General features: G+C 59.9%; 56 protein-coding genes and 1 riboswitch (2 of these 57 cut by a window edge). Of the genes, 33 read left to right on the top strand and 23 right to left on the bottom strand.

What is annotated here, in order from left to right:
* A protein-coding gene (locus tag SynMEDNS5_RS10640) for a cellulose binding domain-containing protein (protein WP_186583355.1) crosses the window boundary here: on the top strand, nt 1-1,320 show its 3' portion. Its footprint begins 495 nt before the window's first position; only the last 1,320 of its 1,815 coding nucleotides appear in the window; its start codon lies beyond the left edge, outside the window; its stop codon occupies nt 1,318-1,320.
* An 858-nt stretch (nt 1,321-2,178) separates the two neighbouring features.
* On the opposite strand, the gene SynMEDNS5_RS10635 is transcribed toward SynMEDNS5_RS10640, so the two are convergent.
* Entirely contained in the window at nt 2,179-2,409 is a 231-nt protein-coding gene (locus SynMEDNS5_RS10635) for a hypothetical protein (protein WP_186583354.1), read from the bottom strand.
* A gap of 3 nt (nt 2,410-2,412) precedes the next feature.
* Between SynMEDNS5_RS10635 and SynMEDNS5_RS10630 the strand changes: the two genes are divergently transcribed.
* The 3 genes from SynMEDNS5_RS10630 to rpiA all read left to right on the top strand — a co-directional run bounded on the left by SynMEDNS5_RS10630 (nt 2,413) and on the right by rpiA (nt 7,556).
* On the top strand, nt 2,413-5,619 hold the full coding sequence (locus SynMEDNS5_RS10630; protein ID WP_186583353.1) for a glycosyl hydrolase family 18 protein: 3,207 nt from the start codon (nt 2,413-2,415) through the stop codon (nt 5,617-5,619).
* Between the two features lie 125 nt (nt 5,620-5,744).
* Nucleotides 5,745-6,803 carry a trypsin-like peptidase domain-containing protein gene (locus SynMEDNS5_RS10625; protein WP_255440390.1) on the top strand — a complete coding sequence of 353 codons (1,059 nt, stop codon included), beginning with the start codon at nt 5,745-5,747 and terminating at the stop codon, nt 6,801-6,803.
* A gap of 36 nt (nt 6,804-6,839) precedes the next feature.
* The gene (gene rpiA / locus SynMEDNS5_RS10620) at nt 6,840-7,556 is read left to right on the top strand and encodes a ribose-5-phosphate isomerase RpiA (RefSeq protein ID WP_186583352.1); all 717 of its coding nucleotides are present in this window, start codon (nt 6,840-6,842) and stop codon (nt 7,554-7,556) included.
* A gap of 2 nt (nt 7,557-7,558) precedes the next feature.
* On the opposite strand, the gene hisD is transcribed toward rpiA, so the two are convergent.
* The gene (gene hisD / locus SynMEDNS5_RS10615; RefSeq protein ID WP_186583351.1) at nt 7,559-8,902 is read right to left on the bottom strand and encodes a histidinol dehydrogenase; all 1,344 of its coding nucleotides are present in this window, start codon (nt 8,900-8,902) and stop codon (nt 7,559-7,561) included.
* Between the two features lie 90 nt (nt 8,903-8,992).
* Between hisD and rpsT the strand changes: the two genes are divergently transcribed.
* The 14 genes from rpsT to SynMEDNS5_RS10545 all read left to right on the top strand — a co-directional run bounded on the left by rpsT (nt 8,993) and on the right by SynMEDNS5_RS10545 (nt 26,178).
* Nucleotides 8,993-9,301 (top strand): 30S ribosomal protein S20, encoded by a 309-nt coding sequence (gene rpsT, locus SynMEDNS5_RS10610; RefSeq protein WP_186583350.1) that lies wholly within the window; start codon nt 8,993-8,995, stop codon nt 9,299-9,301.
* A 61-nt stretch (nt 9,302-9,362) separates the two neighbouring features.
* Nucleotides 9,363-10,148, top strand: coding sequence for a TatD family hydrolase (locus SynMEDNS5_RS10605; protein WP_186583349.1), 786 nt, complete (start codon nt 9,363-9,365; stop codon nt 10,146-10,148).
* Nucleotides 10,149-10,421: 273 nt separating this feature from the next.
* On the top strand, nt 10,422-13,715 hold the full coding sequence (gene rpoB / locus SynMEDNS5_RS10600; RefSeq protein ID WP_186583348.1) for a DNA-directed RNA polymerase subunit beta: 3,294 nt from the start codon (nt 10,422-10,424) through the stop codon (nt 13,713-13,715).
* A 48-nt stretch (nt 13,716-13,763) separates the two neighbouring features.
* Nucleotides 13,764-15,668, top strand: a complete 1,905-nt coding sequence (locus SynMEDNS5_RS10595; protein WP_186583347.1) for a DNA-directed RNA polymerase subunit gamma — start codon at nt 13,764-13,766, stop codon at nt 15,666-15,668.
* Between the two features lie 51 nt (nt 15,669-15,719).
* Nucleotides 15,720-19,820 carry a DNA-directed RNA polymerase subunit beta' gene (locus tag SynMEDNS5_RS10590; protein WP_186583346.1) on the top strand — a complete coding sequence of 1,367 codons (4,101 nt, stop codon included), beginning with the start codon at nt 15,720-15,722 and terminating at the stop codon, nt 19,818-19,820.
* A 68-nt stretch (nt 19,821-19,888) separates the two neighbouring features.
* A complete protein-coding gene (locus tag SynMEDNS5_RS10585; RefSeq protein WP_186583345.1) occupies nt 19,889-20,041 on the top strand; it encodes a chlorophyll a/b-binding protein in 153 nt (50 codons plus the stop codon).
* The gene (gene rlmN / locus SynMEDNS5_RS10580) at nt 20,038-21,093 is read left to right on the top strand and encodes a 23S rRNA (adenine(2503)-C(2))-methyltransferase RlmN (protein ID WP_186583344.1); all 1,056 of its coding nucleotides are present in this window, start codon (nt 20,038-20,040) and stop codon (nt 21,091-21,093) included. The genes SynMEDNS5_RS10585 and rlmN overlap by 4 nt, the downstream gene beginning before the upstream one ends.
* Nucleotides 21,094-21,124: 31 nt before the next feature.
* Nucleotides 21,125-22,888 (top strand): sodium:solute symporter family protein, encoded by a 1,764-nt coding sequence (locus SynMEDNS5_RS10575; protein WP_186583343.1) that lies wholly within the window; start codon nt 21,125-21,127, stop codon nt 22,886-22,888.
* Between the two features lie 2 nt (nt 22,889-22,890).
* Nucleotides 22,891-23,064 carry a hypothetical protein gene (locus SynMEDNS5_RS10570; protein WP_186586032.1) on the top strand — a complete coding sequence of 58 codons (174 nt, stop codon included), beginning with the start codon at nt 22,891-22,893 and terminating at the stop codon, nt 23,062-23,064.
* Between the two features lie 15 nt (nt 23,065-23,079).
* On the top strand, nt 23,080-23,889 hold the full coding sequence (locus SynMEDNS5_RS10565; RefSeq protein ID WP_186583342.1) for a HEAT repeat domain-containing protein: 810 nt from the start codon (nt 23,080-23,082) through the stop codon (nt 23,887-23,889).
* 70 nt (nt 23,890-23,959) lie between these two features.
* Complete coding sequence (locus SynMEDNS5_RS10560; RefSeq protein ID WP_186583341.1) at nt 23,960-24,163, top strand: DUF2997 domain-containing protein; 204 nt, start codon at nt 23,960-23,962, stop codon at nt 24,161-24,163.
* Nucleotides 24,163-24,555, top strand: coding sequence for a DUF1257 domain-containing protein (locus SynMEDNS5_RS10555; RefSeq protein ID WP_186583340.1), 393 nt, complete (start codon nt 24,163-24,165; stop codon nt 24,553-24,555). Before SynMEDNS5_RS10560 ends, SynMEDNS5_RS10555 begins: the two co-directional genes overlap by 1 nt.
* A gap of 16 nt (nt 24,556-24,571) precedes the next feature.
* Nucleotides 24,572-24,970, top strand: a complete 399-nt coding sequence (locus SynMEDNS5_RS10550; RefSeq protein WP_186583339.1) for a ferredoxin — start codon at nt 24,572-24,574, stop codon at nt 24,968-24,970.
* A gap of 5 nt (nt 24,971-24,975) precedes the next feature.
* The gene (locus tag SynMEDNS5_RS10545) at nt 24,976-26,178 is read left to right on the top strand and encodes an aldo/keto reductase (RefSeq protein ID WP_186583338.1); all 1,203 of its coding nucleotides are present in this window, start codon (nt 24,976-24,978) and stop codon (nt 26,176-26,178) included.
* Here the strand turns inward: SynMEDNS5_RS10545 and rsmG are convergent.
* Nucleotides 26,154-26,918 (bottom strand): 16S rRNA (guanine(527)-N(7))-methyltransferase RsmG, encoded by a 765-nt coding sequence (rsmG, locus tag SynMEDNS5_RS10540; protein WP_186583337.1) that lies wholly within the window; start codon nt 26,916-26,918, stop codon nt 26,154-26,156. The genes SynMEDNS5_RS10545 and rsmG overlap by 25 nt on opposite strands.
* A gap of 60 nt (nt 26,919-26,978) precedes the next feature.
* On the opposite strand from rsmG, the gene SynMEDNS5_RS10535 reads away from it, so the two are divergent.
* Both SynMEDNS5_RS10535 and SynMEDNS5_RS10530 read left to right on the top strand, forming a co-directional pair.
* The gene (locus SynMEDNS5_RS10535) at nt 26,979-27,551 is read left to right on the top strand and encodes a J domain-containing protein (protein ID WP_186583336.1); all 573 of its coding nucleotides are present in this window, start codon (nt 26,979-26,981) and stop codon (nt 27,549-27,551) included.
* A complete protein-coding gene (locus SynMEDNS5_RS10530) occupies nt 27,451-27,717 on the top strand; it encodes a DUF3143 domain-containing protein (RefSeq protein WP_370593529.1) in 267 nt (88 codons plus the stop codon). Before SynMEDNS5_RS10535 ends, SynMEDNS5_RS10530 begins: the two co-directional genes overlap by 101 nt.
* Here SynMEDNS5_RS10530 and bioA read toward each other — a convergent pair.
* Nucleotides 27,701-28,987 (bottom strand): adenosylmethionine--8-amino-7-oxononanoate transaminase, encoded by a 1,287-nt coding sequence (gene bioA, locus SynMEDNS5_RS10525; protein WP_255440136.1) that lies wholly within the window; start codon nt 28,985-28,987, stop codon nt 27,701-27,703. The two genes, SynMEDNS5_RS10530 and bioA, sit on opposite strands and share 17 nt — an antisense overlap.
* Nucleotides 28,988-29,015: 28 nt before the next feature.
* Here bioA and SynMEDNS5_RS10520 point away from each other — a divergent pair, with 28 nt between their 5' ends.
* The gene (locus SynMEDNS5_RS10520; protein ID WP_255440135.1) at nt 29,016-29,333 is read left to right on the top strand and encodes a hypothetical protein; all 318 of its coding nucleotides are present in this window, start codon (nt 29,016-29,018) and stop codon (nt 29,331-29,333) included.
* 16 nt (nt 29,334-29,349) lie between these two features.
* Here the strand turns inward: SynMEDNS5_RS10520 and SynMEDNS5_RS10515 are convergent, their stop codons facing one another.
* From SynMEDNS5_RS10515 to SynMEDNS5_RS10495, 5 genes are read right to left on the bottom strand one after another with little or no spacing between them, the layout of a single operon-like run.
* On the bottom strand, nt 29,350-29,505 hold the full coding sequence (locus SynMEDNS5_RS10515; RefSeq protein ID WP_186583333.1) for a hypothetical protein: 156 nt from the start codon (nt 29,503-29,505) through the stop codon (nt 29,350-29,352).
* Nucleotides 29,502-30,170 (bottom strand): dethiobiotin synthase, encoded by a 669-nt coding sequence (gene bioD, locus SynMEDNS5_RS10510; protein ID WP_186583332.1) that lies wholly within the window; start codon nt 30,168-30,170, stop codon nt 29,502-29,504. The genes SynMEDNS5_RS10515 and bioD overlap by 4 nt, the downstream gene beginning before the upstream one ends.
* A complete protein-coding gene (locus SynMEDNS5_RS10505) occupies nt 30,167-30,925 on the bottom strand; it encodes a methyltransferase domain-containing protein (protein WP_186583331.1) in 759 nt (252 codons plus the stop codon). The genes bioD and SynMEDNS5_RS10505 overlap by 4 nt, the downstream gene beginning before the upstream one ends.
* Nucleotides 30,922-31,650 carry an alpha/beta hydrolase gene (locus tag SynMEDNS5_RS10500; RefSeq protein ID WP_186583330.1) on the bottom strand — a complete coding sequence of 243 codons (729 nt, stop codon included), beginning with the start codon at nt 31,648-31,650 and terminating at the stop codon, nt 30,922-30,924. Before SynMEDNS5_RS10500 ends, SynMEDNS5_RS10505 begins: the two co-directional genes overlap by 4 nt.
* Nucleotides 31,647-32,795 (bottom strand): aminotransferase class I/II-fold pyridoxal phosphate-dependent enzyme, encoded by a 1,149-nt coding sequence (locus tag SynMEDNS5_RS10495; RefSeq protein ID WP_186583329.1) that lies wholly within the window; start codon nt 32,793-32,795, stop codon nt 31,647-31,649. Before SynMEDNS5_RS10495 ends, SynMEDNS5_RS10500 begins: the two co-directional genes overlap by 4 nt.
* Nucleotides 32,796-32,867: 72 nt before the next feature.
* Between SynMEDNS5_RS10495 and SynMEDNS5_RS10490 the strand changes: the two genes are divergently transcribed.
* Complete coding sequence (locus SynMEDNS5_RS10490; protein WP_186585966.1) at nt 32,868-33,785, top strand: bile acid:sodium symporter family protein; 918 nt, start codon at nt 32,868-32,870, stop codon at nt 33,783-33,785.
* Nucleotides 33,786-33,794: 9 nt separating this feature from the next.
* Complete coding sequence (locus SynMEDNS5_RS10485) at nt 33,795-36,569, top strand: RNA helicase (protein ID WP_186583328.1); 2,775 nt, start codon at nt 33,795-33,797, stop codon at nt 36,567-36,569.
* Nucleotides 36,570-36,587: 18 nt separating this feature from the next.
* Here the strand turns inward: SynMEDNS5_RS10485 and SynMEDNS5_RS10480 are convergent, their stop codons facing one another.
* Genes SynMEDNS5_RS10480 through SynMEDNS5_RS10465 form a run of 4 tightly spaced genes read right to left on the bottom strand, consistent with a single transcriptional unit; the run spans nt 36,588 to nt 39,673 of the window.
* Nucleotides 36,588-37,985: a class II fumarate hydratase gene (locus SynMEDNS5_RS10480; RefSeq protein ID WP_186583327.1), complete on the bottom strand. Its 1,398-nt coding sequence runs from the start codon at nt 37,983-37,985 to the stop codon at nt 36,588-36,590.
* Nucleotides 37,982-38,083: an adenylosuccinate lyase gene (locus SynMEDNS5_RS10475; protein ID WP_186583326.1), complete on the bottom strand. Its 102-nt coding sequence runs from the start codon at nt 38,081-38,083 to the stop codon at nt 37,982-37,984. The genes SynMEDNS5_RS10480 and SynMEDNS5_RS10475 overlap by 4 nt, the downstream gene beginning before the upstream one ends.
* A gap of 26 nt (nt 38,084-38,109) precedes the next feature.
* The gene (purB, locus tag SynMEDNS5_RS10470; protein WP_186583325.1) at nt 38,110-39,405 is read right to left on the bottom strand and encodes an adenylosuccinate lyase; all 1,296 of its coding nucleotides are present in this window, start codon (nt 39,403-39,405) and stop codon (nt 38,110-38,112) included.
* A gap of 49 nt (nt 39,406-39,454) precedes the next feature.
* On the bottom strand, nt 39,455-39,673 hold the full coding sequence (locus tag SynMEDNS5_RS10465) for a hypothetical protein (protein ID WP_186585965.1): 219 nt from the start codon (nt 39,671-39,673) through the stop codon (nt 39,455-39,457).
* A gap of 98 nt (nt 39,674-39,771) precedes the next feature.
* Between SynMEDNS5_RS10465 and SynMEDNS5_RS10460 the strand changes: the two genes are divergently transcribed.
* Nucleotides 39,772-40,605 carry a TlyA family RNA methyltransferase gene (locus SynMEDNS5_RS10460; RefSeq protein WP_186585964.1) on the top strand — a complete coding sequence of 278 codons (834 nt, stop codon included), beginning with the start codon at nt 39,772-39,774 and terminating at the stop codon, nt 40,603-40,605.
* A gap of 8 nt (nt 40,606-40,613) precedes the next feature.
* Here SynMEDNS5_RS10460 and SynMEDNS5_RS10455 read toward each other — a convergent pair whose 3' ends face one another.
* The 3 genes from SynMEDNS5_RS10455 to SynMEDNS5_RS10445 all read right to left on the bottom strand — a co-directional run bounded on the left by SynMEDNS5_RS10455 (nt 40,614) and on the right by SynMEDNS5_RS10445 (nt 41,489).
* Nucleotides 40,614-40,952, bottom strand: coding sequence for a P-II family nitrogen regulator (locus SynMEDNS5_RS10455; protein WP_186583324.1), 339 nt, complete (start codon nt 40,950-40,952; stop codon nt 40,614-40,616).
* A gap of 41 nt (nt 40,953-40,993) precedes the next feature.
* A complete protein-coding gene (locus tag SynMEDNS5_RS10450; RefSeq protein WP_186583323.1) occupies nt 40,994-41,215 on the bottom strand; it encodes a hypothetical protein in 222 nt (73 codons plus the stop codon).
* A 70-nt stretch (nt 41,216-41,285) separates the two neighbouring features.
* Complete coding sequence (locus SynMEDNS5_RS10445; RefSeq protein ID WP_186583322.1) at nt 41,286-41,489, bottom strand: DUF4278 domain-containing protein; 204 nt, start codon at nt 41,487-41,489, stop codon at nt 41,286-41,288.
* A 62-nt stretch (nt 41,490-41,551) separates the two neighbouring features.
* A riboswitch (Glutamine riboswitch) is annotated at nt 41,552-41,627 on the bottom strand.
* Nucleotides 41,628-41,784: 157 nt separating this feature from the next.
* On the opposite strand from SynMEDNS5_RS10445, the gene queF reads away from it, so the two are divergent.
* Complete coding sequence (queF, locus tag SynMEDNS5_RS10440; protein ID WP_186583321.1) at nt 41,785-42,195, top strand: preQ(1) synthase; 411 nt, start codon at nt 41,785-41,787, stop codon at nt 42,193-42,195.
* On the opposite strand, the gene SynMEDNS5_RS10435 is transcribed toward queF, so the two are convergent.
* From SynMEDNS5_RS10435 to SynMEDNS5_RS10405, 7 genes are all read right to left on the bottom strand, one after another.
* Complete coding sequence (locus SynMEDNS5_RS10435; protein WP_186583320.1) at nt 42,167-43,459, bottom strand: cytochrome c biogenesis protein ResB; 1,293 nt, start codon at nt 43,457-43,459, stop codon at nt 42,167-42,169. The two genes, queF and SynMEDNS5_RS10435, sit on opposite strands and share 29 nt — an antisense overlap.
* A gap of 2 nt (nt 43,460-43,461) precedes the next feature.
* Nucleotides 43,462-44,130 (bottom strand): cytochrome c biogenesis CcdA family protein, encoded by a 669-nt coding sequence (locus tag SynMEDNS5_RS10430; protein WP_186585963.1) that lies wholly within the window; start codon nt 44,128-44,130, stop codon nt 43,462-43,464.
* A gap of 103 nt (nt 44,131-44,233) precedes the next feature.
* Nucleotides 44,234-45,469, bottom strand: coding sequence for an FtsW/RodA/SpoVE family cell cycle protein (locus tag SynMEDNS5_RS10425; RefSeq protein ID WP_186583319.1), 1,236 nt, complete (start codon nt 45,467-45,469; stop codon nt 44,234-44,236).
* A gap of 127 nt (nt 45,470-45,596) precedes the next feature.
* Entirely contained in the window at nt 45,597-45,797 is a 201-nt protein-coding gene (locus tag SynMEDNS5_RS10420; protein WP_006043293.1) for a phycobilisome linker polypeptide, read from the bottom strand.
* A 5-nt stretch (nt 45,798-45,802) separates the two neighbouring features.
* Nucleotides 45,803-46,291: an allophycocyanin subunit beta gene (gene apcB, locus SynMEDNS5_RS10415; protein ID WP_186583318.1), complete on the bottom strand. Its 489-nt coding sequence runs from the start codon at nt 46,289-46,291 to the stop codon at nt 45,803-45,805.
* A 39-nt stretch (nt 46,292-46,330) separates the two neighbouring features.
* Complete coding sequence (locus SynMEDNS5_RS10410; protein ID WP_186583317.1) at nt 46,331-46,816, bottom strand: allophycocyanin; 486 nt, start codon at nt 46,814-46,816, stop codon at nt 46,331-46,333.
* A 378-nt stretch (nt 46,817-47,194) separates the two neighbouring features.
* Entirely contained in the window at nt 47,195-50,134 is a 2,940-nt protein-coding gene (locus SynMEDNS5_RS10405) for a phycobilisome rod-core linker polypeptide (RefSeq protein WP_186585962.1), read from the bottom strand.
* 160 nt (nt 50,135-50,294) lie between these two features.
* Here SynMEDNS5_RS10405 and SynMEDNS5_RS10400 point away from each other — a divergent pair, with 160 nt between their 5' ends.
* The 8 genes from SynMEDNS5_RS10400 to atpA form a co-directional block, all read left to right on the top strand.
* A complete protein-coding gene (locus SynMEDNS5_RS10400) occupies nt 50,295-51,515 on the top strand; it encodes a bifunctional 2-polyprenyl-6-hydroxyphenol methylase/3-demethylubiquinol 3-O-methyltransferase UbiG (RefSeq protein ID WP_186583316.1) in 1,221 nt (406 codons plus the stop codon).
* A gap of 86 nt (nt 51,516-51,601) precedes the next feature.
* On the top strand, nt 51,602-51,937 hold the full coding sequence (locus tag SynMEDNS5_RS10395; RefSeq protein ID WP_186583315.1) for a hypothetical protein: 336 nt from the start codon (nt 51,602-51,604) through the stop codon (nt 51,935-51,937).
* A gap of 21 nt (nt 51,938-51,958) precedes the next feature.
* Nucleotides 51,959-52,687: a F0F1 ATP synthase subunit A gene (atpB, locus tag SynMEDNS5_RS10390; RefSeq protein WP_011933914.1), complete on the top strand. Its 729-nt coding sequence runs from the start codon at nt 51,959-51,961 to the stop codon at nt 52,685-52,687.
* Nucleotides 52,688-52,841: 154 nt separating this feature from the next.
* Nucleotides 52,842-53,090, top strand: a complete 249-nt coding sequence (gene atpE, locus SynMEDNS5_RS10385) for an ATP synthase F0 subunit C (RefSeq protein WP_006911576.1) — start codon at nt 52,842-52,844, stop codon at nt 53,088-53,090.
* Between the two features lie 80 nt (nt 53,091-53,170).
* Nucleotides 53,171-53,635: a F0F1 ATP synthase subunit B' gene (locus tag SynMEDNS5_RS10380; protein WP_186583314.1), complete on the top strand. Its 465-nt coding sequence runs from the start codon at nt 53,171-53,173 to the stop codon at nt 53,633-53,635.
* 2 nt (nt 53,636-53,637) lie between these two features.
* Nucleotides 53,638-54,159, top strand: coding sequence for a F0F1 ATP synthase subunit B (locus SynMEDNS5_RS10375; protein ID WP_370593527.1), 522 nt, complete (start codon nt 53,638-53,640; stop codon nt 54,157-54,159).
* Nucleotides 54,159-54,707, top strand: a complete 549-nt coding sequence (atpH, locus tag SynMEDNS5_RS10370) for an ATP synthase F1 subunit delta (RefSeq protein WP_186583312.1) — start codon at nt 54,159-54,161, stop codon at nt 54,705-54,707. The genes SynMEDNS5_RS10375 and atpH overlap by 1 nt, the downstream gene beginning before the upstream one ends.
* A gap of 60 nt (nt 54,708-54,767) precedes the next feature.
* A protein-coding gene (atpA, locus tag SynMEDNS5_RS10365) for a F0F1 ATP synthase subunit alpha (protein ID WP_186583311.1) crosses the window boundary here: on the top strand, nt 54,768-55,555 show its 5' portion. It continues 733 nt past the right edge of the window; only the first 788 of its 1,521 coding nucleotides appear in the window; it begins with the start codon at nt 54,768-54,770; its stop codon lies off the right edge, out of view.

Genomic DNA, 55,555 nt, shown 5'->3' with positions numbered 1-55,555 from the left:
TTCGTTTTCAAAGGGGTACAGAAAGAGCAGCTGATCGGTGCCAATCTGGAATTCCATTTCGATCAGATCCAGGAGGATCTTCTCGATAGAGCATTCGGCTTCCAGCCTGAACAACTGTCCCTGGTGGACCGCACCATGCTCTTCACGCCAGAAGGTGGTCCTACCGATGGTTTTCAAACGCGAGTAGGGGCATTTGTGACGGCCTCCGGAGAAGCTCCTGGTCAGCCCAGGAGCCTGGAAGAGAGCACGCGTCAAATTCAGGAACGTGCTGAACAGCAAGAGGTTGCTGAACAAACATCTCAGGACATGGGTTCCGAAATGGACATGCCCATGGACACGGGAATCGATATGGGAATGGACATGGGCATGGATATGGACATGGGCATGGATGTGGGCATGGATATGGGAATGGATATGGATATGACGCCTCCGGATCTAACCAAAGTGGTGATGAATCTGCCTGGTGGTTCGAATGTGCATAACAGCTGCCTTCAGTTGGAAGTGGATGGATCCCTTTGGTGGGGCGGCGGCATGGGCGGTAATCTGATTGTCAGAAATCCCATGGGATTTGCCGTCGACGACTGGGAGGTTTCTTTCCTCACTCCCCATGACCAGTTTCAGAGTTGGGCTGGTAATGCAACTGTTGAGGATGTAGGAAATGGTCTCAATCGTGTGACGTTTACTCCTGCTGATTGGAATGACAGCATTCCTGCCAATGGTGAGATTTCCATCAGCTTCAATGCACAGGGTGAAGGGATGCCCAATAGCGGCTCGCTGACCCGGAGCAATTTCTTTGCTCCCGCCCAGGCGTCGATGACGATGGAGATGGGAATGGAGACGGGAATGAACATGAGCATGGGAATGGACACGTCTGCTATGACGCCCGATGTCATCACTGGCCAGGTGATGGATGCAGTCAATCCCTTGGCCTCACAGTCGCTCGAGCTGATTGGCAATGATTCTGGCTATGCCATTGCCCGTGGTGATGAGACCATCGCTCTTGTTCGACGCTCCGGTAAGGCGTTGTCGGATGCCACGTCAGATCGGTGGGACTTTCTTGCTGCAAAGGATGCATTCGGTGGTGGCTTCAGGGTTCTTGCCGAAGGCGAGGGAGATCGTGATGGTCAATTCCGAGTGTTCCGTTTCGACGAGGAGGGTGAATTGTTTGGCCGCGGGCGTTGGATCTCTGAGGAGAAAGCCATTAGCCGCGGTTTGGAAGCGGGCTTCGCTACCGACTTGAATGGCGATGGAGAGCTCACGGGCGTTTCGGGCTTCCCCATGCCTGGGATGGTCATGGCTGATCAGGGGATGACTGTCTGAGGCTGTTGTTCCCAGCGCCAGGGTTTAAAAGAATCAACCATCTTCTCGTTGGGGGAGATGGTTTTTATTTTCGGGTGTGGCTTTCTAGTTCCGAACCGTCAGCTATTCAGAGGATTATTCCAGATCGCAAAGGATAAGTCGTACTTCAGTTGTGATCGTCTGAAAAACCCCTGAGGTGTGCCTGAAGTGTTAATGAGTTTGTCTGAATCTTCATGAACACCCTTCAGATGAAGGGTGTTCATGAAGGTGCTCTTTTGATCAGAATCTAGAGATGTCTCGAATTGCTCCATGGATTTTGTAGGTGGCGGTGTTGTCTATCGGGTCAGTACTTCTGGTGAGATTTCTGGGTTTGATCCCTCTAGAGATCGACTGGACTTTGGTGATACCTCCGTTCACGGTTTGATCCTTGGGAAGCTGGTGGATGGATCGGCTGTTGTCGTCAATCCATGGCAAGATAATTCTTATCAGCGAATCACTGACCCAAGTGGTAATCCTGTGCGCTGGGATCAGCTGTCTATTGAAAACTTCGCTCCTGTGGGCAATGAGCATCTCAGGGCTGACGCGGGTGGTGTGATTTCCTGGGAGCTTAATGTTGGGCCTCGCAACGATGCGGTAGCTGCTGACTCGCAGGGTCGTATCGTCTTCACAGAGCCTGGCAATGCCGTTTCTGAAACGGTTTATATCCGATCCCACGAGTATGGGGTGCAAGAAATTGTCAGCAATTTTGACCCTGAAACAGACAAAATCAGCTTTATCTATCTTGGAACGAGGGAACGTGTTTCGTCGGTCGATACTGATCAGGGACTGTTGATTTCGGTGGAACCCAGTGGTCAAAGCGTGCTGCTGGAAGGAGTCCGGTCAACAGAACTCCGGGCTGACAATGTCGAGTTTCATTTCGATCAGGTCCGCGAAGACAATCTGGAAGCGGTGTTGGGTTTTAACCAGAACGATGTTGCGCTTGTTGATCGGACAATTCTGCTCACTCCGGCAGCACCGGCTGGAGCTATCACGGATGGTTTTCAGGTTGAGTCCGGGAATCCTGTGTATTCCACCGGCGCTCAGCTTGCCAGCGGTGAGCCAGCCGACCACTCCATGCACTCGCATCAGGAGCACGAGGAGGGGGAGCATTCCAGTGACGATCACGCTGGTAATGATCACTCAGGTGGGCATAACCATGGCTACCACGCCGGCAACCTTCATCTGCAAGCCAGTGGATCCCTTTATTGGGGGGGCATGAGTGGAACGCTCACGATCACCAACACATCCGAAAGTGCAATCGACAACTGGTCGGTGAGCTTCGAAACGCCCCACAGTGATTTCCAGAGCTGGGCTGGTGCCGCACAGTTGGAGGCCCTCGATGGAGGTGGCTACAGGGTGACGCTGACTCCTGCGGCCTGGAACAGCACGATTGGTGCAGGTGAGAGCATCGACGTCAGCTTTAACGCTGTCAGTGCCGGTCTGGCGAACAGCGGACCATTAACGAGCGCACTGTTCTTCACCGACTCGGCCGGGGAAAGTTCGGGGTCTGAATCGGATTCAGATCCCAATCCTGATGCTGGCGCCCAGACTCCTCAGGGTGACAGTGTCACCGAGGGCGGCACCGGTGATGAAGCACCGGTGAGCGATGCACCAGCACGCGTTTTCGAGGTCGATGTTTATTCAGGGGAGGTCACCGATTTCCGGCCTGGCATCGATCGTTTGGATTTCGGCGGCCAGTCTGTCCACAACTTGATTCTCGGTAAGACGGAAGAGGGCTATGTCACCTTTCTGAGCCCCTGGAATGACGCTCAGAAAATGACCCTCGTGGGGGTGACCTACGACCAGCTGGCCCTTGAGGACTATGGCGTGGTTGGCAATGAACACCTGCGTCAAGACCTCGGTGGCGTTGTGTCCTGGGAGTTGGGCGTCGGCGAGAAGGATGCCAATACCACCTACATCCGTTCTCATGAATACGGCAAGGTCGAGACCATCACCGACTTTGATCCAGCCACTGACAAGATCAGTTTTCTCTATTACGGCACCCGAGAGCTCCTTTCGGTGGAGCAGGTCGGTGCCGACTTGGTGATTGCGACTGAGCCCACCGGGCAGACCTTCATCTTCAAGAACACCAACCTGAGTGACATCCCCAGCGCCAGCCTGGAATTCCATTTCGACCAGATCGTTGAAGACAACCTGGAGATCCCCTTTGATCGCTCGGTTGAGTCGCTGACGCTCAAGGACCGCACCGCCACCGGCCTTGGCCTTTTGACTCCTGAGGCTCCTGCCGGTGAGCTGACGGATGGATCCCAGACCCGGGCCGGCGATGCGGCGGTGAATGCGCAGCCTCCCCACGACAGCCATTCCATGGGCGACCACGAATCGATGGAGCATGACCCCGACCCCGACCCCGACCCCGACCCCGACCCCGACCCCGACCCCGACCCCGACCCCGACACCAACACCCAAAGCGATCCCAATCTCTCGGCTCTGGAGGTGTCCGCCACCATCACCGGTGGTTGGTCGGGGACCTTCGCTGGAAACGTCACAGTCACGAACACGACCGGTGCGTCTGTCGGCACGGACTGGTCGGTGAGCTTTGTCTCCGATGCACCCCTCAAGAGCGTCAGCAACTTCGAGTTCACCAACACGCTTCGTGACGATGGACGGTATGCCATCACCCTGTCGCCCAAATCTTGGTCAGCACCCCTGGCTGCGGGCGCCTCACAAAGTTCTTACTACCAAGGATCCGGCGATTTCGTCGATCCGAATCAGGCCTTTGATCTTGCCTCCACCGCCAACGTGGCTCCTGGTGCTTCTGAACAGTCTGAAAGCGTTGAGGCGGACGAGTCCTTGGATGTTGGCACCACAGCCCCTCAGGCCAGCACCGTCACCGAGGCCAGCACCGTCACTGAGGGCGGCACCGTCACAATCGACTATGAGCGCCCCGATGGCACAACTGACAAACGGGTGGTGACCTACTTCGAGGAGTGGGGCATCTACACCCGTGATATCAACCTCTCGGATGTCGACGGTCAGTCGATGACCCACATGAACTACAGCTTCTTTGATGTGAAAGCGGATGGGTCGATCACCCTGTTCGATGAATTTGCGGCTCTGCAGAAACGTTTCCCTCAGGCCGATCAAGTCAGCCGCACTTTTACCTCCGATGAATACGACGCTGTGGCATTGGAGCTGCGGGATGTCTATGAAAACTCAGGGCGCTACACCACTACGCAGAGCGGTGACTCCATCACGGTGGCCTCGGTTCCTGTGGGTTGGAACGGGGTTGGCACGAACGATGCGGGCAATTTTGAGCAGTTGCGTCGCTTCAAGGAACTCAATCCGGAGGTCAACCTCGGCTTTGCCCTCGGTGGTTGGACGCTCTCCGATGAGTTCAGCACCGCTTACGCCACCCAGGAGGGTCGCGACAAGTTCGTGAGCGAAACCGTGCGTATTTTCGAGACCTACGACTTCTTCAATGTGGTCGATTTCGATTGGGAATATCCAGGCGGTGGCGGCAAGGCCGGCAATGCGGTCTCTGCCAGCGATGGCGCCAACTTCGAGCTGGTTCTGCGCGACCTGCGCACGGCCCTGAATGATTTATCGGAAGAGACCGGGCGTGACTTTGAGGTGTCGATTGCCACGGCCGGTGGAGAAGAGAAGCTGGCCAATCTCAACCTCGAAGGAATTGACCCTTATGTCGATTTCTACAACGTGATGACCTATGACTTTCATGGCGGTTGGGAGAGCATCACGGGCCATCAGGCGGCGATGACCGGGGATGCCAACAACTACGACGTCACCGGGGCTGTCGATGTTTTTGAGAGTGCTGGCGTGGATCTGAGCAAGGTGGTGTTGGGGGCTCCCGCTTACACCCGCGCCTGGGGCAATGTGTCTGATGGGGGAACCTTCGGCTATCAACAACCTGGCTCCGGTCGTGATGCCGAGGGTTCGTTCGAGGCCGGTGTCTACGACTACAAGGAACTGCTCGACGATGTTGTGACGGGCGCTCGAACTCTCTACTGGGATGACGACAACAAAGCCGCGTTCCTCTACGACGGGGACGAGTGGAGCTCGTTCGAGACCACTGCCACCATTGCGGGTAAGGCGGCTTACGTGGAAGAGAAGGGTCTCGGTGGAATGATGTTTTGGGCGCTCAGTAACGATGCTGAAGGGGAGGCCAGCCTGGTGAACGCTGCAGACGATCTGCTTCGCCAGGGGGTCAGCTATGCCGAGGTGGTCGGGCGCGCTCCGGCGTTTGATTTCATCGTCGGTGGTGATGGGGTATTCGGTCTCGACGACTTCCTTCTCCTTGCCTGAATAAGACCCCTAGCGTGAGCGGAGTTGCTCTGCTCATGCCTGTGGGTTCAGGTCAGTCATCGATGGTCAGGTTTGTGCGGTTGCAGGGGATCGTCGCGGCTCTGCTGTTGACCCTGTTGCAGCCGATGCAGGCGCTTGCGGCCTCTGCTGCTTTGCCTGGCAGTCACAGTTTCGTTGCTGATGCGGTTCGTGATGTGGCTCCAGCTGTCGTCCGGATCGACACCGAGCGCGTGGTGGAGCGTCAGCCCTTTGACCCCAACTTGATCGACCCACTGCTGCGAGATCTCCTCGGTGAGCCCAGCTTTGGTTATGGCCCCGAGCGTCAACGCGGGCAGGGTTCGGGAGTGGTGATCGACCGCGAAGGGCTTGTGCTTACCAATGCCCATGTGGTGGAGCAGGTGGAGCAGGTGAATGTGACCCTCGCAAATGGCGAACAACGCGATGGCGACGTGATCGGCCGTGATCCAGTCACCGATCTGGCTCTGGTGCGACTGAAAGGCAGCACCCTGCCGCCTGCGGCACGGCTAGGAGATTCCGAAGCCCTCGAGGTCGGCGACTGGGCCATTGCCCTTGGCACCCCCTACGGCCTGGAGCGAACGGTCACGCTCGGGATCGTCAGCAGCTTGCACCGCAATATCAGCAGTCTTGGTTTCTCTGACAAGCGTCTTGATCTGATCCAGACCGACGCCGCCATCAACCCTGGCAACTCCGGTGGACCTCTGGTGAACGCAGAAGGCCGGGTGATCGGGATCAATACGTTGGTCCGTTCAGGTCCCGGAGCAGGCTTGGGGTTCGCAATCCCCATCAACCTGGCTCGCCGGGTGACGGACGAGCTGCAAGCAGCCGGCGAAGTGGTGCACCCTTACCTCGGCGTTCAGCTGATCGCCCTCACCGCTCGCATCGCCCGGGCGCACAACGAGGACCCCAATGCTCTGGTTGCACTGCCCGAACGGGCTGGTGCCCTGGTGCAGTCTGTTCTTCCGGACAGTCCAGCTCAGAAAGCGGGATTGCGCAGGGGTGATCTGGTGATCCAGGCCGGCGAGATGCCCATCGATGACCCTCAGGATCTGTTGCAGCAGGTGGATCGGGCGGAGATCAACCAGCCCCTTTCGCTCTCGATTATCCGCGGTGAGCGCGATCTGCAGGTTTCCGTCAAACCGGAGCCCTTACCGGGATTGAGCTGAAACCCTTGCTACGGTCTCGCCGAACGCTACCGGACCATGTCGGAACTTCAGAATCAGATGAAGCAGGCCGTTGCTGATGCGGCTGTGAAGCAGTTCCGCGACGGCATGGTGGTGGGTCTGGGGTCTGGCTCCACGGCGGCTCTAATGATCAAGGGTTTGGGGGAACGCCTTGCCACCGGTCAGCTGAGAAACATCGTGGGAGTGACCACGTCCTTCCAGGGCGAGGTTCTTGCTGCAGAACTGGGCATTCCTCTTCGCAGCCTCAACGCAGTGGACCGGATTGATCTGGCGATCGACGGTGCTGATGAAGTGGATCCAGCGTTCCAATTGATCAAGGGGGGTGGTGCTTGCCACGTGCAAGAAAAGCTTGTTGCTGCCCGTGCCGACCGTTTCATCGTGGTGGTCGATTCCACCAAGCTTGTGGAGCGTCTGAATCTCGGATTTTTGCTTCCTGTGGAGGTCCTGCCAGGAGCCTGGGTTCAGATCAGCCAGCAACTGAAAGCCATGGGTGGCGAAGCCGAACTGCGCATGGCGACACGCAAGGCTGGTCCGGTGGTAACCGATCAGGGCAACCTGGTTCTGGATGTGCGATTTGAAGGGGGCATTGCTGATCCCGCCTCTCTCGAGAAAGAGATCAACAATATTCCCGGCGTCCTCGAGAACGGTTTGTTCGTCAACCTGGCCGACGAGGTGCTCGTTGGTCAGGTTGACGATGGTGTTGCCAGCGCACGCAGCCTCGAGAGGGCCAGCTGAGTTCAGCGAAGGCGAATCTTCACCGAATTGGCATGGCTGTGTAGTCCTTCACTGCCGGCCAGTTCAATGACGGCACCACCGGTGGCTTCGAGGGCTTCACGGCTGAATTCAATCAGTGAGGTGTGACGCATGAAGGTTTCCACGCTGAGCGCACCGCTGTAACGCGCTGCGCCGCAGGTGGGCAGCGTGTGATTCGGGCCCGCAAGGTAATCCCCCACGGCTTCCGGGCTCCAGGGTCCGATGAAGATGGCTCCGGCTTGCTGGATGCGATCCGCCAGCATGCGAGGCCGCTCAACAAGAAGCTCAAGGTGTTCAGGGGCAAACCGGTCACTCAGCGACGCGCAGGTTTCGAGGTTGTCGCAGACCACGACGAGTCCCCACTGCTGCAGGGATTGCCGGCAGATGGCTTCCCGTGGGTTTTTTTGAAGTTGTTGCTCCAATTCAGCAGGCAGCGCCTCTGCCAGGGCGCTTGAGGTGGTGAGCAGGATCGCAGCCGCAAGCGGATCATGTTCCGCCTGGGCCAAGAGATCCGCTGCAACCTGTTTCACGTTGGCCGACGCATCCGCAATCACCAGCACTTCGCTGGGGCCTGCGAGTGAGTCAATTCCCACCTGCCCATAGACGAACTTCTTGGCCAGGGTCACGTAAAGATTGCCAGGCCCGCTGATCACGTCGACCTTCGGGATGGTTTCGGTGCCGAACGCCAGGGCCGCAATCGCCTGAGCCCCACCGATCCGATACACCTCGCGCACCCCTGCCAAGTGGGCTGCGGCGAGAACGGTGCGGTTCACGGTCCCGTCGGATCCCGCGGGGGTGACCATCACCAGTCTCTCCACGCCCGCAGCCCGAGCTGGTACAGCGTTCATCAGCACCGTGCTCGGGTATGAGGCCCGTCCTCCGGGGACATACAGGCCAGCGGCCTGAACTGGACGCCAGCGTCTCCCAAGACGCTCACCATGAACTCCTTTGACCTCGAGATCCAGAGGCCTTTGACGCTGGTGGAAATCCTGGATCCGCCGGTGGGCCAGTTCCAAGGCATCCCTGAGGTCGGGAGGGGTGGTATCCCAGGCACGCTGAAGTTCTTCGCTGGGGACCTGGAGCGGGTCGGGGACAAACCCGTCGAACTGCTGGGTGAGTTCCATCAGGGCCTGATCCCCGTCCCCTCTCACCTGGGCGAGGATGGATTCGACGCTTTTCGCTGCGTCTCGCTGGGATTGTCCGGCTGTGCGGGTGGCGATCTGATCCAGTCGCTGTTCTGCATCGCTGATCGCGTCGATGGTTTGGATCACAGACGCTTCGACGCTGGTAGGGGGGCTCGATGTGGTTGTCAACGGCTGATTGTGCATGGGTACAAGCTAGTTCCAAGCTTGGATAGAAAAAATGGGTTTGGAAGTGCTGCGCTATGGTTATGGATTGTCGATCAGATCAAAGGCTCTGTGGCCAATAACAAGTCCTCAAAGAAGCGCGTCGAGATCGCTGAGCGCAACCGCCTTCAAAACAAGGCCTACAAGTCGTCGATGCGCACGTTGATGAAGCGCTGCTTCAGTGCGTGTGATGCTTACAGCGCGACCCCCGGCGATGAGGCCAAGACAAGCGTTCAATCCAGCATGAACGCAGCCTTCAGCAAGATTGATAAGGCCGTGAAATGCGGCGTGCTTCATCGCAATGCCGGTGCCCACCAGAAGGCTCGTTTGAGCGTGGCAGTGAAGAAGGCGATTGATCCAGCGCCGGCAAGCGCCAGCTGAATTCCGGAAAAGTTCCGGCTTTCGGCAGAATGGGTTCTGAAGGCGCGTTTCAGAACCCGATATGGCGATTCCATCCCTGATCGACAGTCACTGTCACATCGTCTTCAGAAATTTTGACGAAGACCTGGAGGCTGTTGCGGCACGTTGGCGTGACGCAGGCGTAACGTCGTTGTTGCATGCTTGTGTTGAGCCTTCGGAGATTCCAGCGATTCGCGCTCTTGCGGATCGGTTCCCGGAGATGCGGTACTCGGTGGGTGTCCATCCGCTTGATACGGAGCACTGGGCTGAAGATACGCAGGCAGTTTTGCGGGATGCTGCCTGCGCCGATGATCGGGTGGTGGCCATCGGTGAACTTGGTCTTGATCTTTTTCGTGACAAGAACCTTCCTGAGCAGTTGGCCATCCTCCGCCCCCAGCTCGATCTGGCGGTTGAGCTCAACTTGCCGGTGATCGTGCATTGCCGCGATGCGGCAGAACCCATGTTGGAGGAGTTGCGTGCACGTCAGGCCAGGGGGTGCTGTCCTGCTGGAGTGATGCACTGCTGGGGCGGCACTCCGGAGGAAATGCATCAGTTCCTGGATCTCGGCTTCTACATCAGCTTCAGCGGCACGGTCACCTTTCCGAAGGCCGTTCCCACGCACGATTGCGCCAGGCAGGTGCCCCAGGATCGGTTTCTTGTAGAGACGGATTGCCCCTTCCTCGCGCCGGTCCCTCGTCGGGGAAAGCGCAACGAACCAGCCTTCGTTGCGGCAGTGGCCTCCCGCGTCGCAGAGCTCAGAGAGCAATCCCTTGAACAAGTGGCCGAGACCAGCACGGCCAATGCGAGGACATTGTTCAGGCTTCCCTGACTCTCAAGCGGAATCGTTACGTTGAAAGTGTAAGATGTTTTATTGGCCTGGTCAGATGCAGTTCACTGTTCTCTGGCTTCCGAAGCGTCCATTACCAATCGGTGCATTGACGACGTCAGCTGTTCTGACCCGAGTGTTCTGAAACCAGTGTCGCGGTGGTTGTTCTCCTTCGGGGATCGACCTTGCCGTCTTGGTTGAAGGTTCTCAGCGGTTCGTTCAGTTCTTCCCTTCAGGCCCTTACTACGTCCACCTTCTGATACTGCAGGTCTCCGCATGAGCAGCAGCGCGATTCAGGTCGCCAAGACCGCCACCTATCTCCCTGATCTGGTGGAGGTGCAGCGGGCCAGTTTCAAGTGGTTCCTGGAGAAGGGCCTGATCGAAGAACTGGAGAGTTTTTCCCCGATCACCGACTACACAGGAAAGCTCGAACTTCATTTCGTCGGCAGTGAATACCGTCTGAAGCGTCCCCGCCATGATGTGGAGGAGGCCAAGCGTCGCGATGCCACCTTTGCCTCGCAGATGTATGTGACTTGCCGGCTGGTTAACAAGGAGACCGGTGAGATCAAGGAGCAGGAGGTCTTCATCGGCGAGCTCCCGCTGATGACCGAACGCGGCACGTTCATCATCAATGGCGCAGAGCGCGTGATCGTGAATCAGATCGTGCGCAGCCCCGGTGTTTATTTCAAGGACGAACAGGATAAGAACGGACGCCGCACCTACAACGCGAGCGTGATTCCGAACCGTGGCGCTTGGCTGAAATTTGAAACGGATAAGAACGATCTGTTGCACGTTCGGGTTGATAAGACCCGGAAAATCAATGCCCATGTGCTGATGCGCGCCATGGGCTTGTCTGATAACGATGTGATCGACAAGCTCCGTCATCCGGAGTATTACAAAAAGTCGATTGAAGCGGCTAACGACGAAGGCATCAGTTCTGAAGATCAAGCTCTGTTGGAGCTTTATAAGAAGCTGCGTCCGGGCGAACCCCCTTCAGTGAGTGGTGGCCAGCAACTGCTTCAGACCCGTTTCTTCGATCCCAAGCGTTACGACCTCGGCCGGGTTGGTCGCTACAAGATCAACAAGAAGCTTCGTCTCACGATTCCGGATTCGGTTCGCACCCTTACCCATGAGGACGTTCTCTCCACCCTCGACTATCTGATCAATCTCGAGCTCGATGTGGGCGGGGCCAGCCTCGATGACATCGACCATCTCGGCAACCGTCGTGTGCGATCCGTTGGCGAGCTTCTCCAGAACCAGGTGCGCGTGGGTCTCAATCGACTTGAGCGGATCATCAAGGAGCGCATGACGGTTGGTGAGACCGATTCCCTCACCCCTGCCCAGCTGGTGAATCCCAAGCCGCTGGTCGCTGCGATCAAGGAATTCTTCGGCTCGAGCCAGTTGAGCCAGTTCATGGATCAAACGAACCCGCTGGCTGAGCTCACGCACAAGCGCCGCATCTCCGCCCTCGGTCCTGGAGGTCTCACCCGTGAAAGGGCCGGCTTCGCGGTGCGCGATATTCATCCTTCTCACTACGGCCGCCTCTGCCCGATCGAGACGCCCGAAGGCCCCAATGCCGGTCTGATCAACTCCTTGGCGACCCATGCCCGGGTCAACGAGTACGGCTTTATCGAAACCCCCTTCTGGAAGGTGGAGAACGGCCGCGTTCTGAAGCAGGGTGATCCCATCTATCTCTCAGCTGACCTGGAGGATGAGTGTCGAGTGGCCCCTGGCGATGTCGCTACGGACAGCGATGGAGCGATCCTGGCGGACCTCATTCCCGTTCGCTATCGCCAGGATTTCGAGAAGGTGCCGCCGGAGCAGGTGGATTATGTGCAGCTCTCACCTGTTCAGGTGATCTCCGTTGCCACCTCGCTGATTCCTTTCCTGGAGCACGACGATGCCAACCGTGCCCTGATGGGATCGAACATGCAGCGTCAGGCCGTCCCTCTCCTGCGCCCCGAACGCCCCCTGGTCGGCACGGGCCTGGAAACCCAGGTAGCTCGCGACTCCGGCATGGTTCCCATCTCCCGGGTCAACGGCACCGTGACCTTCGTGGACGCCACTGCGATCGTCGTCCGAGACGAAGACGGTGTGGATCACTCTCACTATCTACAGAAGTACCAGCGTTCGAATCAGGACACCTGCCTCAATCAGCGTCCGATCGTGCGTCAGGGCGATCCGGTGATTGTGGGTCAGGTTCTTGCGGATGGCTCAGCCTGCGAAGGCGGTGAAATCGCCCTTGGTCAGAATGTTCTGATCGCCTACATGCCCTGGGAGGGATACAACTACGAGGACGCGATTCTCGTGAGTGAGCGTCTGGTCAATGATGACTTGTACACCTCGGTGCACATCGAGAAGTACGAGATCGAGGCCCGTCAGACCAAGCTCGGCCCTGAAGAGATCACTCGGGAAATTCCCAATGTGGCCGAAGAAAGCCTCGGCAATCTCGATGAGATGGGCATCATCCGCATTGGTGCTTTCGTGGAGAGCGGCGACATCCTGGTGGGCAAGGTCACTCCCAAAGGTGAGTCCGACCAACCTCCTGAAGAGAAACTCCTGCGAGCGATCTTCGGTGAGAAAGCGCGCGACGTTCGCGATAACTCACTGCGGGTTCCCAGCACTGAGCGCGGCAGGGTCGTGGATGTGCGCATCTACACCCGTGAGCAAGGTGATGAGCTCCCACCGGGCGCCAACATGGTGGTCAGGGTCTATGTGGCGCAACGCCGCAAGATCCAGGTGGGCGACAAGATGGCTGGTCGTCATGGCAACAAGGGGATCATCAGCCGGATTCTTCCTCGGGAGGACATGCCATACCTCCCCGACGGCACCCCGGTTGACATCGTTCTGAACCCCCTTGGTGTGCCAAGCCGCATGAACGTTGGTCAGGTCTTCGAACTGCTGATGGGCTGGGCAGCAGCGAATCTTGACTGTCGCGTGAAGGTGGTTCCGTTTGATGAGATGTATGGGGCTGAAAAGTCTCAGCAGACTGTGGAGGCCTACCTCAAGGAGGCCGCCAAGCAGCCAGGCAAGGAATGGATCTACAACCCGGATGATCCCGGCAAGCTTCAGCTGATCGATGGCCGCAGCGGCGAGCCCTTCGACCAGCCCGTTGCCGTGGGTTACTCCCACTTCCTCAAGCTGGTCCACCTTGTGGATGACAAGATCCACGCTCGTTCCACCGGTCCTTACTCCCTGGTGACGCAGCAACCCCTGGGCGGCAAGGCTCAGCAGGGCGGCCAGCGTCTCGGTGAGATGGAGGTGTGGGCTCTGGAGGCCTACGGCGCGGCGTACACCCTGCAGGAACTGCTCACGGTCAAGTCCGACGACATGCAGGGACGCAATGAGGCTCTGAACGCCATCGTGAAGGGCAAGCCGATCCCCAGGCCCGGTACACCGGAATCCTTCAAGGTGCTGATGCGCGAACTCCAGTCCCTGGGTCTGGACATCGCCGTGTTCACTGATGAAGGCAAGGAGGTGGATCTCATGCAAGACGTGAATCCGCGTCGCAGCACCCCAAGTCGTCCCACTTACGAATCCCTCGGCGTCGCGGATTACGACGAGGACTGACGGACTGACGAACGATCTGACACAACGCTTCTTCTCCCTTAACCGTCAATGACCAACAGCAATCTCCGCACCGAAAACCACTTCGACTACGTCAAGATCACGCTTGCTTCACCTGACCGGGTGATGGAGTGGGGGCAACGCACCCTTCCTAATGGTCAGGTGGTGGGTGAGGTCACCAAGCCCGAAACCATTAACTACCGCACACTCAAGCCGGAGATGGACGGCTTGTTTTGCGAAAAAATCTTCGGGCCTTCCAAAGATTGGGAGTGTCACTGCGGCAAATACAAACGTGTCCGTCACCGCGGCATCGTTTGTGAACGTTGTGGTGTGGAAGTCACCGAGAGCAGGGTGCGTCGTCACCGCATGGGCTTTATCAAGCTCGCTGCTCCTGTGTCCCACGTCTGGTACCTCAAAGGCATTCCCAGCTATGTGGCCATCCTGCTGGATATGCCGCTGCGGGATGTTGAGCAGATCGTTTACTTCAACTGCTATGTGGTGCTGGATCCCGGTGATCACAAGGACCTGAAGTACAAGCAGCTCCTCACGGAAGATGAGTGGCTGGAAATCGAAGATGAGATCTACGCCGAAGATTCAGAGATTGAAAACGAGCCTGTTGTTGGCATCGGCGCCGAGGCTCTCAAGCAGCTTCTCGAAGATCTCACTCTTAATGAAGTGGCAGAGCAGCTGCGCGAGGAGATCGCCGGCAGCAAGGGGCAGAAGCGGGCGAAGTTGATCAAGCGCCTGCGCGTGATTGACAACTTTGTGGCCACCAATGCCCGTCCGGAATGGATGGTGCTGGATGTGATTCCGGTGATTCCGCCCGATCTGCGTCCGATGGTGCAGCTCGACGGTGGCCGCTTCGCCACCTCCGACCTGAATGACCTGTATCGCAGGGTCATCAACCGCAACAACCGTCTGGCCCGCCTTCAGGAAATCCTGGCCCCTGAAATCATTGTCCGCAACGAGAAGCGGATGCTGCAGGAGGCTGTTGATGCACTGATCGACAACGGCCGCCGCGGTCGCACTGTGGTCGGTGCCAACAATCGACCTCTGAAGTCCCTCAGTGACATCATCGAGGGCAAGCAGGGGCGCTTCCGTCAGAACCTCCTCGGCAAGCGTGTCGACTACTCAGGTCGATCCGTGATTGTGGTTGGTCCCAAGCTGAAAATGCACCAGTGCGGTCTTCCCAAGGAGATGGCGATCGAGCTCTTCCAGCCGTTTGTGATCCATCGCTTGATCCGTCAAAATATCGTCAACAACATCAAGGCGGCCAAGAAGCTCATTCAGCGCGCTGACGATGAAGTGATGCAGGTGCTGCAGGAAGTGATCGACGGTCACCCGATCATGCTCAACCGTGCGCCCACGCTCCACCGTCTGGGCATCCAGGCCTTCGAGCCCAAGCTGGTCGACGGTCGTGCTATTCAACTTCACCCCCTGGTCTGCCCGGCCTTCAACGCCGACTTCGACGGAGACCAGATGGCTGTGCACGTGCCCCTGGCCATCGAAGCTCAGACCGAGGCACGCATGTTGATGCTGGCTAGCAACAACATCCTGTCTCCTGCGACTGGCGAACCGATCATTACGCCCTCCCAGGACATGGTTCTTGGCGCCTATTACCTAACGGCTCTGCAGCCCGACATCCAACCGGTTGAGTTCGGTGATCGTTCACGCACCTACTCGGATCTTGAGGATGTGATTCATGCTTTCGAAGACAAGCGCCTCGGTCTGCATGACTGGGTCTGGGTGCGCTTCAACGGTGAAGTTGAAGATGACGATGAGCGTGAAGAACCTCTGAGCAGTGAAACGCTCGCGGACGGCACCCGGTTCGAGCAGTGGACTTACCGCAGAGACCGCTTTGATGAAGATGGAGCGCTGATCAGCCGTTACATCCTCACCACCGTGGGCCGCGTGGTGATGAATCACACGATCATCGACGCGGTGGCAGCCACCTGACGCTCAACTTCGATTCGCTCGCCTTCTCCTCCCTCTCCTCTCAGCGCTGTCATGACTTCCACTCCTTCCAAGTCCCGCAAGTCTTCTAAGGGATCCAAGGCCTCTAAGGCCGCCAAGGCTGCTGCCTCTGCTCCCGAGACCCGTCCTCTGGCCAAAACGCCACCCCCCTTCCGCAACCGGATTGTTGATAAGAAGGGTCTCAAGCAGCTGGTGGCCTGGGCTTACAAGCATCACGGCACCGCGGCTACATCGGCCATGGCCGACCAGCTCAAGGATCTCGGATTCCGTTACGCCACACAGGCGGCTGTCTCTATCTCCGTGGACGATCTCAAGGTCCCGGAAGCGAAGCAGAACCTCCTGGGACAGGCTGAGGAGCTGATCACCGCGACGGAGGAGTCCTATCGCCTCGGTGTGATTACGGAGGTTGAGCGCCACACCAAGGTGATTGATACCTGGACGGAGACCAATGAGCGTCTGGTGGATGCGGTCAAGAAGAATTTCAACCAGAACGATCCGCTCAACTCCGTGTGGATGATGGCCAACTCCGGCGCCAGGGGAAACATGTCCCAAGTGCGCCAGTTGGTGGGCATGCGTGGCCTGATGGCCAACCCCCAAGGGGAGATCATCGACCTGCCGATCCGTACCAATTTCCGGGAGGGACTGACCGTCACGGAGTACGTGATCTCCTCCTACGGCGCTCGCAAGGGTCTGGTTGATACAGCCCTGCGCACCGCCGACTCCGGCTACCTCACCCGCCGACTCGTGGATGTGGCGCAGGATGTGATCGTCCGCGAGGACGACTGCGGCACCAGCCGTTGCATCCTGGTGAAGGCAGAAGACGGCAAATACGGAAGTCGACTGGTGGGACGTCTCACCGCCGATCAGGTGGTGGGTGCTGATGGGGAGGTGCTGGCTGAGCGCAACACCGAAATCGATCCACCCCTCTCTAAGCGCTTCGAGAAAGCCGGCGTTCAGGCGGTGAGCGTGCGTTCACCACTTACCTGTGAGGCCAACCGTTCCGTCTGCCGTAAGTGCTATGGCTGGGCGCTGGCTCACAACGAGCTGGTGGACCTCGGTGAGGCAGTCGGCATCATTGCCGCTCAATCCATTGGTGAACCAGGCACCCAGCTCACCATGCGGACGTTCCACACCGGAGGTGTGTCCACCGCCGAGACCGGTGTGGTGCGCTCGAAGTTGGAAGGAACGGTGGAATTCGGTGTCAAGGCGCGCGTGCGCCCCTATCGCACCCCCCATGGCGTTAACGCCCAGCAGGCAGAGGTTGATTTCAACCTCACGATCCAGCCCTCCGGCAAAGGCAAGCCCCAGAAGATCGAGATCACCAACGGTTCTTTGCTTTTCGTGGACAACGGCCAGGCCATCGAGGCCGATGTCACCGTTGCCCAGATCGCAGCCGGTGCGGTGAAGAAAAGCGTGGAGAAGGCCACCAAGGACGTGATCTGCGACCTGGCTGGTCAAGTCAGCTATGACCCCTCCATCCAGCCCCGTGAGGTCACCGACCGTCAGGGCAATATCACCCACAAGGCTCAGCGACTCGGTCGGATGTGGGTGCTGGCTGGCGACGTGTACAACCTGCCGCCGAATGCGCGTCCGGTGGTGTCCGCCGGGGCGACTGTGACGGAGGGCCAGGTGCTTGCTGAGGCAAGTCAGGCAACCGAGTTCGGCGGCGCCATTCGCCTTCGAGAAGCCCTGGGTGATTCCCGTGAGGTGCAGATCGTCACAACGGCCATGACCCTCAAGGATTTCAAACTGCTTGGTGAGTCATCCCATGCTGGAGAGATCTGGAATCTGGAGGCCAAGGACGGCACCCGCTATCGACTCAACACCATCCCAGGCAGCAAGATCGGTAGTGGCGAGGTGGTAGCTGAACTCAATGATGATCGGTTCCGCACCCAGACCGGTGGTCTGGTGCGTTTCGCTCCTGGACTCGCCATCAAGAAAGCTCGCTCCGCCAAGAACGGCTACGAGGTGAACAAGGGGGGAACCCTGCTCTGGATTCCTCAGGAAACCCATGAGATCAACAAGGACATCTCCTTGCTGATGATCACTGACGGCCAGTGGATCGAGGCCGGCACTGAGGTGGTCAAGGACATTTTCAGTCAGACGGCTGGCATCGTCACCGTCACCCAGAAGAACGACATTCTTCGCGAGATCATCGTTCGCAGCGGCAGCTTCCATCTCTGCACCGACAAGAAAGCGCTGGAGCGCTTCCAGGGTGATGGCGTGATGGTCAACCCCGGGGAGCCAATCGCCAAGGGGATCAACACCGATGCCATGGTTTATGTGCAGTCGGTGGAAACACCTGAAGGCAGCGGTCTCCTACTTCGCCCGGTTGAGGAGTACACGATTCCTAACGAGGCTCAGCTGCCTGATCTGGGTCACGTCAAACAGCCCAATGGACCTCACCTTGGCCTCAAGGCCAGCCAGCGTCTTGCCTTCAAAGACAACGAACTGGTCAAGTCCGTGGAGGGTGTTGAGCTTCTGCGTACGCAATTGATGCTGGAGACATTCGACACCACGCCTCAGATGACTGTGGATGTGGAAGCGGTCCCCGACAAGCGCGCAAAGACGATCGAACGTCTTCAGCTCGTGATCCTGGAGAGCATCCTGGTTCGGCGTGACACCATTTCCGACTCCAGCCACGGATCCACCCATACCGAGCTTCAAGTGGAAGATGGCCAGTCGATCAAGGCTGGTGAGGTGATCGCCACCACCCAGATTCTTTGCAAGCAGGAGGGTATCGCCCAGATGCCTGAGGCAACGCCTGAGGAGCCTGTGCGCCGGTTGATCGTGGAGCGTCCGGAGGATACGCTCACTATCAGCACCAATTCCCAGCCCGTTGTGACCGTCGGTCAGCGGATCGTGGATGGAGAAGACCTCGCTGCAGGACAGCCCTCCGACTGCTGCGGTGAGATTGAGAAGGTTGAGAGCAAGAGCGTCACCCTGCGCCTGGGCCGGCCTTACATGGTTTCGCCGGATTCCTTGCTCCATGTCCGCGACGGTGATCTGGTGCAGCGGGGGGATGGCCTCGCTCTGCTGGTGTTCGAACGCCAGAAGACTGGCGACATTGTTCAGGGTCTGCCGAGGATCGAGGAACTGTTGGAGGCTCGCCGTCCGCGCGAATCAGCGATTCTCTGCAAAAAGCCAGGCACCATTGAGATCAAACAGGATGAGGATGATGAGAACATCACGGTGACAGTGATCGAGGCGGACGACGCCGTCTCTGAGTACCCGATTCTCCTGGGGCGCAACGTGATGGTGAGTGACAGTCAGCAGGTGACTGCCGGCGAGTTGCTCACTGACGGCCCCATCAACCCGCACGAGCTGCTGGAGTGCTTCTTCGAGGATTTGCGCAGCCGCAAGCCCTTGATGGAAGCGGCGCAGGAGGCCATCGCCAAGCTTCAGCACCGTCTGGTGACTGAGGTTCAGAACGTTTACAAGTCCCAGGGCGTTTCCATTGACGACAAACACATCGAAGTGATTGTTCGTCAGATGACTAGCAAGGTGCGCATTGAGGATGCAGGCGATACCACCCTGCTGCCCGGTGAGCTGATCGAGCTCCGTCAGGTGGAAGACACCAATCAGGCGATGTCGATTACCGGAGGGGCTCCTGCCGAGTTCACCCCTGTTCTGCTGGGGATCACCAAGGCGTCCTTGAACACCGACAGCTTCATCTCCGCGGCTTCCTTCCAGGAAACCACCCGTGTGCTCACAGAAGCGGCCATTGAAGGCAAGAGCGACTGGCTGCGTGGACTCAAGGAGAACGTGATCATCGGTCGCCTGATTCCCGCTGGCACCGGGTTCAGCGGCTTTGAAGAAGAGCTGAAGGCCGAAGCCGGTCCGCATCCGGACATCCTGGCGGAGGATCCTGCTGGTTATCGCCGCATGCAGAACCTGCGTCCTGACTACACCGTGGACATGCCTGCGGCGCCAGTCGCTGATGCCACCGCTGTTCTTGACGATCCCAGTGATGCCGACCTGGAGGCCACCCGCAGTCGCCACGGCATTGAAGCTGGCAGCAATTTCGCTGCTTTCGCAAGGCCTGATGCCGACAATGAGCTGAAGGAAGAGCAGGTGGTGGATGCGGAGGCTGTTGAGGGTCTGCAGGAAGAGGGGCTGCTCAGCGATGAATGAAGGCTGCGGCTTGCACCGCGATCGTCAGTCCAATCTCCCCAAACTGTCCCTCCAGGTCAGCCCTGCTCATGATTGAACCCACCACGATTCCCGTACGCCGCCTTCCCCGGTATGGGTTTCATACCCATACCGAATTGCTGAATGGCCGCATGGCCATGCTCGGGTTCATCGCACTCCTGGCTGTGGAAATCAAACTTGGCCATGGACTGCTGGTCTGGTGATCAGTACCGCGCAGTCCAAAACGCTGCTTGGGCTCGGGGCTTCCGAGCTTGAACGCTGGGCTGTCACTCATGGACAATCCGCCTTCCGGGGCCGACAGCTTCATGACTGGCTCTATGCCAAGGGGGCGAGTGATCTGCAGGAGATCACGGTGCTCCCGAAGTCCTGGAGGGCGTCCCTTCAGGACAGTGGGGTGAGCATCGGACGCTTGAAGGAGCAGGACCGAAAAGTGGCCGCCGATGCCACCACCAAACTTCTCTTGGGAACCGACGACGGGGAAACGCTGGAGACCGTTGGCATCCCCACGGATCAGCGCCTCACAGTGTGTGTTTCAAGCCAGGTGGGTTGCCCGATGGCCTGCCGTTTCTGCGCCACGGGAAAAGGGGGACTGCAGCGCTCGCTTCACACCCACGAGATCGTCGCTCAGGTGCTGAGCGTGCGCGAAGTGATGCAGCGCAGACCATCCCATGTGGTGTTCATGGGCATGGGCGAACCGCTGCTGAACATCGAGGCCGTTCTCGATGCGATTCGCTGTCTCAACGATGATCTCGGAATCGGTCAGCGCCGGATCACGGTGAGCACGGTGGGGGTGCCTCGCACGCTTCCCAAGCTGGCGGAACTGGCCATGGAGCGGCTTGGTCGCGCCCAGTTCACCTTGGCGGTGAGCTTGCATGCCCCTAATCAGACACTCAGGGAAGAGCTGATTCCCACGGCGCATGCTTACCCCTACGACGCACTTCTGAATGATTGCCGGCACTACCTGGCCATCACCGGCAGGCGGGTGAGCTTCGAATACATCCTGTTGGGCGGTCTCAATGACCATGCAGCCCATGCCGAGGAACTTGCTGATCGGGTCGGTGGCTTTCAGAGTCACGTGAATCTGATCGCCTACAACCCGATCGAAGAAGAAGAATTTCAGCGTCCCACGCGGGATCGCATCGAGGGATTCCGGCGCGTGCTGGAAGGCCGTGGAGTGGCCGTGAGCCTGCGCGCCAGCCGCGGGCTTGATCAAGATGCCGCTTGCGGACAGCTGAGGCGTTCACGCCAGAAGTAAGGGAGACTCAGCGGATCACCCGTCCGTCCCCATGGCCCGCATCGATTGGTGGATCCTGATCGCCTATCTGGCCAGCACGCTGGTTCTGGGGCTCTGGTTGGCACGGAGGAACCGCGGCGAAGACGATTATTTCGTGGCTGGTCGTCGGCTCAGCGGCTGGCTGGCGGGCGCCTCCATGGCCGCGACCACCTTCTCCATTGACACCCCGCTCTATGTGGCAGGAATCGTCGGGACCAGGGGACTGGCGGCCAACTGGGAGTGGTGGGGATTCGGACTCGCGCATGTGGCCATGGCGGTGGTGTTTGCGCCTCTTTGGCGCCGCAGCGGTGTTCTCACCGATGCGGCCTTCACTGAACTGCGCTATGGAGGCGCTGCTGCTGCCTGGTTGCGGGGAATCAAGGCCTTTCTGCTGGCACTCCCCGTGAATTGCATCGGCATCGGCTATGCGTTCCTGGCCATGCGCAAGGTGGTCGGTGCTCTGGGGATTGTGTCCAACCAGCCCATCCCCGCTGCCGGTGGTCTTTCCGACACGCTCCTTCTGTTGATCATCGTGGCCGCGCTGGTGCTGGCCTACACCGTGGCCGGGGGACTCTGGGCTGTGGTGATTACCGATTTCATTCAGTTAATCCTGGCCTTGCTCGGTGCTGCGGCCGTTGCCTGGGCTGCGGTGCATGCAGCAGGAGGCATGGGGCCTCTCCTGGAGCAACTGGAGGCTTTAGGCCGGCCTGAAGTGCTCTCCATCGTTCCCTGGCGTTGGGACGACAACGGGTTCAACTGGATCGGTGGCGCTGGGATCAGCGTGTCCACCTTTCTGGCCTATCTGACCGTGCAGTGGTGGAGTTTCCGCAGGAGTGACGGCGGCGGTGAGTTCATCCAACGCATGCTGGCCACCCGCAATGAGCAGGAAGCACGCCTCGCCGGCTGGGTGTTTCTGGTGGTGAACTATCTCGTGCGCAGCTGGCTCTGGGTGCTTGTTGCCTTGGCGGCGCTGGTGCTCCTCCCCGATCAGGCGGATTGGGAGCTCAGCTACCCGGCTTTGGCTGTTCAATTTCTTCCGCCTGTAGTACTCGGTCTCGTTGTGGTGTCCCTGGTGGCAGCTTTCATGAGCACGGTGAGCACCTCTGTGAACTGGGGTGCCAGTTACCTGACGCATGATCTCTATCAGCGTTTCTTGCGCCCGGACGCTTCCCAGCGGGAGCTCCTGCTGGTGGGTCAGCTGATGAGCGTGATCTTGCTCGTGCTGGGCGTGATCACGGCCCTGATCAGCGACAGCATCGGTACTGTCTTCCGTTTGGTGATCGCCATCGGTACGGGCCCAGGCGTGGTGCTGGTGCTGCGTTGGTTCTGGTGGCGGATCAATGCCGCCGCTGAACTCGCCGCCATGCTCTGCGGCTTTGTGGTGGGTCTGGCGACGTCTGTCGTTCCCCTTCTGCAGATCACTGATTACGGCCAGCGTTTAATGGTCACGACTGGGCTGACAGCGTTGGTCTGGCTGACGGTGATGCTGCTGACACCACCGGAAACCCCTGAGGTGCTCGAACGCTTCGTGCAAACGGTTCGCCCGCCTGGGCCTGGCTGGGATCGGTGGCGTCGCCGCTGGGATGTTCAGGCCGATGAATCGCTATCGACTCTGATGGCCCGTTTTCTGTTCAGTTCCGGCATCCTGTTCGGGGCTTTGCTGGGTTCGGGGGCATTCCTGCTGCACCAGCAGCTGTTGGGTTGGATGGGACTGATCGTCGCTGGAGTCAGTTTCCTCATGCTGCGCAGAACGGGGCGTGCCGTCACCTTGGTCTGAGCGTGGTTCAGTCGCTCTTGCAGTCACAATGGGCCGAACTCTTCGATGTCGTGGCGTTCTTCCGTTCCACCTTGCTGCCCATCCTGATCGTGGCGCTGTTTGCTCTGGCCCTGGTGGCCGTCAGTGCACGCATCTGGCTTCCTGGGGACATGCTGGCTCCCGCACCGATCAGCTGAGATTACGATCAGCGCATGGGTGACGCATTCAGCTCCAAAAGGAATGATGCAATGGCTGATCTGGCCATTGATCCTGATGTGCTGGCCAGTGAGCTGGCTGCTGAGCTGCTGGGGGATCCCCTCGATGAGATCGCTCCCGATGACCCGGAGCATGATGCTCTTCAGGCAGCCAGAGCCTGTGATGAAGGACTGGAATGGCTGAATCAGGGCCATGACCAGTACCTGCAGGGTTTGCGTGTGTTCTGTGAGCATCGGGATCCCCGTGCTGTTCCACTTCTGTTGCCGCTTCTGGACAATTCCTGCCCCGTGGTGCGGATGAGTGCGGTGTACGCCCTGGGGCGCAATCCCTCAACCCAGGCCGTTCAGCCCCTGCTTGGGCTGCTTCAGCTCGACAGCAACGCCTATGTCCGCAAGGCCACAGCCTGGAGTCTCGGTAACTACTCGGACGCTCCAGTTCTCAATCCCTTGATTCGCGCCCTGCAAACCGACGTGGCATCGGTGCGTCTTTGGGCCTCTGTATCCCTCGCCGAGGCTGGCAGTACCTCCGCAGCGAAGTCCGATCTGGCCGCAGGGCAGTTGCTTGTCAGCCTCCAGATCGACAGTGAGCCCGTTGTACGCAGCAACTGCATCTGGGCCCTGGCCCGCTTGCATGAACATCTGGTGAAACCTCGCCAGGATCAGGTGGTGGAGGCGTTTGTCAGCGCACTGCTCAAGGATCGTGAGGCGACCGTTCGCGATGAAGCTCGCACCGCTCTTGAGCAGCTTGATGATCCCGAGCTTGTGGACCGGTTGAAAACTCTTCTTGATGAGGGACTGCTGCTCTGAGCGGATCGGTTACGAGGCTCTCCAGGCAAGGTCTATCGCCTCTAACATTTGTCCAACTCTGTGGTGATGCATGCCTCAGCGCACAGTGCGATTCCGAATCCGTCCCGACGGTCGCGTCGAGGAAACGGTTGAGGGGATCGCCGGTGACGGCTGCCTGCAGCTCACGGATCGCCTAGAAGCGGCACTTGGCACCGTTGAACGCCGCGAGTCCACATCCGAGGCGTTTGCCACCGCCCAAGACCTTCACCAGACCCAGTCCGTCGAGCCCTCCTGATGTCTCACTTCAGCACTGTTAAGACTGAACTTCGCCAGCTCGAGCCACTCCGTGGAGCTCTCGAAGACCTTGGTTATGCCCCCGATGCAGGCACGCAGGCCGTGCGGGGTTACCGCGGTCAGACCGTGGATGCGGAGCTGACTGTTGCCATCGAGGGTGGTGCTGATTTCGGCTTCCGCTGGAATGCAGACAGCGGTGCCTACGAGTTCGTGACCGATCTCGATCTTTGGCGTCAGTCAGTCCCTGTGGAGCGTTTCCTGTCCCAGCTCACTCAACGCTATGCACTCCGCGCCGTGCTCGAAGCCAGTCGTCAGGAGGGTTTTGACCTAGCGCACCAGACCACTGGTCAGGATGGTTCGATTGAATTGGTGGTGACCCGTTGGGACGCCTGATTAAGGCATTCCCAGCGTGAAGGATCCTGCAGCAGCGGCATATTCCGCCTCCTCTCTTGAAAATCCCTCTGTTTCAGGGTTTGAACCTGTCCTGGGTGGGGAGCTGCGCGAACGGGCTGTCTGGGTTGACGAGGCTGTGTGTATTGGCTGTCGCTACTGCGCTCACGTGGCCACCAATACTTTCGCGATCGAACCCAATCTCGGACGATCACGCGCTATTCGCCAGGATGGTGACAGCAGTGAACGGATTCAGGAAGCGATCGAAACCTGTCCTGTGGACTGCATTCACTGGGTTCAATTCGACGAGTTGCCTGCACTGAGACGGCAGCTTGATGCCCAGGAGCTGCTCCCCCTCGGATTGCCGTCACCGGCCAGACCGCGGCGGCAGCTGCCCCGCGGCACCCAAAGGGACTGAGGCGTATGACAGGTCTTCCGACCCGCCGATTTGGACGCACCGAGCTCTCCATGCCGGTTCTTTCCCTTGGAGGAATGCGCTTTCAGCAGAGCTGGAGCGATCTTGATGCGAAAGCGATCACGGAGCAGTCTCAGCAGTTGCTGCAGTGCACCCTCGAACGTGCTGTCGACCTTGGTTTCCATCACATCGAAACGGCACGGCATTACGGAAGCTCAGAGCGGCAGCTGGGCTGGGCCATGCCTGATTCTCCTGACGCAGGCCGCATTCTTCAAACCAAAGTCCCCCCCCAACAGGATCCTGCCCTGTTTGAAGCTGAGCTGGAGCTCAGCATGCAGCGGTTGGGGGTGCAGCGTGTGGACCTGCTCTCCATCCATGGCATCAACAGACGGGACCATCTCGCCCAGACGATCAGGTCAGGAGGTTGCCTCGAGGTGGTGCGGCGTTGGCAGCAGTCGGGGCGCATCGGTCATGTCGGTTTTTCCACCCATGGAGACACCGATGTGATCGTGGAAGCGATCGAGACAGACGCCTTTGATTACGTGAACCTGCACTGGTATTTCATCCGGCAGGACAACGAGCCGGCGATTGCTGCTGCGCACCGCCATGACATGGGCGTGTTCATCATCAGTCCGACAGACAAAGGGGGCCACCTGCACACGCCTGCGCAACGGTTGATCGAACTGACCGCTCCTCTTCACCCCATCGTCTTCAACAATCTGTTCTGTCTGCGCGATGAGCGTGTTCACACCCTCAGTGTGGGTGCGGCCTGCCCTCAGGATCTGGACCTGCATCTGGATGCTGTCAGTCGACTGGATGACGCCCAGGCTCTCGTGAGTCCCATCGAGGCCCGCTTGCATCAGGCGGAGGTGGAGGCCCTGGGACACGACTGGTTGCGCAGTTGGCGGCAGGGTCTTCCCGGATGGCAAACCACTCCTGGGGAGATCAATCTGCCCGTACTCCTTTGGCTCCATAATCTTGTGGAGGCCTGGGGCCTGGAGGGCTATGCCCGGGCGCGTTATGGCCTCTTGGGCAGGGCTGGGCACTGGTTCCCCGGAGCGAATGCTGACGCGCTTGATCGCGACGTGAGTGAGGAAGACCTTGATGCGGCCTTGCTCGATAGTCCTTGGCGGTCCTCCATCCCAGAGCGTCTGCGCAACCTGCGTGAGCGGGTGGGAGGCGAACGTCAGGAGCGGTTGTCGTCAGCCTGAGCGCCGAGAGGCTGCTTGCCGGGAATGCCAACGGCACGCGGGTAGAGCTTCGGTGTGGCCTTCTCGGGCATCAGCCGGATCACAGTGCGGGGGCCGCGTGCCGACGGCAGCTCACACCGTTCAATCGCCACCATTTTTGCGTTCAGCAAGGCAAGAGCAGGATCCAAATCGCTCTGGTCCTCCGGTTGCCAACGCCCTCGATAAAGCAAGGCCTGCCCGTCGGCATGCAGCAGCGGAACCAGATATTCGGCCACCACAGGAGCCGAGGCCACGGCCCGGGCCATCGCCAGATCAAACCGGCCTCTGCAGTTGGGGTCCTGCCCCGTCCGTTCCACCCGTTCAGTGCGAACTCTGACCCGTTCTGCCATGCCAAGGGAACGAGCCATGGCAGCCACCGCTGCAGTTTTGCGGCCAACAGAATCCACCAAGGTCAGCTCCGCTCCTGGGAGAGCGATGGCGACCGCAAGGCCAGGGAATCCACCGCCAGTGCCGACGTCGATGCAACGACGGGGTTTGTTGGCGGAGTCCAGTTCGGGTTTCAGAGGCCAGAGACTGTCCAACACTTGGGTGATCCAGAAGTCTTCCCCCTCCATGAGCCTGGTGAGGTTGACCCGGCTGTTCCAGTCCCGCAGTAACTGCTGGAGAGTGATCAGTTGCTCGCGTTGCACCGAGTCAGGCCTCCAGCCCAGCCTGGACCAGAGCTCCGGCCCCGGAGCAGCGAACGGCGTTGACTCAGGCATAACGGCCTTCCCCTCTCTCCTTTCTAGAGTGTTGCTGTGCCCGGGGACTCAGCCCACCGCATGCCATCCTCGGTTCAGGATCTAAGCCATTACGAGCGTCTTGGTGTTCCCAAGGGCGCAGATACAGAAATGCTGCGGCAGGCCTTCCGCAGGCTCAGTAAAGCTGTGCATCCGGACACGACCCGTTTGCCGGCACAGGATGCCGCCAGGCAATTCCGTCTGCTCAGGGAAGCCTATGAGCAATTGGCCGATCCGCGCTTGCGGCGTCTTTACGACGCGGCACTGGAGGAGCGGAAGGCCAGCCCTGGTCCTGCCATGGAGCCCGCCTTGCCAGTGCCCCACGCGATCGGTCAGCGACGCCCCCTCTCCGGAGGGGAATGGACGTCGCTGCTCCTGCTCGCAGGAGCGTTGTTGCTCTGTCTCCTGCTAGGGGTCGGTGTGGCCTGGAATCGGGGGCTGGCGCTCCAGGTCCAGCCGAGTTGGCTGGTGGAAGAGCAGACTCGAATCTCCGATGTCGATCGTGGTGGTTTTGATGGCACCGCTTCCTCCGCCAGAAACGCCGCTGAACCAGCACTCGTTGCGGGCTCTCGAAGAATGGCTGCAGGTTTTGGGCGCTGGACGCAGCGAGGATAATCCCTGTGACTGGGTTTGGCAGCAGCCTGGATGGAGCGCCCGCTTGCGGCTGGATCAGGAGGACCTGGGCGTGACCTGGACGTCCTCCCAACCCGCAAGGTCCTGCTCGTTTCCCTACGGACTGTCACGGCAGGATGTGGAAGCAGCCCTCAGGCTTGGTCCCTGAGAGCGTCCAGTCCGATTTCGATGCCGTCGTAGCACTGATCCAGCTGAGCATCGCTAATGCACAGCGGAGGTAGTAGATACACCACATCCCCTAAAGGACGAATCAGCACCCCGTGCTTTCGCACCAGGCTGCGCAGGATCTTCCCGGCGGGATTGAGATACCCTTGGGCACTGTCGGTCACAAGGTCGAAGGCTGCAATCGTTCCGCATAACCTTGGCCGTTCGACCTTGGGATGGCGGGCCAAGCGTTCCAGACGGGGCTGATGCCTGCCTTCAAAGTGCTGGTATTTCTCCGGCTCGGCTTCCAGCAGGTCGAGACTGGCATTGGCGGCGGCACAACCCAAAGGATTGGCCGTGAAGCTGTGGCCATGCCAGAGGGTTCGGGTGGGATCGCTTCCCAGGAATTCTTCGAAGATCGCCTCTTTGGCCATTGTGATTCCCATTGGCAGGAATCCAGCGGTCAATCCTTTGGAGAGCGCGACCAGATCGGGGTGAATGCCTGCCCGCTGGGATGCGAGCAGGGCGCCGCATCGGCCAAATCCTGCCAGCACCTCATCGGCGATCAGCAAACTGCCCGCCTGTCGAACCCGTTGTTCCACGGCTCGCAGAAAGCCAGGACGGACCATGCGCATCCCTCCGGCTCCCTGGACCAGCGGTTCGAGGATCACGGCTGCTGTTGGTGTGGTCAGCGCTTGCTCCAGAGCTTTCAAGGCGTCCTGTTCGCGTCGTTCCACCGTGTCGTCGTGCCAGTGCGTGTGCGGCCAGGGCACCCGGGCGACGGGGAAGAGCAGCGGATCGAAGGGCTCGCTGAACAGGCTGCGGGAGCCAACGGCCATCGCGCCGAAGGTGTCGCCGTGATAGGCCCCGTCAAAAGCGATCAGTTGCTGGCGAGACTCTCCGCGGTTGTGCCACCACTGCACGGCGGTTTTCAGAGCCACTTCCACCGCTGTGGATCCGTTATCCGAGAAGAACACGCGATCGAGGCCGGTGTGCTGGGCTAATCGCTGGGCGAGCCGTTCGGCCTGGGGATGGGTGAATTCCGCAAAGATCACCTGTTCCAGCGTGGCAGCCTGCTCGGCGATGGCTGCCGCCACCACCGGGTGCGCATGGCCGTGCAGAGTCACCCACCAGCTGCTGATTCCATCGATTAGGGGTTCCCCCTCGGCACGGTGCAGCAAGGCCCCTTCGCCCCGCACCACCTGCTCGAGTGGCGGCGTGGTGGTGATGGATGTGAAGGGTGGCCAGAGGTTGGGGTGGTGGTTCCGTGACACTGGGCATGCGCGACTGCCTGTTGTCATCATGAACTTGCGTCCGGATGGTGCATCGATGGCCTTCACAGAAGCCCGCCGCCGTAATGGACAGCCAAGGTCTCGACGGTTTGTGGACCCCGCGACCTCCCAGCCCAGATGCCAGCCAGGCAGCGAAGGCTGTCGCAGCATCTTTTTTGAAGGAGGATGGCCTTCGATCAAGACCCGGCTCGAGATGCGTGGATGGTCCCCTTCCCAGGTGGAGCAGATCCACGAACAGTTGCGCCAGGGATGGCACCTGACCATGGCGGTGCGTCACGTGGCGCTGATGCTGGGCCACTGTCCCATTCGCTCCAGGCCCATGGGTTGAGCATGAACGGCAGTTTCTAGCGACAGACCTCGCTGTCGCGTTCCCCCTGGGTCGCGACCGGTCCGCAGTTGAACCAGCGCACCAGCTGAACTTCAACATCCGTGAACAGCACCAGAATGCCTCCGCAGAGCAGGGCAACGGCCACAGAGGCCCAGGTCTGTCGGCTTGTCATCGGCGATCCGGGCGGTTCATCAAGGCCATGAACTTAAGGCCCAGCCTCTGCTTCTGCCACGCACACCTGAGTGTCTCTGCGTTGAGAGGGTTGAGGGGTGGCAGTTCCGCCAGCACTGGAACTCCTCCGAGCTCTTCCAGGGTTCGAGGGTTGTCGGCGTGCAGGGGGCCGTTGAGGATCAGCCCGAGCACAGGAATCCCACGGCTTGCCAAGGCTTCAAGACTCAACAAGGTGTGATTGAGCGTGCCCAGGCCGCTGCGGCAGACCAGGACCACCGGGAGATTCCAGCGTTGCAGCTGGTCGATCTGTCTCCAGGTGCGCGTGAGCGGAACGTGCAGACCTCCGGCGGTCTCCACCACCAGTGGGGTGTTGCCGCTGGGCAACTGGAGCATTCCTGGCTCGAGGAGCCGGTGCTCAAGCTCTGCTGCCCAATGGGGTGAGACGGCAGCCTTGAACGCGTAGGTCTCCGGGATCCAGCGGTGCTCAGGCAGTTGCAGCAAGTCAATCACCCTCTGACGATCGCCGCCTCCCTCCAGTCCGCTCTGGACTGGCTTCCAGTACGTGGCCTCCAGTCCCTGAACCAGCAACGCACTCACCACGGTTTTGCCCACGTCGGTGTCTGTGCCGCAGACCACGAGCCGGAGAGGATCAGAACTTGGATTCATCCGCGAATCAGCAGCAATTGGATCACCCAGGTGAGTCTGAGCTGGCCGTCGCTCCGGCGGTCGCTCCAGCCTTGCTGGAGACGACGCCAGTCCCGCAGCGGCAGAGGGGATTGAGGACTGGTGCCAGCTCCAACTCGCCGTAGAGGCTTTAGCAGTGTCGGCAGGCTCGGTGACGTCACCGTGTAGGACACCCGGCGCATCACGCGCAGCTGTTGTGACGGAATGGCGTTCAGTAAATCGTCGCTGGAAGGGAACGGCAGAGCGCTGCATCGCACTCCGCAGCGCCTGGCGCTTTCATGCCACTGGGGAAAGCATCCCTTCACAGGGAGAGCAACCGCCAAGAGCCCAGCGGGGGGCAAGCGCTGGATCCACTGCTGCAGAACGCGCTGCGGTTCAGGAAGCCAGTGCAAGCAGAAGCTCGAGGCCAGGAGGGTTGGAGCCTCGCTCCATATCGGCAGACCCGTTGTGAGATCCCAGTGCAAAACTTCGGCATCGTCGGGATGACCGCGCAGCATTGCCTCGCTGCCATCGATGCGCTGCACGTTGCGACCGGGGTGGAGTTTCTCCAGCGCTTTTGCGAGATGTCCTGTTCCGGCTCCCAGATCAACCCAGAGCCCGTCGGGGATCCCTTCCCGGCGACTGAGTTCGGCCAGTCGCCAGGCCACTGAGCGTTGCAGCCGCGCCGACCGGTCATAGCGTTCTGCAGCCAGATCGAACCCGCGCAACACGCGGTCTTGCCAGCTGGTTGCTTTCATCCGGGTCGCTCGATGTCCTGATCAAGCCACTTCCGGACTCGCGTGGGAAGCTCCGGCATCAGCAAGGCATGTCCCACGTTGTTGGGGCACCAGTGCTCGGGTGCATGCCCGAGGTGGTTGGCGAGGTCCTTGAGGAAAAGCTTTCGAGCGTCTGGCGCCACGATGGCGTCAGCCCCTGCTTCCACCACCAGAACCCGGGCTGTTGCAGGAAGACCCGACGGAAGACCCGTCGTGGCGGTTAATCGGTCGAGATCGGATCGCAGCCGCTCCCTCCCCGCTGCTGTGAGGGCTTGCGATCCTGGCCCGGGAGGGAGCCCATCAGCGTCTGCGGGTGCGGCTGCACGTTTCAGAAAGGTTTTGAACATGGCGGCTTCCCCGGGGCCTCCAATCGCGCTCCTCATGCCTTGCAGGCCTGCCTTCAGTGCGCGTCCCTGCGGACTTTGCGGAACGAAGCGTCCGAAGCTGGCCAACAGCACAATGTCTGTGGCTTCGGCCAGTACGACGGGTGCAAGCAGGTGCGGTCCGAGGGAGTGGCCGATGACGGCCCGTCGCTGCGGCGCCGCCGGATCGGGTGGTGCACTCCAGACGGGAGCGACTGGGCTGCGGCTGCCGTAGCCGCGTTCTCCATTGATCCAGTGCCATCCGTGGTGCTGGAAGCATCGCTGCCATGGCGCCCAGGCGGTGCCGTCCCCGCTCCAGCCATGCATCGCAATGACCTGTTTCATTGACGGAGCTCGCCATGTCGAAGTGTGTTCACCAGCGCATCCAGGGTCTTGTCGCGCTGACGGTGATGCAGCACCAGCCGAAGGCGGGACGTGCCCTCAGGCACGGTTGGCGGGCGGATGGCAACGGTGAGCATCCCTGCTGTCTCGAGCCGTTGCTGGTACTCCAGCGTTGGCTGATCACTCCCCACCAGCAGAGGCAGGATCGGCCCAATTCCGGCGGGGCGGGCCCATCCCTCGGCCTCAAAGCGATCTCTCCAGCGATTGCTTTGTTGCACCAGGTCGGATCCCCAGCCGGGATGGTCTTTCAGGAGGTCCAATGCCGCCAGAGCGGCGGCCGCCAGGGGTGGCGCCAGGGCTGTGGTGTACCGGAAGGCTCCGCTGGTCTGCAGCAGAGCGTCGGCCTGCTCTCGATCGCAGGCAAGGAAGGCTCCACTGCTTCCGAAGGCTTTGCCAAAGGTGCCACTGACCATGGTGATGCCCTCCACTCCCAGGCCAAGCCCTCGTCCTTCAAGTCCAAGGACCCCGAGTGCATGCGCTTCATCCAACAGCAGGCTGGCGTTGAACTTCCGGCAGAGAGCAGCCAGGGCCGGCACATCCGGGTTGGTGCCCTCCATGCTGAACAGGCTTTCGCTGATCACCACCAAGGGGGCGTCCGGGCGCTGGCTGTGGCATGCCTGCAATTGCCGGTGCAAAGCGTCGAGATCGTTATGGGCGAAGCGCTTCAGTTGGGCTCCGCTGGCCTGGACTCCCACCAGCAGCGAATGGTGGATCAGGCGATCCGCCAGCACCGTGGTGTGACGGTTGGCCAGGGCCATCACCGCCGCGAGGTTCGCTTGAAATCCGCTCGGAAACAGAAACACCCTGTCGCGTTGCAGCCATCGGGCCATGGCCGTCTCCAGGCGGTCATGCACAGGACGGCTTCCTGTGATCAGCCTCGACCCACCAGCACCGACACCACTGCGCCGCAACTCGTCCTCGGCCGCGGCGATCAGCTCCGGGTGGCGGCTCAGGCCCAGGTAGTCATTGCTGGCCAGGTCCACCAGGGCTGAGCCTGGCTCGTCGTCAAGACATGGATGCAGGCCTTCGCCATCTCGGGATGGCGCCCAGGTGCGCAGTCGTCGACGGCGGGTGGGTGGGACAGTCATAGCCTCTACTTTGGGTCCTGGTCGCCCTGCAGAGTGAGGGTGAATTTGCTGCTGTTTCCATCCGAGGCAATTTTGGGGTTGGAGCGCTTTACTCTTTTCTTCCCGTTATGGACCCTGCTGGCAGCGTTGCTCTCACTGCTGCAGCCCAACTTGTTTACCTGGGTGGCAGGGCCGGTGATCGTCTGGTCTCTCGCGCTGATCATGCTGGGCATGGGGCTGGGGCTCTCCCCCGCTGATTTCCGCCGGGCCATGATTCCGCCGCGGGCTGCCCTGATCGGCGTGGGAGCGCAGTTTCTGGTGATGCCTGCTCTCGCTGCATCGCTTGCCTGGGCCCTGAAGCTGGAGCCGCCGCTGGCTGTTGGGTTGATTCTGGTGGGGTGCTGCCCAGGGGGGACAGCCAGCAATGTGGTGGCTTTAATCGCTCGGGCTGATGTGGCGCTCTCGGTGGTGATGACGTCGCTGAGCACCCTTCTTGCCGTTGTGGTGACTCCCCTGCTCGCGAGTGCACTGGCGGGGCGCTACGTGCCGGTGGATGGCTGGACCCTGCTGGTGAATGTGATGCAGGTGGTGTTGGTTCCGGTGACGGTCGGCGTGGCGATCAAGCAGGGGCTTCCCCGATTGGCAGCCAGAGTGCAGCCGGTGATGCCGCCGCTGGCGGTCATGGCGATCGCTTTGATCGTTGCCGGAATCGTGGGCAGTCAGCGCGAGGTGCTTCTGCGTCAGGGAGGCCTGCTTGTGCTGGCCACGGCTCTTCTCCACGGTGGTGGCTTCCTGCTCGGCTTCCTGCTGCCGGCACTTCTGGGGGAACCCAGGGCTGTGCGCCGCACCATCAGTATTGAAGTTGGGATGCAGAATTCCGGACTGGCGGTGGTTCTGGCCCGATCCGGTGGATTCGCGAGTCCGCTCACCGCCCTCCCCGGGGCGATCTCCGCTGTGATGCACTCCCTGCTGGGCAGTGTTCTGGCGGCCCTATGGCGACAGCGTCCCTAAGATCCCGCCATGAAGGATCAGGACCCCCAGGCTGCACAGCCCGCCAGTGTGGGATCTCCTGATCCGGCGCAACTCTTTCCCTTCCCGCTGGATGACTTCCAGCTGGAGGCGATTGATGCCCTCAATCAGGGGCATTCCGTTGTGGTGAGCGCTCCGACAGGATCCGGCAAGACCCTCGTGGGTGAATACGCCATTTACCGGGCCATCTCCCATGGCCAGAAGGTGTTCTACACCACGCCTCTCAAGGCCCTTTCCAATCAGAAGCTGCGCGACTTCCGTGAACAGTTTGGGGCCGACAACGTCGGTTTGATGACCGGTGACCTCAGCGTGAACCGTGAGGCCTCAATCGTGGTGATGACCACGGAGATCTTCCGCAACATGCTGTACGCGGAAGCTGACGAGTCCGATGACCCGCTGGCGGATGTGGAGGCGGTGGTGCTCGATGAATGCCACTACATGAACGACTCGCAGCGCGGCACGGTTTGGGAGGAGTCGATCATTCACTGCCCATTGCCGGTGCAGCTGGTGGCCCTTTCCGCCACCGTTGCCAATGCCGGTCAGCTCACCGACTGGATTGAACGGGTTCACGGCCCCACGCGTCTGGTGCTCAGCGACTTCAGGCCCGTTCCACTCCAGTTCAGTTTCTGCAGCGCCAAGGGACTGCATCCGTTGCTGAATGACCAGGGCACCGGCCTCCATCCCAACTGCAAGGTGTGGCGTGCTCCAAAGGGGAACAAGCGCAAGGGACGTTCACAACGCCCTCCCCAGCCAGAGCCGCCCCCAATCAGTTTTGTGGTCGCTCAGATGGCGGAGCGGGAGATGTTGCCGGCGATCTATTTCATTTTCAGTCGCCGCGGGTGTGACAAGGCCGTGCGTGATCTCAGGGTGCAGTGTCTGGTCAACGAGTCCGAGCAAGCGCGCATCCGTGAACGTCTCAAGGCCTATACAGCGGCCAATCCCGAGGCCGTGCGCGATGGCTTGCATGCCGATGCGCTCCTGAGAGGAATTGCGGCTCACCATGCCGGCGTGTTGCCGGCGTGGAAAGAGCTGATCGAGGAGTTGTTCCAGCAGGGGTTGGTGAAGGTTGTGTTCGCAACGGAAACTCTGGCCGCTGGGATCAACATGCCTGCGCGCAGCACTGTGATCGCCGCTCTCTCCAAGCGCACGGAGAGGGGCCACAGGCCGCTGATGGCCAGCGAATTTCTGCAGATGGCCGGGCGTGCTGGGCGGCGTGGCCTGGATTCAAAGGGCTATGTGGTGACAGTGCAGAGTCGTTTTGAAGGGGTGCGAGAGGCCGGGCAGCTGGCCACAAGCCCGGCGGATCCCCTCGTCAGTCAGTTCACACCCAGCTATGGGATGGTGCTCAATCTGTTGCAGCGCCACGATCTGGCCAAGGCCCGGGAACTGGTTGAACGCAGTTTTGGCCGCTATCTGGCCAGTCTTGATCTGGTTGAGGAGGAGGAGATTCTTCAGCAGCTGCGTCTTCAGCTCGGGCAGTTGCAGGGCACAGCTGGTGATGTGCCCTGGGAAGATTTCGAAGACTATGAAAAGTTGCGCAGCCGCCTGCGCGAGGAAAGACGCCTCCTGCGCATCCTTCAGCAGCAGGCCGAGGAAACCCTGGCCCACGAGCTCACCCTGGCGCTCCAGTTCGCCAGTGTTGGCACGCTGGTCAGTCTCAAGGCTCCGCAGTTGCGCGGTGGAGTGACGCCGGCGGTGATCGTGGAGAAATGCGAGGGCCCCGGTCAGTTTCCGCTTCTGCTTTGCCTTACCAACGACAACGTCTGGCTCCTGCTCCCCTGCCAGGCGGTGGTCAGCCTGCATGCCGAACTGAGCTGTCTGCAGGTGGAGGGGCTGCAGACGCCTGAGCTCGGACGCGCTGGAGAGCTTCGCCATGGAGATCAGCAGAGCGGTGGCCTCGCTCTCGCTGTGGGCCACATGGCCCAACGCCATGACATGACCACACCCCAGTACGACCTTGCCGGGGAGGTTCTGACCCAGGTGCAGTCTGTTCAGGAGCTTGAGGCTGAGCTGGAGGCCCATCCAGCCCATCGTTGGGGGGATCGCAAACAGCTCAAGAAGCACCGCCGGCGCATGGAGGAGCTGGAACTAGAGATCACCGAGCGTCAGCAACTGCTCCATCACCGTGCCAACCGGCACTGGGACACGTTTCTTGCCTTGATGGAGATCCTTCAGCATTTCGGGGCTCTCGACGATCTGGTGCCCACGGAAATCGGCAGAACCGTGGCGGCTCTGCGGGGCGACAACGAGCTTTGGCTGGGTCTCGCGTTGATGAGTGGCCATCTCGATGACCTGCCTCCGGCTGAACTCGCTGCGGTGTTCGAGGCGATCAGCACCGAAGTGAACCGCCCCGACCTCTGGAGTGGCTTTCCGCCACCACCGCTGGCGGAAGAGGCCCTTCATGATCTCTCGGGAATCCGTCGGGAACTGCTGCGGGCTCAGGAACGTCACCGGGTTGTGGTGCCTGCCTGGTGGGAGCCCGAACTCATGGGACTGGTGGAGGCCTGGGCCCGCGGTGTGGCCTGGAATGATCTGATCGCCAACACCTCGCTGGATGAGGGTGATGTGGTGAGGATCATGCGACGCACCATTGATCTGCTTGCGCAGGTTCCTTATTGCGAGGCGATCAGCGAGCAGCTGCGCAGCCATGCCCGCCAGGCTCTGAAGGCAATCAATCGCTTCCCTGTGGCGGAAGCGGATGACTTGCTTAAGGCTGCAGCGGCGGAATCAGAGTCGTTGAATCCAGCGACCGAAAGGGCTGCCTGACCTCCCTGCGCAAAACTCCTAGCCCTGTGGAGAGGCCATGGAGGCTGGGTCGACGACGCGATCGAACTCTTCAGCGCTCACGTAACCCAGGTCCAGAGCGGCGCTTCTGAGGTCCATTCCCTGCTCGTGTGCGTACTTCGCAATCGCGCTCGCCTTGTCGTAGCCAATCACCTGGGTGAGCGGGGTGACGAGCATCAAGGACTGCTCCACATCCCTTTGGATGCGTGCGCGGTTGGGTTCCATCCCTTCAACCATGGCCACTCGAAAACAGTGACAGGCATCGGTGAGCAGGGTGATGGACTGCAGCAGGTTGAAGCCGATAAGCGGTTTGTACACATTCATCTGCAGATGACCACCAGCACCGGCCATCGCCACCGCAGCATCCAGGCCGATCACCTGGGTGCAGACCATGGCCATCGCTTCGCATTGGGTCGGATTCACCTTGCCCGGCATGATCGAACTTCCGGGCTCGTTCTCCGGAAGATGCAGTTCGGCGAGACCGGCTCTTGGTCCGCAGGCCAGCAGGCGGATGTCATTGGCAATTTTGAGCAGGCTGACCGCCAGAAGCCTGAGTTGCCCCATGGTGTTCACGAGTCCGTCGTGGCTGGCCATCACGGCGAACTTGTTGGGTGCTGTGGTGAAAGGGAGGCCTGTGAGTCGCTTGAGCTCCGCCGCCGCCTCGACGGAAAAGCCCTTGGGGGCGTTGAGCCCCGTTCCTACTGCTGTGCCTCCCAAGGGCAGAGGCAGGATTTCCTCCAGGCTGGTGTTGATGCGTCGCGTTGCGGTTCCGATCTGATCTCTCCAGGCCGATGCTTCCTGGCCGAGGGTGAGCGGGACCGCATCCTGAAGGTGGGTGCGGCCAATCTTCACGATGGATGCCCAGTTATCCGTTTTGATGCCAAAGGCCTCTTTCAGCAGTTGCAGTTCCGGCAGAAGGCGGCGGCTGATTGCTTCAGCGGTTGCCACATGAATGGCGGCAGGGAAGGCATCGTTGGTGGACTGGGAACGGTTGACGTGGTCATTCGGATGGATGGGCCGATGGCTACCGAGAGCCTCCCCAGCACGCAGCGATGCCAGATTGCTGATCACCTCGTTGAGGTTCATGTTGGTCTGCGTGCCGCTGCCGGTTTGCCAGACCCGCAGAGGGAACTGAGCGTCGTGGCGCCCTTCGGCGATGGCGGCCGCGGCTTCAACGATCGAGGCGCACTGGTCGCTGCTGATCAGACCGTGGCGCGCATTCACGATCGCAGCTGCCTGCTTGATGCGGGCGAGAGCATGAATCAGGGGGGTCGGGATCCGATCTGCGGCGATGGCGAAATTGTTGAGGGAGCGCTGGGTCTGAGCACCCCATAAGGCCTCCTCCGGCACCTGCACGGGGCCCATGCTGTCGTGTTCGGTGCGCGTCGCGTTGGTCATGGGTTCGAGGGGGGCCTCAGCACGAGGACAATGATCAGCAGCATCCCGCTGACGCTCACCACCACATAGATCCAGTCTGCGTAAGGGGTCCAGAACATGGTGCCGTCAGTGCATCAGAAGCGCATCAGAGCCTCAGCCGATCCCAGATCACGCCCAGGTTCGCTTGATGCAACTCCGTACTGAAGCAGTCCTCCAGCTGTTGGCTGCTGAGTTGTGCGGTGACCTCAGGGTCGCCGGCCAGGTTGGCGCGGAAATCGCCCCCCTCGGTGTTCCAGGCGCTGTGGGCGTTCCGCTGCACCACTCGGTAAGCGTCTTCACGGCTCATCCCGGCATCGACGAGGCCGAGCAGGACGCGCTGGCTGAACACCACACCCCCGTAAACATTCATGTTGCGGCGCATGTTGTCCGGGTACACGCCAAGACCGGCCACCACAGCCGTCATCTCCCGGAGCATGAAATGCAGCGTGACCGAACAGTCCGGAAGCATCATCCGTTCAGTGGAGCTGTGGCTGATGTCCCGTTCATGCCAGAGAGCCACATTCTCAAGGGCAGCGACGACATAACTGCGCAGCACCCTGGCCAGGCCGCTGATGCGTTCACTGCGGATCGGATTGCGTTTGTGGGGCATGGCTGAACTGCCTTTCTGGCCCTTGGCGAAGCTTTCCTCCACCTCGAGCACATCGGTGCGCTGGAGATTGCGGATCTCGGTCGCAAACCGGTCGAGGCTTGCTCCCACCAGAGCGAGGGTCTGGATGTAATCCGCATGACGATCGCGTGAGATCACCTGTGTGCTGGCCATGTCGGGGGTCAGGCCAAGACGTTCACAGGTCAGTCGCTCTACCTCCGGGTCGGTGTTGGCGTAAGTGCCCATGGCGCCACTCACCTGGCCCACCGCCACATCCCGTTCGAGGCGTTCGAGACGCTCAGCGTTGCGACGGGTTTCTGCCAACCAGCCTGCGAGCTTGAAGCCGAAGGTGATCGGTTCGCCATGGATGGCGTGGGAGCGGCCGATCATCACGGTGCCCTTGTGCGCCTTCGCAAGCCCGGCGATGGCCTGATCCAGGGCCATCAGTTCCTGTCTCAACAGCGCTACTGAAGCCTTGAGCTGAAGCGCCAAGCCGGTATCCAGCACGTCACTGCTGGTCATGCCCACGTGGATGTAGCGCCCGGCATCCCCCACATGCTCATTCACGTTGGTGAGGAACGCGATCACGTCGTGACGCACTTCGGCTTCGATCTCGAGGATCCGTTCCGGTTCGAAGGCCGCTTTGTTGCGGATGTCCTCCATGGCAGGCTCAGGGACACGCCCTAAGGAGCAGTTGGCTTCACAGGCGGCGACCTCTACATCGAGCCAACTCTGATACTTGGCACGGTCGGTCCAGATCGCGCCCATCTCGGGCAGGGTGTAGCGCTCGATCAAGGGCTCGCAGACGAACGGTCAATTCATGACCTTACGGCGACGTGGAGGCTCAGGCCGAGCGCAGGCGACGGTGCTCAACCTCCCACTGCACATGCTGACCCCAAGATTGCTGCCTGACCAAGCAAATGCCTCCTCGGCATTCGATCACCTGGAAAGGGGGAAGATCATTGGGATGATTCTCGATCGTGACGAAGGCTCCAGGGTGCAGGAGCTCAAGAACGTTGCTGTTGTTGCGGCAGCGGCGGTAGGGAGGCTGCTTGGCGGACATGTCCGTGAGGCGGCTTGGAGTGATCTTCTCGGACATCAACGGGTTCAGGGGTGAACCCCATGACTTTGTTCGGATTTCCACTCTGCTTTTATGAAGCAGTGCCTCGAAAACAACGGCTAGATCTGCATCTGCTGACGCTGGGTCTGGCAGCATCCCGTCAGCAGGCGCAACAGCTCATCCGTGCCGGGAAGGTGCGCGATCGCCATGGTCAGCGCTTGGAGAAGCCTGGTTATGAAGTTGCTGAAGACACGGTTGTTCGCGTGGAACAGCCGCCGCGATTCGTTTCACGGGGCGGGGACAAACTTCTTGCCGCGTTGTTGGCGTTCCCAATCCAGGTCGAGGAGCGGGTGTGCCTGGATGGCGGGATTTCCACAGGCGGCTTCACCGATTGCCTGCTTCAGCATGGAGCGCGCCGGGTGTACGGAATCGATGTGGGTTATGGACAAACCGCCTGGAGCCTCCGCACCGATGAACGGGTGGTGCTGAAGGAACGCACCAATTTGCGACGACTGATCCCGGAACAGCTTTTTGCTGAGAATGATCCCAGGCCCACACTGGCCGTGGCCGATGTGTCGTTCATTTCTCTGCAGCTTGTGCTTCCGGCTCTTTCCGGCTTGCTGCAGTTGGATGACCAGGGTGATCGCTGCTGTGGGTGTGAAGCTGTGCTGCTGGTGAAGCCGCAGTTCGAAGTGGGGCGTGACCGCGTGGGGAAGGGCGGCGTTGTTCGCGACCCAGCTGCCCATTGCGATGCCATTGCCACCGTGATTGCTGCAGGCAATAGCTTGAATTGGCGAGCTCGCGGGCTTGTGGGATCACCGATCACCGGACCCGCTGGTAATCACGAATATCTGTTGTGGCTGAGCGGATCAGGAGATCCCTCAGTCACAACAGAGGTGATCGAGGAAGAGGTCACAGCAACGCTCAACCGTTGATCCGGGCTTCAGAGTGCGGCGCCGTCACGATCGCCGGTACGGATCCGAACCACGGTCTCGACGGCTGAGATGAAGATTTTTCCATCGCCGATCTCTCCGGTTTTTGCAGCTTCAGCAATGGCGGTCACGACCGTGTCCACCCGTGCGTCGTCGACGACCACTTCGACCTTGAGCTTCTGCAGAAATTCCACAGTGAACTCGGACCCGCGATACCGCTCAACCTGGCCTTTCTGCCGGCCGAATCCGCGCACTTCACTCACAGTCATGCCGACAATTCCGGCGTTGACGAGGGCGAGTTTCACATCTTCCAGCTTGAACGGACGAATAACAGCTTCTACTTTTTTCATGACAGAACCTTCAGGCGGTTAGGGGAGGACCAGGTCGGAACTTACCGAGACGGTGAGAGGGTTGGAAGAGGGTCGACGTTTAAACCCGCCCCGGTGGCGTCCTGCCAAAGGGCTTCAGCATCCAATCGCGACACAGTCACCCGTCCATCGGCAAGGAGCTCCCAGTGTTGGGACTCGAAGTGGGTCTGGAGCCAGAGAATTCCGTGAACACTGGCAGGGGTCAATCGATAGGAAAGGCCGTCTGCCAGCAATCGGAGATCCATGAAATGGGCTTTAGATATAAACCCATTACGGCTGGTCTCTGGGCCAGTCGTTGTTTGATTCGATACCGAATCAGGATTTGGCGTGTTGCTGTCTGTGCTGATAAACGCTGCCGCGATAGTGCAGTTCGACGGTGTCGCTCTCTGCGGCCTGATGGCGCAGGGGCGCTTCATAGTGACTTCCGCGGTAGGTGTGTTCGACCTGTTGGTCGCTCAGCCGTTCGTGCTGAGCTGGGTCGTAGGCAATGCCTCGGTACGTGCGTTGAAGAGTGGTCATGAGATGAGCCTCGAAGGGGATGGTGGTTGTCCCGATTGCTGATCGGGGCCGCTTCGTGGGAAGGAGCGTTGCTTCGCCGCGCGAGTGGCTACTTCCGGCTGGAAAGGAGACGCATGACCGTCGCCTGAGCTCAACGTTTTGTCCTTCAATGCAGTTCTATCTCAAAAGTGTTGTTCATAGTGAACTTTTTGCTGATCTTGCTGGAAGAAATTCAGCGAATGCCCTGCCCTGAAAGCTTTGGGCCTCTCCGGCCGGGATTTAAGTTCTTTACAAACCGTTGCTTCTGATGCCTGTCATGAGCGGATCCCCTGCAGAAACGACCCGCACGCCTCTCTATGGCGAGCGAGCGATTGCCGAGGCTCAGTTGATCTGTTTCGACAACCCTCGCCCTGGCCGGCCATATGAGGTCTCGATTGAATTGCCTGAATTCACTTGCCTCTGTCCTTTTTCGGGATATCCGGATTTCGCTGTTTTGAGGCTTCTTTACCAGCCCGGCCCGCGCGTCGTTGAGCTGAAGGCGATCAAGCTCTATGTGAATGGTTATCGCGATCGCACCATCTCCCATGAAGAGGTGGCCAACCGGATTCTTGATGATCTGGTGTCAGCCTGCGACCCGGTTTGGATGCAGCTTGAAGCTGATTTCTATCCCCGAGGCAATGTTCATACCGTCGTGCGGGTCAGCCATGGGACTCGTCAAGCCTGCTGATGAGTTGCGGAAGTTCCGCAGCGAAACCCAGCAGGTTTCGATTGCAAAGCCCTCCGATGTGCAGGCGCTGATGCTTGTTGTCGCTGATCACCCAGATCTGACGGGTCGCAACCATGCTGAGCGCTCCGCCCAGGAGCGTGATGGCAAAGCCGGCGTAGACCAGGGGAACGCCGGGGTCACGTTTGAGCAATAACCCACTGGCAGGAAGGATGTCGATCACCTTCAGGGGTAAGCCCCTGACGTCTGCTCCTTCGCCTCCAGGTCTCAGATTGGTGATCAGTGCACCGTCCGAACCAAAGACCTGCACTGGACCCTGTTCACTGCTGGTGCTCAAAAAGACGGGTTCACTGCCGTCCGGACGCGTCGGCAGGACAAGCCCCCAGATCTGGTCTCCCAGCTCCGGGAAAGTGCTGAGGGGAAGCTGCAGCATCGGACTCCTGCCGATCTGCACCGTGATGGCAGCTAAGGACCAGTCGGCTTGGTAAACCGTCATACCCTGATAGCGGAGTGGATGGTTCACGCTGATCGTGCGGAGCTCGTCCTCCTTCCCCGGTGGTGACAGTGTCAGCGTGGATTGGAACTGTTCGGGGCGACCGGCAGGGTCACGCGTGATCGAAAACTGCTCAAGGGTGAGACTCAGGCGATTGGCGCCTGCTGCATCGAGAAGATCCAGAGATCGTCCTGGTGCCAGAAAACGTTCCAGGCGCTGTCCGGCGAGGGCTCCCCAGGCGGCGCCGATCAGCAAAAGCACCAAACCCGTGTGAACCAGCAGAGGACCGACCCGTCCCACGACGCCGCGGCGAGCTGCAAAGCGATCCTGATGCTGTCTCACCTGCCAACCCCGCGATTTCAGTTCTGTCGCCAGGCTGGACAGTGCGCCATCGCTGCTGGCACAGCTGAGCGTTTCCGCCAGGGCCAGCTTGCTCAGCTGACGCGGACGGGTGTAATCAATCCAACGCATCGCTGCTTGCAGAGCCGGCCATTGCCTGCGCCAACTGCAAAGCATCAGGGCCACGCCGAGCCAGGCGAGTAGGAACAGGAACCAAATGCTTGAGTAAAGGTGATCCAGCTGAAAGGCCAGCATCTGGTCACCATTGATCAATCCAAGCCAAGGATCGGCATTGAACCGTTCCAGGTACAGCTCAGGTGCTTCTTGCTGAGGAAGAATCGTTCCCACAGCACTGGCCGCCGCAATGAGCAGCAGCAGCACAATGGCCAGGCGAAGGTCGGAAAGAATCGCCAGTAAGCGATTGAATGTGCGCATCGTTAAACCAGCCGCGCAAGCAGCGTGAGTGATCCCACCGTGATCAGCACGGCTCCGCTGATGCTGGGGATCCATTGGCTCACGGGGCGGAGCGCCATCAATTTCGGCAGGGAAGCAGCCATGCTGCCCGCCAAGAGCAAGGGCAGGACCTGGCCGATCCCGAAGCTGCTCAGAAATAGAACTCCAACAACAACATTGCCTGTACTGGCGATCCAGCCGAGCAGAACGGCCAGTACTGGGGTTGTGCAGGGCGAGGCCGCCAAGCCAAAAGCCAGACCAGCTGCCAGGGGAGCGAGCGGTGCCGGCACTCGGGTGCTCCAGGCTTTGGGGTCTGGGCCCGCCGGCAGGGGGATTCGAACCACACCCAGAAGATTGAGGCCCATCACAATGGCGAGTCCTGCCACCAGGGTTGGGATCAGCCCTGGCACCTGGCCGTAGATTCCGCCCAGCAAACCGCTGAGACTTCCCAGCATCACCAGCGCGCCAACGATTCCGGCTGAAAATGCCAGGCTGCGTTGCCAGGGGGCCTGCCGACCTTCAAAACCGGCCAGATAAGCCAGGGTGACCGGAAGAAGGGAGAGGGAGCAGGGCCCAAGGCTGGTCAAGGCTCCTCCAATCAGAACCACGCCGAGACTGAGGGGTCCTGGTTGTGCCAAAGCGTGATTCAGCAGCTGCTCGCCGCTTCGTGCCAGATCCGAAAGCGCTAGGTCGAGGAAGGCGATGGTCGTGCCGGTCGGCCGGAAATCACAGAGCTCAAGCCTATCGATCAGAGCCTCAGTGCCGCCGAAGAGGCCTGCTCGATGTTCTTTGGCCACGGCCTCCAATCAGTCCGGTGGATTCCAGAGAGCAGCGGATTAGTAGTCCCACAATCATCAGGCTGGAGAGTAGAGAGTTTCCCCCGTAACTCATCAGGGGTAGGGGCAGACCTGTTGTAGGCATGGCCCCGGAGGCCACGGCCACATTCATGATGGATTGGCCAACCAGCAGTGTGGAACAGCCAATGGCAACAAGGCGCGCCTGATTGCTGCGGCAGCGCAGCGCCACGCGCAGGCCCAGGTAGCCAATCAGCATCAAGAAGAGCAGTAGAAGCAGAGAGCCCACGAGTCCAAATTCCTCGGCATACACCGCAAAAATGAAGTCGGTGCTTTGGATCGGCAGATATTGCAATTTCTGAGTTGAAAGCCCGAATCCCTCTCCGAACACACCTCCCGAGCCAATGGCCAGAAGGCTTTGAATCAGCTGATAGCCATCACCCTGAGGGTCTTTCCAGGGGTTCAGGAAGGAAATCACCCTGAGGCGTTGATATTCATTGATCAAAATGCTCGCCGTGCCCAGAACAGCACCTCCGATCGCCGTTCCGAACAGTGAAACGAGGGGCAAGCCCGCCGAAAAGGCCATCAACCAGATCAACAATCCACTCAAAGCTGCGGTGCTCAGGTTGGGTTGCTTCAGGATCAGGAGAACCAACAGCCCAAAACTGCCGAGCCACAAAAGCTTCTGATCCAGGCCGGTGCGTTTCCAGTGCGCGAAGAGGTTGGCTGCTTGCAGCACCACAAACGGTTTTACGAGCTCGGATGGCTGGATCTGGATCGGTCCGATCACGAGCCAACGACTGGCACCGTTCACCGTGGTTCCCATCACCAGTGTGGCGGCAATGAGCAGGCATCCAATCCAGAGAGCAGGGCCAGCCAGTTTCAGCCAGCGCCTCAGATTGGTGGACGCCGTGAACGCCATCAAACTCCAGCTTGCGGCCATCCACACCAGTTGCCGCTTGAGGTAGTAAGCACCCTCACCCTGCTCACGCGCTGCAACCCACCAGCTGGCAGAGGCCAGTACCAGCAAGCCTGCAAGGCTCCAAATGGCTGTGAGCGTGAGCAACAGTCGTGCTTCCGCGGGCCACAATGACCAATCGAGGGGGAGGTGACGTTCCCAGAACGGCCTCGAATCTTTTTCAGGATTCGTGCGAGTCCTCACGGTGCCCGACCGTGAGGATCGACTCCTCCTGGACATCACGGACGGGCTGCTCAAGAGTGCAAAAGGGAATAAGTGTATTGAGCCGTCTCAACCACGATTTGCCAAGGCATTGGTCATAAAAAAAACCCGGCCTTGGCCGGGTTCGCAAGCGTTTGTACTGCCTTCAATTTCCGACATTCACCTGGCGTGAGCCAGTGCAGAGTTCAACCTTGATGATTCGTCCTCCCTGCTTCTGGATTCGCTGTTGTTCAGCAAACCAGCTGTCGTACGGAACCCACTTCGTGAAGAAGGTGTTCTGCAATTCGCGCTGGGTCCGAACCTTTTCAGGGCTCGGAATGCAGGCGGTGACTTTGAACAACCGCATCGGTCTCAGTTGCCGAGACCGGAACAGATGTAGTCGAAGTAGACACCCATCTCCTTGCCTGCATCCGGGCCGACGAGGGAAGCGGTGACTTCTTTCATGGCTTGAATGGCTTGGACCGTGGCACCGATGGGCACCCCGAGGGAGTTGTAGGTCTCCTTAAGGCCGTTCAGCACCCGCTCATCGAGAATGGACGTATCACCAGCCAGCATGGCGTAAGTGGAATAACGCAGGTAGTAATCCAGATCGCGGATGCAGGCTGCGTAGCGACGGGTGGTGTACATGTTGCCGCCCGGACGGGTGATGTCCGAGTACAGCAGAGCCTTGGCCACTGCATCACGAATGATCGAGGATGCATTGGCACTGATGGTGGCAGCAGCCTTCACGCGCAGCTCACCGCTGGCGAAATAGCTCTCAAGGCTGCTCATGGACGACGTGTCCAGGTAGAGACCCTGAACATCGGACTTGTTGATGACGTTGGTGATCGCGTCTTGCATGGATCAGAGGTGACGGAAAGGGGCGTGAAGTCCGGTGATTCAGGCGAGGGCGCCGACCACGTAGTCGAAGTAGAAACCAGCTTCCTCGGCGTCGGCGCCACTGAGGAGGCCCATGGCGACGGTCTTCATTTCACGGACCGCTTCAGCCATGGCTTCAAGGGGGGTGCCCAGGGAGCGATAGAGCTCACGGGCGCCGATCACTCCGATTTCTTCGATGGGGGTCACATCACCTGCGACGACCCCGTAGGTCACGAGACGCAGGTAGTAATCCATGTCACGAAGACAGGTCGCGGTCATTTCCTCGCCGTAGGCATTGCCTCCGGGAGAGATCACGTCGGGACGTTTCTGAAACAGCTGACCGCCAGCCGTTTTGACGATGCGCTCACGACTCTCGCTGAGAACCTGAGCGACTCGAAGACGACGCTGTCCGCCGCCGACGAAGGCCTTGATCTGGTCCAGTTCTCCTGGACTGAGATAGCGGGCTTCGGCGTCCGCGTTGATGATCGAGTTGGAGACGATGCTCATGCAGTTCTACCTCGAAGCAAGCGGCCGCCCGTAGGAGACCGATATCCGGTGTGTGGTGGTGGTGATCTCGACAGAGATCGGTAAGCAGCTTAAGGGCCGCTGGTGCTCAGATCGTGGAGATTCGAGCTTGAGGGCCGTCAGATGTTGTATCTGTTGACCTTCGGGGATGCCGTCGGGCATCACCCGAAAGGTGAGGCCGATCGAGTGTGATTCTCAGGCAGCTTCCAGGCAGGGTTTGGTGCTGGTAACAGATCTTCATTCCGGACTCAGGTTTTGATAATCAGGCATTAAAAAGCCAGCGGTTGAGATACCTCTGGCGTTGTTATTTGCGAGTTGTCGTAATCCGAAATAAAGAGTGCGGTGACGGTTGAGGAGTGCTTACAGGGATTGGCTTGGTGGTGGTGTCAGTCCGGCGTTGCCGCTGTAGAGGGACGCTGTGCGGGTCAGCGTTGACTGGGCCACGCCTGGCTGGGAGTTCAGACCCTGGAAGTCAGGAACCTCAGAGGGTTCGAATCCGAGCTTGGAACGAAGTTTCAGTAACTCCTGAACAGCTGCACTTTGCCCTGACTCCGCTCTCAAGACCAAAAAACGACTCGTTTCTGCTGGAGTGGATGCTCTGCCAACCAGTGCCATCGTGGCTGCGGTGGCAGCGCGTAACGGCGCCATTCTGGAGAGTCTCTCCAGGAAGGCTTCGCTGGTGGCGACTGCAGCGACAAACCCCTCGAGGTCGATCTGGCCATCTCGCAGTCGGGATTCGCTGGTGATGAGCCGTTCGCTTTCCAGTGGGACCCGGTTGAGAAGTTGCCGATAGGTGGCATCAACAACCTCTCTCAGCTCTGATTCGCTGGGGTTGCGTGGAAGTGAACGCTTCACTGGCAGTCCTGATCGACGCTGATAACCAGAGGCGTCTCCCAGGGTCAAAGCCGACTGCATCCCCTCCTTGCGTGGGTCCTGCTGGGTGGTTCGGGTGAACCGGGAGTCGATCGTTCGGCTCCAGGTTTTTGCCGCTTCCTCGGGAGATGCTGTTGGGGCTGCTGTTCTCTGCGGACGCCGACGCATCAGCGCCGTCCACTGGGATGCCGGCATGGAGCTCACCTCAGCGCGCCACTGACCGGCAGCGGTTTGCGTTTGACCCTTCAGATTCCTATTGGTGACATCGCTGGTTGTGCGCATGCGATCGTTGCGAACCGGGTCGGGACGACGTCCCATGGTCAAGTCGACAACAGCTGTGAGATCGATGGGGCGTCGCAGGGCGGGTGCCCGGCGCGTGTTCAGATCAGCTGGCGTGATGAACCGCTCGTAGGGAACGGTGTCCTCACCAAAGCAATCCTTGTAATCCTGTCCGTTGATCAACGCATCAACCAGTCCGTAGAAGCCTTGGCGGGCAGCGGTGTCGAAAAGAGCATCAATTTCCCAGCGACCAAAGGTGGGTCGCCCCAGAAGTCTGCGATGCATCACTTCGATGGCTTTGGTGATGTAGAGACCTTCCCAGTAGCGACGACGGAACGCATTGGAGCGGGCAACGGAACGCACGAAGTCGCGAAGACTGATGTCTCCGTTTTCGAGTCGAGCCTCCTCTGAGCTGAGCCGCTCTCCTGCGTAGCCGGCTGTTCCGAGAACCTGCACGTAAACCGCTTTGATCACTGCCTGGGTGGAGGATTCGGTGTTGCGAATGCTGGGCTGGCCACCTCGGCGAGGCACGGCGGCGCCACCTGTCGCGATCTGCTGAAGACGCAACACTCTCGGGCCGACCTTGCGGGGGCGGCTGCCTCGGAACTGAGGACTGTCCATCTGGCCGGGTTGGGCCATGCCGTTGCTAACCAGCAGTCGGCGGGTGTCGTAGCCGAACGGCGCCGGTCGCGTTGCGACCGCCGCCGTCGACGAGGGGAAGATCGCGCCGTATTGGTTGCCGACGGGATCATTGCCTCCGCCATAGACATGCTGATCCCCGAGCGGCTGGCGGTAGGAGGCGTAGAGCGTGACGTACTGAGGAGCCCCCTCGAAGGGTGCGCTGAACCGGAACAAACGACGGTTTGAACCCCAGCCGGCACTCTCCTGGGCTTCTTCACCAAGATCGCGCAGGTAGGGAACCGTTTCCTCCCCAAAAGTCTGGGCGTACTCACTGCCGTTCACGAGTACATCAACCAGTCCGTTCAGGCCCTGCTCGCTCACGATCGAGAACGCTTTGCGGAATTCTTCGAGGGAGCTGATGCCACGGCCGAGGAAATGTCGGTAGGCCAGTTCCACGACTCGACTGTTGACGAAGCGACCGTAAAACTGGGTTCGATACTCCTTGCTCCGGCCCAGAGCGCGAATGAACTCGCGCATGGAGATCTTGCCCTGCAAGAGCTGGCTTGCCTCGGTGCGACAGGGGGTTTGGGAGTAGCCCTTGGCGATGTCTCTCTCGAAGACCTGTCGATAGGCGGCTTTCACGACCTCAGCTTTCTCGGCGCCGGAGAGACCGGGACGCATTTCAAAGCGCTGGGCTGACTCGGCGGCTAAGGCATAGATCGCTGGCAGCTGCAGGCCCTGGCGGACGGCGCTCCCAGGCTTCTGCCGTGTGGATGGGGTGGCGACAGCCAGTTCCTGGAGAAGAACGTTGAAGCAGTCGATCGTGAGACGGCGCGCTTCAGGCAGCTCACGAAGCAGCTGGGCCGAGGCCGCACGCATTTCCTGCAGCGCCACGTTGGTCGCCGTCAATGAACAGTTCTTCAGAAGAATGTCCCGAAGTCCTCGGGTGTTCACCGAGAGAATGCTTGGGTCTCCGGCGACAAGGGCATAGCCCACGTAACGGAGAAACCAGCCCATGTCGCGCACGGATTTGCGCATGAACGCCGGACCGTATTTGGCCACGCTGATGGCGTTGAACCCGGTGGGAAGCACCACACGGACATCGGCATCTCCGCTCGTTCCATCCAGAAATCTGGTGAGGAAGTTGCCGCGCTTGGTGGTTCCGCTTTCTCCTGTGAAGGTGCGGACCGATTGTTCGAAGGCGACTTGATCCGCTGCCAGGGGTGTGTCATCACCCACCTTCCGATCCTCTCCGGTTGTGAGAGGGCTTTCGAGGAAGGAGAGGGGTGTGCCGCCCACGAAGATTCTGTTGGCCGCTCGAGCCACGATCGACTCAGCGTTGGCCGCAATGATCCGCGAGGCCTCGAGCCTGTCGTTGCCGCTCCGGAAAAAAGTGATTAGCGAGTCCAGCTCCCCACCATCGGGGAAACGATCCTGCTGCTCCGCTTGGCGAACGCTGGAGAGCGGCAGTGTGTCGTACAGCTGGGGGGAGACCCTGGGGCTGCCGCTGCTGGCGGTCACGGTCATGAACGGAAGCAAGCCGGATCCGGCCAGGTTACGGCTCGTGCCCAGAGCACTTGGAGTGCCATGAACAAATGTTTGCAGGGGTTGCTGTCGGAAGTGACGCATTGCGAGGGCGCATGAAATGCTCCATCGCAAGCCGATCGGCCCCTGGAGCCCGTAGCTGATGAATCCAACCCCATCCGACGCAGCCACCCCGGTGGTGAGTGATTTCTACGACCGTTTCCCCTATCCGGGTGACCCCATCCAGGACGGCCCACCTCCTGGGTACAACTGGCGGTGGTGTCTGGAGAGCGTCGATGGCGCAGTGAGGGGAGAGATCCCTGAGCGTGATCATGCAGCGACGCCTCTTCGAATCCTTGATGCGGGCTGTGGGACTGGCGTGAGCACCGACTATCTCTGCCATCTCAACCCTGGAGCCGAGGTGCTGGCCGTCGACATCAGCGCCGGTGCTCTAGACGTGGCCAGAGAGCGGTTGCATCGCTCCAGAGGAGCGATGCAGGTTCGATCACTGCGTCAGGAGCAGCGGAGCCTTCTAGATCTGAACGGTGAGGGGCCGTTCGATTACATCAATTCCGTTGGTGTGTTGCATCATTTGCGTGAGCCTCTGGCTGGTCTTAAGGCGCTTGCTGCGCTGCTGGACGACGACGGCTTGATGCATCTCTTCCTTTACGCCAATGCTGGGCGTTGGGAGATCCATCGCACGCAGAAGGCCCTAACCAGGCTTGGAGTGGGACAGGACAGTGAGGCTCTGCGTCTTGGCCGGGAGCTGTTGGATGTGCTCCCTGAATCCAATCGCCTTCGCCGTAACTATGAACAGCGGTGGCTAATCGACACCGCTGCTGACGCCAACTTCGCAGATATGTATCTGCATCCCCAGGAGACCAGCTATGACCTCGAAACCCTGTTTGCCCTGATCGAGGCCTCCGGGCTTCATTTCGTTGGTTTCTCCAATCCTTCGGTCTGGGATCCGGCTCGACTTCTGAACGGTGACCTCCTCGCACGGGCCCAAGCACTCCCTGTCGAGGATCAGTGGTTTCTGATCGAGGATCTCGACACGGAGATCAGTCATTTCGAGTTTTTTGTTGCGCGGAAGCCTCTTCAAGAGCGGCGCTGGGAAGACGATGGAGACCTGTTAAGAGCGCGGACCCGCCGCCAGTCCTGTGTGTGGGGGTGGCCTTCCGCCAGCTTGCTGGGTCCTGATCTTGAGCCGATTGCTTTGTCTGCGCAGGAAAAGCAGCTGCTCGAGGCCGTGGACGCCCATCCTGAGCATTCCCTTGGTGAGCTTGGTCTCGGCCCCTGGACTGCTGATGTGGCAAGGACTCTGATCCAACGTCGTCTGCTTTTGCCCCTTGCTGAAGCAGGGGGGGGCGGGGAAAACGCGTGATAGATTCCGCGCGCTTTCTCAGGCGTTGTTTGCTGGCTACCACTCCGATCGAATCAAGTGCAGCATCAGTTGCGACCGATTCGGGTATGGGGGAGTACGCCAGGCTTCAGCGGCGTCTGATGCTGGCCACCCTCATCGTTTCCTTGGCTGCGGCTCTTGTCGCCCTTGTTCGATTCGATGTTCTGGTGGCCCGCAGCCTGCTGGTGGGCTCGTGTGCTGGTCTTCTGTACCTGCGCTTACTCGCCCGCAGCGTGGCCAGGCTCGGCGGAGGCTCCCGTCAGGTTGGGCGATTTCAGTTGGTGGTGCCAATGCTTCTCATCGTTGCGGCGGCCAAACTTCCCCAACTCGAACTTCTCCCCGCCTTCATCGGATTTCTTCTCTACAAGCCCGCTTTGATTCTTCAGACCGTCATCGACGCCTGAATTCGCGCACTCATCACCGTCATGGTTCCGTCGCTCCTTAATCTGCCTTTCGCCGAACTCGAGGTTGGTCAGCATCTCTATTGGCAGATCGGCAATCTGAACCTGCATGGCCAGGTTTTCCTCAGTTCTTGGGTCGTGATCGGCTTGCTGCTTCTGCTCGTTGTGAGCGGAACCCGCAAGATGGAACGCGATCCCAAGGGGGTTCAGAACCTGCTGGAATACCTTTGGGATTACCTGCGGGAGCTCGCACGGGAACAGATCGGCGAGAAGGCTTACAGAGACTGGCTTCCTTTCGTGGGAACCCTGTTTCTGTTCATCTTTGTTTGCAACTGGGGCGGTGCTTTGATTCCCTGGCGCCTGGTCGAGCTTCCCAATGGAGAGCTCGGTGCCCCAACAGCCGACATCAACACCACCGTTGCCATGGCTCTGCTGGTGTCTCTCTCTTACTTCTATGCGGGGCTGAGCCGCAAAGGGCTGCGTTACTTCGAGTACTACGTGGAGCCGACTCCGATCATGCTCCCGTTCAAGATCATCGAGGATTTCACCAAGCCTCTTTCGCTCTCGTTCCGTCTTTTCGGAAACATTCTTGCTGACGAACTGGTGGTGGCCGTTCTTGCCTTCCTTGTGCCTGTGCTGGTACCGCTTCCCGCCATGTTCCTCGGCCTGTTCACCAGTGCCATCCAGGCTCTGATTTTCGCCACCCTCGCCGCGAACTACATCGGCGAGGCTGTGCACGAAGAGGCCCACTAGGTCTCGTCGTGCCTTTCGCAGGTCCCCCGTGATCTGCTAAACACATCGCGCGCAGGTCCGGGTGGAACCGGGCCCGCCCTCCATCGTGGGGGTGTCCCGGGCGCGTCCTGCCCTTTCCGCGCTCATCCTGCGCATCTCCAACCGCTTTCCACCAATGAGTGATCTGACCTCCGCCGCTTCCGTTCTGGCCGCCGCCCTTGCGGTGGGTCTCGCCGCCATCGGCCCTGGTATCGGCCAGGGCACCGCAGCCGGTCAGGCTGTGGAAGGCATCGCCCGCCAGCCTGAAGCTGAAGGCAAGATCCGCGGAACCCTGCTGCTCTCCCTGGCCTTCATGGAAGCTCTGACCATCTACGGCCTGGTGGTGGCACTGGTTCTTCTGTTCGCCAACCCCTTCGCCGGCTGATCAGATTCGGAATAAGGGTGACTTTCCGTCACCCCACTCCTCTGATCTGCTCGATTTGACTTACCCAATCGCATCCTTCCATGACCTGGCTTCTGCTCGCTGAAGCAGGTGTTCCGGAGGGAGGTCTTTTTGACCTCGATGCCACCCTTCCGCTGATGGCGGTTCAGGTGGTTCTCCTCACCTTCCTGCTCAATTCCCTGTTCTTCCGGCCGGTCGGCAAGGTCGTGGAGGATCGCGAGGGTTACATCGCGACCAGTCGTGCTGACGCCAAGCAAAAGCTTGAGCAAATCAAACGACTGGAAGCCGATCTCCAAGATCAACTCCGTGGAGCCCGTCAGGCCGCTCAGGCCGCCATTGTCGAGGCTGAACAGGAAGTTGATCGTCTGTACCGCGAGGCTCTTGCCGAAGCGGAGGCCGAAGCCAATCGCATTCGCGAGAAATCACGGCGTGAGATCGAGACCCAACGAGAATCCGCCCAGGCTCAGCTCATGAGCCAGGTGGATCAGCTCAGTGCCCAGATCATCAACAGACTTCTGGCCGCCTGACGATGACCATGTCTTTCCCACTGTTTGCCTCGGAAGGCGGGTTCGGCCTGAACCTCAACCTTTTCGAGACCAACCTCATCAACCTCGTCATTGTGATCGGGGTTCTGTACTGGTTCCTGAAGGGCTTCCTAGGGGGCATCCTTGAGCGTCGCCGGCAGGCGATTCTGAAGGACCTTGAGGATTCCGAGGGCCGGCTGCGTCAGGCCACAAACGATTTGGCCCGTGCCCAGGAGGATCTTGCTGCTGCTCAGCAGAAAGCAGAGAAGATCCGTGTCGACGGCAAAGCCAGGGCTGAAGCCATCCGCAAGGATGGTGAGATGCGAACGATCAATGCCATGGCTGCTGTCAAGCAGGATGCACTGGCTGATCTGAATGCTGAAGGTGCTCGCCTCACCGAACAACTGCGCCGCGAGGCTGCACTGGCTGCCATCGACAAGGCGATGACAGAACTTCCCGGACGTCTTGATGCAGCGGGCCAGTCCCGATTGATCGATGCCTCCATCAGCAACCTGGAGGACGCCTGATGCCACTCCTGAACACCCTGGCGACTCCGTACGCCGAAGCTCTTCTGCAGGTCACTGACGGTCGCAGCGAATCAGATGACGTCGCCGCTCAGTGCAAGGAACTCCTTACGGTCTGGGACTCCAGCACCGCCTTGCGCGAAGCCATGACATCGCCGGTGCTTGAGCCTGCTGCCAAGAAAAAGGCCCTCGGACAACTTCTTGCAGAGCAGATCAAGCCGTCACTGATGAACCTTCTCAAGGTTCTCGCTGATCGGCAGCGCTTGACCGCTCTCGATGCTGTTTTGCGCCGCTATCTGGAGCTGTATCGCGAATCCCGCAACATCTCCCTGGCTCACGTCCGCAGCGCTCAAGCTCTGTCTGACGAGCAGACCGCAGCCCTCACGGCAAAGGTTCAGTCCATGGTCGGAACCGGTTCCGTTGAGATTGATCTCACCATCGACGCCAGCCTGATCGGTGGCTTCGTGATCAATATCGGCTCTCAGGTTATCGACGCCAGCCTGTCTGGTCAGGTTCGTCGCCTTGGGCTTTCGCTCGCGAAGGCGAGCTGAGCACCTCTCTCTTCACCCCCACGCTCCTCCTCTCACGCCCCTTTCCAGGGTTTACCCGCCATGGTTTCCATCCGTCCCGACGAGATCAGCGCCATCCTCAAGCAGCAGATCGAGGACTATGACAAGTCTGTTTCGGTCAGCAATGTGGGTTCCGTCCTGCAGGTGGGCGACGGCATTGCCCGTGTCTACGGCCTTCAGCAAGTGATGGCAGGGGAACTCGTTGAGTTCGAAGATGGTACTGAGGGCATCGCGCTCAACCTCGAAGACGACAATGTCGGCGCTGTGCTGATGGGTGAGGGCCTTGGGATCCAGGAGGGCAGCACCGTTCGGGCCACCGGCAAGATTGCATCCGTGCCCGTCGGCGATGGTCTTCTTGGTCGTGTGGTGAATCCTCTGGGTGTTCCCCTCGATGGCAAAGGTGATCTGGGTGCCTCTGAAAGCCGTCTGATCGAATCACCGGCTCCCGGCATCATTCAGCGCAAGTCGGTGCATGAACCGATGCAAACCGGCATCACTGCCATCGACGCGATGATTCCCATTGGCCGCGGTCAGCGTGAGCTGATCATTGGCGACCGTCAGACCGGCAAGACCGCTATCGCCATCGACACGATCCTCAATCAGAGGGATCAGGATGTCGTCTGCGTTTACGTGGCCATCGGTCAGAAAGCAGCGTCAGTCGCTCAGGTGACTGAGGTGCTGCGTGAGCGTGGTGCCCTCGATTACACGGTGATTGTGGCGGCCAATGCGTCTGATCCTGCGGCACTCCAATACTTGGCTCCTTACACCGGTGCATCGATTGCCGAGTACTTCATGTACAAGGGCAAAGCCACATTGGTGATCTACGACGA

The organism is Synechococcus sp. MEDNS5, from assembly GCF_014279875.1.
Classification (GTDB): domain Bacteria; phylum Cyanobacteriota; class Cyanobacteriia; order PCC-6307; family Cyanobiaceae; genus Synechococcus_C.
The sequence above is the reverse complement of the archived record's forward strand: the minus strand, read 5'-3'. Positions and strand labels throughout refer to the sequence as shown.

Bases quoted from the DNA above. Each gene is read 5' to 3' on its own strand.
- SynMEDNS5_RS10630 (WP_186583353.1), top strand. From the start codon at position 2,413: ATGCACTCGCATCAGGAGCACGAGGAGGGGGAGCATTCCAGTGACGAT.
- SynMEDNS5_RS10625 (WP_255440390.1), top strand. From the start codon at position 5,745: ATGCAGGCGCTTGCGGCCTCTGCTGCTTTGCCTGGCAGTCACAGTTTC.
- rpiA (WP_186583352.1), top strand. From the start codon at position 6,840: ATGTCGGAACTTCAGAATCAGATGAAGCAGGCCGTTGCTGATGCGGCT.
- hisD (WP_186583351.1), bottom strand. From the start codon at position 8,902: ATGCACAATCAGCCGTTGACAACCACATCGAGCCCCCCTACCAGCGTC.
- SynMEDNS5_RS10605 (WP_186583349.1), top strand. From the start codon at position 9,363: ATGGCGATTCCATCCCTGATCGACAGTCACTGTCACATCGTCTTCAGA.
- rpoB (WP_186583348.1), top strand. From the start codon at position 10,422: ATGAGCAGCAGCGCGATTCAGGTCGCCAAGACCGCCACCTATCTCCCT.
- SynMEDNS5_RS10595 (WP_186583347.1), top strand. From the start codon at position 13,764: ATGACCAACAGCAATCTCCGCACCGAAAACCACTTCGACTACGTCAAG.
- SynMEDNS5_RS10590 (WP_186583346.1), top strand. From the start codon at position 15,720: ATGACTTCCACTCCTTCCAAGTCCCGCAAGTCTTCTAAGGGATCCAAG.
- SynMEDNS5_RS10585 (WP_186583345.1), top strand. From the start codon at position 19,889: ATGATTGAACCCACCACGATTCCCGTACGCCGCCTTCCCCGGTATGGG.
- SynMEDNS5_RS10575 (WP_186583343.1), top strand. From the start codon at position 21,125: ATGGCCCGCATCGATTGGTGGATCCTGATCGCCTATCTGGCCAGCACG.
- SynMEDNS5_RS10565 (WP_186583342.1), top strand. From the start codon at position 23,080: ATGGGTGACGCATTCAGCTCCAAAAGGAATGATGCAATGGCTGATCTG.
- SynMEDNS5_RS10560 (WP_186583341.1), top strand. From the start codon at position 23,960: ATGCCTCAGCGCACAGTGCGATTCCGAATCCGTCCCGACGGTCGCGTC.
- SynMEDNS5_RS10555 (WP_186583340.1), top strand. From the start codon at position 24,163: ATGTCTCACTTCAGCACTGTTAAGACTGAACTTCGCCAGCTCGAGCCA.
- SynMEDNS5_RS10545 (WP_186583338.1), top strand. From the start codon at position 24,976: ATGACAGGTCTTCCGACCCGCCGATTTGGACGCACCGAGCTCTCCATG.
- rsmG (WP_186583337.1), bottom strand. From the start codon at position 26,918: ATGCCTGAGTCAACGCCGTTCGCTGCTCCGGGGCCGGAGCTCTGGTCC.
- SynMEDNS5_RS10535 (WP_186583336.1), top strand. From the start codon at position 26,979: ATGCCATCCTCGGTTCAGGATCTAAGCCATTACGAGCGTCTTGGTGTT.
- SynMEDNS5_RS10530 (WP_370593529.1), top strand. From the start codon at position 27,451: ATGGCACCGCTTCCTCCGCCAGAAACGCCGCTGAACCAGCACTCGTTG.
- SynMEDNS5_RS10520 (WP_255440135.1), top strand. From the start codon at position 29,016: ATGAACTTGCGTCCGGATGGTGCATCGATGGCCTTCACAGAAGCCCGC.
- SynMEDNS5_RS10515 (WP_186583333.1), bottom strand. From the start codon at position 29,505: ATGACAAGCCGACAGACCTGGGCCTCTGTGGCCGTTGCCCTGCTCTGC.
- bioD (WP_186583332.1), bottom strand. From the start codon at position 30,170: ATGAATCCAAGTTCTGATCCTCTCCGGCTCGTGGTCTGCGGCACAGAC.
- SynMEDNS5_RS10505 (WP_186583331.1), bottom strand. From the start codon at position 30,925: ATGAAAGCAACCAGCTGGCAAGACCGCGTGTTGCGCGGGTTCGATCTG.
- SynMEDNS5_RS10500 (WP_186583330.1), bottom strand. From the start codon at position 31,650: ATGAAACAGGTCATTGCGATGCATGGCTGGAGCGGGGACGGCACCGCC.
- SynMEDNS5_RS10495 (WP_186583329.1), bottom strand. From the start codon at position 32,795: ATGACTGTCCCACCCACCCGCCGTCGACGACTGCGCACCTGGGCGCCA.
- SynMEDNS5_RS10485 (WP_186583328.1), top strand. From the start codon at position 33,795: ATGAAGGATCAGGACCCCCAGGCTGCACAGCCCGCCAGTGTGGGATCT.
- SynMEDNS5_RS10480 (WP_186583327.1), bottom strand. From the start codon at position 37,985: ATGACCAACGCGACGCGCACCGAACACGACAGCATGGGCCCCGTGCAG.
- SynMEDNS5_RS10475 (WP_186583326.1), bottom strand. From the start codon at position 38,083: ATGTTCTGGACCCCTTACGCAGACTGGATCTATGTGGTGGTGAGCGTC.
- SynMEDNS5_RS10465 (WP_186585965.1), bottom strand. From the start codon at position 39,673: ATGTCCGCCAAGCAGCCTCCCTACCGCCGCTGCCGCAACAACAGCAAC.
- SynMEDNS5_RS10455 (WP_186583324.1), bottom strand. From the start codon at position 40,952: ATGAAAAAAGTAGAAGCTGTTATTCGTCCGTTCAAGCTGGAAGATGTG.
- SynMEDNS5_RS10450 (WP_186583323.1), bottom strand. From the start codon at position 41,215: ATGGATCTCCGATTGCTGGCAGACGGCCTTTCCTATCGATTGACCCCT.
- SynMEDNS5_RS10445 (WP_186583322.1), bottom strand. From the start codon at position 41,489: ATGACCACTCTTCAACGCACGTACCGAGGCATTGCCTACGACCCAGCT.
- queF (WP_186583321.1), top strand. From the start codon at position 41,785: ATGAGCGGATCCCCTGCAGAAACGACCCGCACGCCTCTCTATGGCGAG.
- SynMEDNS5_RS10435 (WP_186583320.1), bottom strand. From the start codon at position 43,459: ATGCGCACATTCAATCGCTTACTGGCGATTCTTTCCGACCTTCGCCTG.
- SynMEDNS5_RS10425 (WP_186583319.1), bottom strand. From the start codon at position 45,469: ATGTCCAGGAGGAGTCGATCCTCACGGTCGGGCACCGTGAGGACTCGC.
- SynMEDNS5_RS10420 (WP_006043293.1), bottom strand. From the start codon at position 45,797: ATGCGGTTGTTCAAAGTCACCGCCTGCATTCCGAGCCCTGAAAAGGTT.
- apcB (WP_186583318.1), bottom strand. From the start codon at position 46,291: ATGCAAGACGCGATCACCAACGTCATCAACAAGTCCGATGTTCAGGGT.
- SynMEDNS5_RS10410 (WP_186583317.1), bottom strand. From the start codon at position 46,816: ATGAGCATCGTCTCCAACTCGATCATCAACGCGGACGCCGAAGCCCGC.
- SynMEDNS5_RS10405 (WP_186585962.1), bottom strand. From the start codon at position 50,134: ATGACCGTGACCGCCAGCAGCGGCAGCCCCAGGGTCTCCCCCCAGCTG.
- SynMEDNS5_RS10400 (WP_186583316.1), top strand. From the start codon at position 50,295: ATGAATCCAACCCCATCCGACGCAGCCACCCCGGTGGTGAGTGATTTC.
- SynMEDNS5_RS10395 (WP_186583315.1), top strand. From the start codon at position 51,602: ATGGGGGAGTACGCCAGGCTTCAGCGGCGTCTGATGCTGGCCACCCTC.
- atpB (WP_011933914.1), top strand. From the start codon at position 51,959: ATGGTTCCGTCGCTCCTTAATCTGCCTTTCGCCGAACTCGAGGTTGGT.
- atpE (WP_006911576.1), top strand. From the start codon at position 52,842: ATGAGTGATCTGACCTCCGCCGCTTCCGTTCTGGCCGCCGCCCTTGCG.
- SynMEDNS5_RS10380 (WP_186583314.1), top strand. From the start codon at position 53,171: ATGACCTGGCTTCTGCTCGCTGAAGCAGGTGTTCCGGAGGGAGGTCTT.
- SynMEDNS5_RS10375 (WP_370593527.1), top strand. From the start codon at position 53,638: ATGACCATGTCTTTCCCACTGTTTGCCTCGGAAGGCGGGTTCGGCCTG.
- atpH (WP_186583312.1), top strand. From the start codon at position 54,159: ATGCCACTCCTGAACACCCTGGCGACTCCGTACGCCGAAGCTCTTCTG.